This is a genomic window from Halomonas sp. SSL-5, from assembly GCF_030708455.1.
Taxonomy (GTDB): domain Bacteria; phylum Pseudomonadota; class Gammaproteobacteria; order Pseudomonadales; family Halomonadaceae; genus Halomonas.
In genome coordinates this window covers 1-53,776 of the sequence record NZ_JAUYWF010000014.1, presented here as the reverse complement: position 1 = coordinate 53,776, position 53,776 = coordinate 1, and the positions used below count along the sequence as shown (strand labels likewise).

55 protein-coding genes, 3 tRNA genes and 1 pseudogene (1 of these 59 cut by a window edge) are annotated in these 53,776 nt (G+C 67.2%); 30 read left to right on the top strand and 29 right to left on the bottom strand.

Annotated features, from left to right (window positions below; genetic code table 11):
• Positions 1-555 carry the 5' portion of a methionyl-tRNA formyltransferase gene (fmt, locus tag RAN53_RS15485; protein ID WP_305797697.1) on the bottom strand. 450 nt of this gene lie to the left of the window's left edge, so only the first 555 of its 1,005 coding nucleotides appear in the window; its start codon is at positions 553-555; the stop codon falls past the left edge of the window.
• Between the two features lie 109 nt (positions 556-664).
• A complete protein-coding gene (gene def / locus RAN53_RS15480) occupies positions 665-1,177 on the bottom strand; it encodes a peptide deformylase (protein ID WP_305797696.1) in 513 nt (170 codons plus the stop codon).
• 227 nt (positions 1,178-1,404) lie between these two features.
• Here def and RAN53_RS15475 point away from each other — a divergent pair, with 227 nt between their 5' ends.
• Genes RAN53_RS15475 through aroE form a run of 5 tightly spaced genes read left to right on the top strand, consistent with a single transcriptional unit; the run spans position 1,405 to position 5,924 of the window.
• Positions 1,405-2,433, top strand: a complete 1,029-nt coding sequence (locus RAN53_RS15475) for a LysM peptidoglycan-binding domain-containing protein (RefSeq protein ID WP_414842994.1) — start codon at positions 1,405-1,407, stop codon at positions 2,431-2,433.
• Between the two features lie 7 nt (positions 2,434-2,440).
• A complete protein-coding gene (dprA, locus tag RAN53_RS15470; protein WP_305797694.1) occupies positions 2,441-3,541 on the top strand; it encodes a DNA-processing protein DprA in 1,101 nt (366 codons plus the stop codon).
• A 44-nt stretch (positions 3,542-3,585) separates the two neighbouring features.
• Positions 3,586-4,143, top strand: coding sequence for an L-threonylcarbamoyladenylate synthase (locus RAN53_RS15465; RefSeq protein ID WP_305797693.1), 558 nt, complete (start codon positions 3,586-3,588; stop codon positions 4,141-4,143).
• A 36-nt stretch (positions 4,144-4,179) separates the two neighbouring features.
• Positions 4,180-5,115 carry an oxygen-dependent coproporphyrinogen oxidase gene (gene hemF, locus RAN53_RS15460; RefSeq protein WP_305797692.1) on the top strand — a complete coding sequence of 312 codons (936 nt, stop codon included), beginning with the start codon at positions 4,180-4,182 and terminating at the stop codon, positions 5,113-5,115.
• Positions 5,112-5,924, top strand: coding sequence for a shikimate dehydrogenase (aroE, locus tag RAN53_RS15455; RefSeq protein ID WP_305797691.1), 813 nt, complete (start codon positions 5,112-5,114; stop codon positions 5,922-5,924). Before hemF ends, aroE begins: the two co-directional genes overlap by 4 nt.
• Positions 5,925-5,939: 15 nt before the next feature.
• Here the strand turns inward: aroE and RAN53_RS15450 are convergent, their stop codons facing one another.
• Both RAN53_RS15450 and RAN53_RS15445 read right to left on the bottom strand, forming a co-directional pair.
• The gene (locus RAN53_RS15450; protein ID WP_305797690.1) at positions 5,940-6,197 is read right to left on the bottom strand and encodes a hypothetical protein; all 258 of its coding nucleotides are present in this window, start codon (positions 6,195-6,197) and stop codon (positions 5,940-5,942) included.
• Between the two features lies 1 nt (position 6,198).
• The gene (locus RAN53_RS15445) at positions 6,199-7,002 is read right to left on the bottom strand and encodes a M48 family metallopeptidase (RefSeq protein ID WP_305797689.1); all 804 of its coding nucleotides are present in this window, start codon (positions 7,000-7,002) and stop codon (positions 6,199-6,201) included.
• Positions 7,003-7,284: 282 nt separating this feature from the next.
• Between RAN53_RS15445 and RAN53_RS15440 the strand changes: the two genes are divergently transcribed.
• A complete protein-coding gene (locus tag RAN53_RS15440) occupies positions 7,285-8,151 on the top strand; it encodes an ATP-binding protein (RefSeq protein WP_305797688.1) in 867 nt (288 codons plus the stop codon).
• Positions 8,152-8,242: 91 nt separating this feature from the next.
• Here the strand turns inward: RAN53_RS15440 and der are convergent, their stop codons facing one another.
• The 14 genes from der to RAN53_RS15370 form a co-directional block, all read right to left on the bottom strand.
• A complete protein-coding gene (gene der, locus RAN53_RS15435; RefSeq protein ID WP_305797687.1) occupies positions 8,243-9,646 on the bottom strand; it encodes a ribosome biogenesis GTPase Der in 1,404 nt (467 codons plus the stop codon).
• Positions 9,643-10,791 carry an outer membrane protein assembly factor BamB gene (gene bamB, locus RAN53_RS15430; protein ID WP_305797686.1) on the bottom strand — a complete coding sequence of 383 codons (1,149 nt, stop codon included), beginning with the start codon at positions 10,789-10,791 and terminating at the stop codon, positions 9,643-9,645. The genes der and bamB overlap by 4 nt, the downstream gene beginning before the upstream one ends.
• Positions 10,788-11,453: a YfgM family protein gene (locus RAN53_RS15425; protein WP_305797685.1), complete on the bottom strand. Its 666-nt coding sequence runs from the start codon at positions 11,451-11,453 to the stop codon at positions 10,788-10,790. The genes bamB and RAN53_RS15425 overlap by 4 nt, the downstream gene beginning before the upstream one ends.
• A 32-nt stretch (positions 11,454-11,485) precedes the next feature.
• Entirely contained in the window at positions 11,486-12,787 is a 1,302-nt protein-coding gene (hisS, locus tag RAN53_RS15420; RefSeq protein ID WP_305797684.1) for a histidine--tRNA ligase, read from the bottom strand.
• A gap of 28 nt (positions 12,788-12,815) precedes the next feature.
• Entirely contained in the window at positions 12,816-13,931 is a 1,116-nt protein-coding gene (gene ispG / locus RAN53_RS15415; RefSeq protein WP_305797683.1) for a flavodoxin-dependent (E)-4-hydroxy-3-methylbut-2-enyl-diphosphate synthase, read from the bottom strand.
• A 10-nt stretch (positions 13,932-13,941) separates the two neighbouring features.
• The gene (locus tag RAN53_RS15410; protein WP_305797682.1) at positions 13,942-14,925 is read right to left on the bottom strand and encodes a RodZ domain-containing protein; all 984 of its coding nucleotides are present in this window, start codon (positions 14,923-14,925) and stop codon (positions 13,942-13,944) included.
• 30 nt (positions 14,926-14,955) lie between these two features.
• Positions 14,956-15,708 carry a type IV pilus biogenesis/stability protein PilW gene (gene pilW / locus RAN53_RS15405; RefSeq protein WP_305797681.1) on the bottom strand — a complete coding sequence of 251 codons (753 nt, stop codon included), beginning with the start codon at positions 15,706-15,708 and terminating at the stop codon, positions 14,956-14,958.
• A gap of 122 nt (positions 15,709-15,830) precedes the next feature.
• Positions 15,831-16,958, bottom strand: coding sequence for a 23S rRNA (adenine(2503)-C(2))-methyltransferase RlmN (rlmN, locus tag RAN53_RS15400; protein ID WP_305797680.1), 1,128 nt, complete (start codon positions 16,956-16,958; stop codon positions 15,831-15,833).
• 85 nt (positions 16,959-17,043) lie between these two features.
• Positions 17,044-17,469 carry a nucleoside-diphosphate kinase gene (gene ndk / locus RAN53_RS15395; protein ID WP_305797679.1) on the bottom strand — a complete coding sequence of 142 codons (426 nt, stop codon included), beginning with the start codon at positions 17,467-17,469 and terminating at the stop codon, positions 17,044-17,046.
• 226 nt (positions 17,470-17,695) lie between these two features.
• A complete protein-coding gene (locus RAN53_RS15390) occupies positions 17,696-18,022 on the bottom strand; it encodes a HesB/IscA family protein (RefSeq protein WP_161429934.1) in 327 nt (108 codons plus the stop codon).
• 56 nt (positions 18,023-18,078) lie between these two features.
• Positions 18,079-19,236, bottom strand: a complete 1,158-nt coding sequence (locus tag RAN53_RS15385) for an IscS subfamily cysteine desulfurase (RefSeq protein WP_305797678.1) — start codon at positions 19,234-19,236, stop codon at positions 18,079-18,081.
• Positions 19,237-19,268: 32 nt separating this feature from the next.
• Complete coding sequence (iscR, locus tag RAN53_RS15380; protein WP_305797677.1) at positions 19,269-19,742, bottom strand: Fe-S cluster assembly transcriptional regulator IscR; 474 nt, start codon at positions 19,740-19,742, stop codon at positions 19,269-19,271.
• Between the two features lie 98 nt (positions 19,743-19,840).
• Entirely contained in the window at positions 19,841-20,668 is an 828-nt protein-coding gene (gene cysE, locus RAN53_RS15375) for a serine O-acetyltransferase (RefSeq protein WP_305797676.1), read from the bottom strand.
• 119 nt (positions 20,669-20,787) lie between these two features.
• Positions 20,788-21,528, bottom strand: a complete 741-nt coding sequence (locus tag RAN53_RS15370) for an RNA methyltransferase (protein WP_305797675.1) — start codon at positions 21,526-21,528, stop codon at positions 20,788-20,790.
• A gap of 156 nt (positions 21,529-21,684) precedes the next feature.
• Here RAN53_RS15370 and RAN53_RS15365 point away from each other — a divergent pair, with 156 nt between their 5' ends.
• The gene (locus tag RAN53_RS15365) at positions 21,685-22,479 is read left to right on the top strand and encodes an inositol monophosphatase family protein (RefSeq protein ID WP_305797674.1); all 795 of its coding nucleotides are present in this window, start codon (positions 21,685-21,687) and stop codon (positions 22,477-22,479) included.
• 90 nt (positions 22,480-22,569) lie between these two features.
• On the opposite strand, the gene hisC is transcribed toward RAN53_RS15365, so the two are convergent.
• Complete coding sequence (gene hisC, locus RAN53_RS15360; protein ID WP_305797673.1) at positions 22,570-23,634, bottom strand: histidinol-phosphate transaminase; 1,065 nt, start codon at positions 23,632-23,634, stop codon at positions 22,570-22,572.
• Positions 23,635-23,754: 120 nt separating this feature from the next.
• Between hisC and RAN53_RS15355 the strand changes: the two genes are divergently transcribed.
• The 5 genes from RAN53_RS15355 (at position 23,755) to mnmH (ending at position 28,923) form a co-directional block, all read left to right on the top strand.
• Positions 23,755-24,654 (top strand): AEC family transporter, encoded by a 900-nt coding sequence (locus RAN53_RS15355; protein WP_305797672.1) that lies wholly within the window; start codon positions 23,755-23,757, stop codon positions 24,652-24,654.
• Positions 24,655-24,751: 97 nt separating this feature from the next.
• Complete coding sequence (locus RAN53_RS15350) at positions 24,752-25,201, top strand: copper resistance protein NlpE N-terminal domain-containing protein (protein ID WP_305797671.1); 450 nt, start codon at positions 24,752-24,754, stop codon at positions 25,199-25,201.
• Between the two features lie 131 nt (positions 25,202-25,332).
• On the top strand, positions 25,333-26,712 hold the full coding sequence (gene radA, locus RAN53_RS15345; protein WP_305797670.1) for a DNA repair protein RadA: 1,380 nt from the start codon (positions 25,333-25,335) through the stop codon (positions 26,710-26,712).
• 46 nt (positions 26,713-26,758) lie between these two features.
• Complete coding sequence (gene selD / locus RAN53_RS15340) at positions 26,759-27,799, top strand: selenide, water dikinase SelD (protein WP_414842993.1); 1,041 nt, start codon at positions 26,759-26,761, stop codon at positions 27,797-27,799.
• Positions 27,796-28,923, top strand: coding sequence for a tRNA 2-selenouridine(34) synthase MnmH (mnmH, locus tag RAN53_RS15335; RefSeq protein ID WP_305797668.1), 1,128 nt, complete (start codon positions 27,796-27,798; stop codon positions 28,921-28,923). The genes selD and mnmH overlap by 4 nt, the downstream gene beginning before the upstream one ends.
• Here mnmH and RAN53_RS15330 read toward each other — a convergent pair.
• Entirely contained in the window at positions 28,892-29,587 is a 696-nt protein-coding gene (locus RAN53_RS15330; RefSeq protein WP_305797667.1) for a type 1 glutamine amidotransferase, read from the bottom strand. The two genes, mnmH and RAN53_RS15330, sit on opposite strands and share 32 nt — an antisense overlap.
• Before the next feature lie 47 nt (positions 29,588-29,634).
• Between RAN53_RS15330 and RAN53_RS15325 the strand changes: the two genes are divergently transcribed.
• Together RAN53_RS15325 and RAN53_RS15320 are read left to right on the top strand one after the other, a co-directional pair.
• Entirely contained in the window at positions 29,635-29,928 is a 294-nt protein-coding gene (locus RAN53_RS15325) for an MGMT family protein (protein WP_305797666.1), read from the top strand.
• Between the two features lie 197 nt (positions 29,929-30,125).
• Complete coding sequence (locus RAN53_RS15320; protein WP_305797665.1) at positions 30,126-30,710, top strand: YjaG family protein; 585 nt, start codon at positions 30,126-30,128, stop codon at positions 30,708-30,710.
• A gap of 3 nt (positions 30,711-30,713) precedes the next feature.
• Here the strand turns inward: RAN53_RS15320 and hisF are convergent, their stop codons facing one another.
• The 4 genes from hisF to hisB form a co-directional block, all read right to left on the bottom strand.
• Positions 30,714-31,487 carry an imidazole glycerol phosphate synthase subunit HisF gene (gene hisF, locus RAN53_RS15315; RefSeq protein ID WP_305797664.1) on the bottom strand — a complete coding sequence of 258 codons (774 nt, stop codon included), beginning with the start codon at positions 31,485-31,487 and terminating at the stop codon, positions 30,714-30,716.
• Between the two features lie 2 nt (positions 31,488-31,489).
• Positions 31,490-32,248: a 1-(5-phosphoribosyl)-5-[(5-phosphoribosylamino)methylideneamino]imidazole-4-carboxamide isomerase gene (hisA, locus tag RAN53_RS15310; RefSeq protein ID WP_305797663.1), complete on the bottom strand. Its 759-nt coding sequence runs from the start codon at positions 32,246-32,248 to the stop codon at positions 31,490-31,492.
• 120 nt (positions 32,249-32,368) lie between these two features.
• Positions 32,369-33,010, bottom strand: a complete 642-nt coding sequence (gene hisH / locus RAN53_RS15305; RefSeq protein WP_305797662.1) for an imidazole glycerol phosphate synthase subunit HisH — start codon at positions 33,008-33,010, stop codon at positions 32,369-32,371.
• A 31-nt stretch (positions 33,011-33,041) separates the two neighbouring features.
• Entirely contained in the window at positions 33,042-33,635 is a 594-nt protein-coding gene (gene hisB, locus RAN53_RS15300) for an imidazoleglycerol-phosphate dehydratase HisB (protein WP_305797661.1), read from the bottom strand.
• Positions 33,636-33,826: 191 nt separating this feature from the next.
• On the opposite strand from hisB, the gene RAN53_RS15295 reads away from it, so the two are divergent.
• The 7 genes from RAN53_RS15295 (at position 33,827) to RAN53_RS15265 (ending at position 38,464) form a co-directional block, all read left to right on the top strand.
• On the top strand, positions 33,827-34,288 hold the full coding sequence (locus RAN53_RS15295) for an acetyl-CoA sensor PanZ family protein (RefSeq protein WP_305797660.1): 462 nt from the start codon (positions 33,827-33,829) through the stop codon (positions 34,286-34,288).
• Positions 34,285-36,633 (top strand): AsmA family protein, encoded by a 2,349-nt coding sequence (locus RAN53_RS15290; protein ID WP_305797659.1) that lies wholly within the window; start codon positions 34,285-34,287, stop codon positions 36,631-36,633. Before RAN53_RS15295 ends, RAN53_RS15290 begins: the two co-directional genes overlap by 4 nt.
• Before the next feature lie 52 nt (positions 36,634-36,685).
• Positions 36,686-37,777, top strand: a complete 1,092-nt coding sequence (gene mutY, locus RAN53_RS15285) for an A/G-specific adenine glycosylase (protein WP_305797658.1) — start codon at positions 36,686-36,688, stop codon at positions 37,775-37,777.
• A gap of 26 nt (positions 37,778-37,803) precedes the next feature.
• Entirely contained in the window at positions 37,804-38,076 is a 273-nt protein-coding gene (locus tag RAN53_RS15280) for an oxidative damage protection protein (protein WP_305797657.1), read from the top strand.
• A gap of 60 nt (positions 38,077-38,136) precedes the next feature.
• Positions 38,137-38,212 (top strand) — tRNA-Phe (locus RAN53_RS15275).
• Between the two features lie 6 nt (positions 38,213-38,218).
• A tRNA-Gln gene (locus tag RAN53_RS15270) sits at positions 38,219-38,293 on the top strand.
• A 95-nt stretch (positions 38,294-38,388) separates the two neighbouring features.
• A tRNA-Thr gene (locus RAN53_RS15265) sits at positions 38,389-38,464 on the top strand.
• Positions 38,465-38,500: 36 nt separating this feature from the next.
• Here RAN53_RS15265 and RAN53_RS15260 read toward each other — a convergent pair.
• The gene (locus RAN53_RS15260; protein WP_305797656.1) at positions 38,501-39,052 is read right to left on the bottom strand and encodes a tyrosine-type recombinase/integrase; all 552 of its coding nucleotides are present in this window, start codon (positions 39,050-39,052) and stop codon (positions 38,501-38,503) included.
• A 397-nt stretch (positions 39,053-39,449) separates the two neighbouring features.
• Positions 39,450-40,793, bottom strand: a complete 1,344-nt coding sequence (locus tag RAN53_RS15255) for a VOC family protein (protein ID WP_305797655.1) — start codon at positions 40,791-40,793, stop codon at positions 39,450-39,452.
• A gap of 464 nt (positions 40,794-41,257) precedes the next feature.
• On the opposite strand from RAN53_RS15255, the gene RAN53_RS15250 reads away from it, so the two are divergent.
• From RAN53_RS15250 to RAN53_RS15235, 4 genes are all read left to right on the top strand, one after another.
• Entirely contained in the window at positions 41,258-42,247 is a 990-nt protein-coding gene (locus tag RAN53_RS15250; protein ID WP_305797654.1) for a Bug family tripartite tricarboxylate transporter substrate binding protein, read from the top strand.
• 94 nt (positions 42,248-42,341) lie between these two features.
• Positions 42,342-42,842, top strand: coding sequence for a tripartite tricarboxylate transporter TctB family protein (locus RAN53_RS15245; RefSeq protein WP_305797653.1), 501 nt, complete (start codon positions 42,342-42,344; stop codon positions 42,840-42,842).
• 32 nt (positions 42,843-42,874) lie between these two features.
• Entirely contained in the window at positions 42,875-44,383 is a 1,509-nt protein-coding gene (locus RAN53_RS15240; RefSeq protein WP_305797652.1) for a tripartite tricarboxylate transporter permease, read from the top strand.
• Positions 44,384-44,506: 123 nt separating this feature from the next.
• Positions 44,507-45,913 carry a hypothetical protein gene (locus RAN53_RS15235; RefSeq protein WP_305797651.1) on the top strand — a complete coding sequence of 469 codons (1,407 nt, stop codon included), beginning with the start codon at positions 44,507-44,509 and terminating at the stop codon, positions 45,911-45,913.
• Between the two features lie 13 nt (positions 45,914-45,926).
• On the opposite strand, the gene RAN53_RS15230 is transcribed toward RAN53_RS15235, so the two are convergent.
• Entirely contained in the window at positions 45,927-46,640 is a 714-nt protein-coding gene (locus RAN53_RS15230; RefSeq protein WP_305797650.1) for an SDR family NAD(P)-dependent oxidoreductase, read from the bottom strand.
• A 170-nt stretch (positions 46,641-46,810) separates the two neighbouring features.
• On the opposite strand from RAN53_RS15230, the gene RAN53_RS15225 reads away from it, so the two are divergent.
• Complete coding sequence (locus RAN53_RS15225) at positions 46,811-47,710, top strand: 3-hydroxyacyl-CoA dehydrogenase NAD-binding domain-containing protein (protein WP_305797649.1); 900 nt, start codon at positions 46,811-46,813, stop codon at positions 47,708-47,710.
• A 33-nt stretch (positions 47,711-47,743) separates the two neighbouring features.
• On the opposite strand, the gene RAN53_RS15220 is transcribed toward RAN53_RS15225, so the two are convergent.
• Together RAN53_RS15220 and RAN53_RS15215 are read right to left on the bottom strand one after the other, a co-directional pair.
• Positions 47,744-48,898, bottom strand: a complete 1,155-nt coding sequence (locus RAN53_RS15220; protein WP_305797648.1) for an acyl-CoA dehydrogenase family protein — start codon at positions 48,896-48,898, stop codon at positions 47,744-47,746.
• Positions 48,899-48,947: 49 nt separating this feature from the next.
• Entirely contained in the window at positions 48,948-49,769 is an 822-nt protein-coding gene (locus tag RAN53_RS15215; RefSeq protein ID WP_305797647.1) for an IclR family transcriptional regulator, read from the bottom strand.
• Positions 49,770-50,049: 280 nt separating this feature from the next.
• Here RAN53_RS15215 and RAN53_RS15210 point away from each other — a divergent pair, with 280 nt between their 5' ends.
• From RAN53_RS15210 to RAN53_RS15195, 4 genes and pseudogenes are all read left to right on the top strand, one after another.
• Positions 50,050-50,841 (top strand): enoyl-CoA hydratase, encoded by a 792-nt coding sequence (locus tag RAN53_RS15210; protein WP_305797646.1) that lies wholly within the window; start codon positions 50,050-50,052, stop codon positions 50,839-50,841.
• Positions 50,841-52,370, top strand: coding sequence for a 3-hydroxyacyl-CoA dehydrogenase (locus tag RAN53_RS15205; RefSeq protein ID WP_305797645.1), 1,530 nt, complete (start codon positions 50,841-50,843; stop codon positions 52,368-52,370). The genes RAN53_RS15210 and RAN53_RS15205 overlap by 1 nt, the downstream gene beginning before the upstream one ends.
• A 45-nt stretch (positions 52,371-52,415) precedes the next feature.
• Complete coding sequence (locus tag RAN53_RS15200) at positions 52,416-53,639, top strand: CaiB/BaiF CoA-transferase family protein (protein WP_321169829.1); 1,224 nt, start codon at positions 52,416-52,418, stop codon at positions 53,637-53,639.
• A 41-nt stretch (positions 53,640-53,680) separates the two neighbouring features.
• A pseudogene (locus RAN53_RS15195) lies at positions 53,681-53,776 on the top strand (electron transfer flavoprotein subunit beta/FixA family protein); the annotation flags it as partial.

Below are 53,776 nucleotides of genomic sequence, written 5' to 3'. Positions count from 1 at the left end.
GATCGCCTCGCCGCCGAGGGTGGCCAGGCTGTCATGTAGCTCGCCGCCGGTGGTCGTGGTGGTGATCGGCGTGCGCCGCACCAGCAGCATGTCGCCGGTGTCCAGCCCCTCGTCCATCTGCATGATGGTCACCCCGCTCTCGGCGTCGCCGGCCTCGATGGCGCGCTGGATGGGCGCGGCCCCGCGCCAGCGCGGCAGCAGCGAGGCGTGGACGTTGAGGCAGCCCAGCCGCGGCGCCTCGAGCACCGCCTTGGGCAGGATCAGGCCGTAGGCCGCCACCACCATGATATCGGCGTCGAGGGCGGCGAGCTCGGCCCGGGTCTCGGCGGCCTTGAGGCTCTCGGGCTGGTACACCGGCAGCGCGTGCTCGAGGGCCAGCGCCTTGACCGGGCTCGGCGTCAGCTTGCGGCCGCGGCCGGACGGGCGGTCGGGCTGGGTATAGACGGCGATCACGCGGTGACGGCTGGCCAGCAGCGCCGCGAGGCTCTCGGCGGCGAAGTCGGGCGTGCCGGCGAAGATGACGCTGAGGGAGTGAGGGTCGCGGGGTCGAGACATGGTGGGAGCCTGGCCGGGAGTGAATGCCCCTAATGATAACGGAGCGGGCCGCAAACGACGAAGGCCGACGCATGTTGCGTCGGCCTTCGATCGAGGATGCGCCGTGGCGTCAGGCGTCCTGCATCAGCTTGTGGCGCTTCTGCATCTTCTTCATTACCCGGTCGCGCTTGAGCGGCGAGAGGTAGTCGACGAACAGCACGCCCTCGAGGTGGTCGTGCTCGTGCTGGATGCAGTGGGCCAGCAGGCCATCGGCCTCAAGCTCGTAGGGCTGGCCATCGCGATCCAGGGCCTTGAGGTGGACGCGCAGGGCGCGTGGCACATCGGCATAGTACTCGGGGATCGACAGGCAGCCCTCCTGCATCGGCTCGCGTTCCTCGCCGATGGGCGTGACCTCGGGGTTGATCAGTACCAGCGGGCCGCTGCGGTCGTCGCTGACGTCCATGACGATCACGCGGCGGTGCACGTCCACCTGGGTGGCGGCCAGGCCGATGCCACGGGCGTCGTACATGGTCTCCAGCATATCGTCGACCAGCCGGCGCACCTCATCGTCGACCGTTGCCACCGGCACCGCCTTGGTGCGCAGGCGTTCGTCGGGGTATTCGAGGATAGGTAATTTGGCCATGGCGTTGGATTCACCGTTATGCTGTCATTTACACAATGACACTATTCTAGGTGTGATGCGCACGGCGACGACAGGGCCTGTGTCGCAACACGTCGATAACCTCAGACTATAACACGCCGGTAGCGTTCCATGGCATCGGCCGGCGACACGCGGGGAGAGCAGGGATGAGGCAGAGAAGTGACGGCAAGGTGCGGCGCGGCTGGCTGGGCCTGGTGGCGGCGCTGGGCATGGCCCTGGCCGCGGGTGTTCAGGGCCAGGGCCTGAGTTGGGAGGATGGCCTGCGCGGCGATGCCCCGGATCGCTACACCGTGGTGCGTGGCGACACCCTGTGGGATATCTCCGGGCGCTTCCTGCGCCATCCCTGGCAGTGGCCCGAGGTTTGGCAGGTCAACCCGCAGATCCGCAACCCGCACCTGATCTATCCGGGCGACGTCATCTACCTCTATGACTGCGACGGACGCCCCTGCCTGGGGCTGGAGCGCGGTCAGGGACAGGTGAGGCTGTCGCCCGAGATGCGCACCATCCCGCATCGCGAGGCGATCACGCCGATCCCGCTGGAGGATATCCGCCACTTCCTGCGTGAGCATCGCATCGTCGATGACCCCGAGGCCCTCGAGGAGCTGGCCTATGTGGTGGGCGGCGACGATCGGCGCCTGATGAGCGGCGTGGGCGATCGGCTCTACGCCCGGGGCGAGGTGCCGGCCGGCGGCCGCGTGGGCTTCTATCGCGTGGGCGAGCGCTTCCTCGACCCCGCCAGCGGCGAGCTGCTGGGCCTGGAGCTGGAGAGCGTCGGCCAGGCGCGCCGCGAACGACAGGAGGACGACATGGCGGTGCTGGAGGTGAGCTCGTCACGCCAGGAGGTGCGCAACGGCGACATCGTGTTGCCCCTGGAGGATCGCGGCCTGGTGACCGAATTCATTCCGCGCGCCCCCGGGCGCGAAGTGGAGGGCACCATCCTGTCGGTCCCCGGTGGCGTGCAGTTCATCGGCCGCCTGCAGGTGGTGGCGCTGGACCGCGGCCAGCGCGATGGGCTCGAGCCCGGCCATGTGCTGATGGTCGAGCAGCGCGGCGAGCTGGTCAGCGATCCGCGCACCGGCGAGCAGCTGCGCCTGCCGGGGGAGGACGCCGGCCTGGTGATGGTCTTCAAGACCTACCGCAAGATGAGCTACGGCCTGGTCATGGAGGCCAGCCGCACCCTGGGGGTGGGGGATCGCGTCCATAACCCGCGGCGGGCGGTCAGCGCCGCCCTGCGCTGAGGTCGACATGCCGTCGCCGGCCCTCGGCGCCCGGGAGTGGCTGGCCCTGGCGAGCCTGCCGGGGCTAGGGGCGGGGGCGCTGGCCGAGCTGGCCGCCCGGTCGCCTGAATGGCCCGGCGGCTGGCTGGCGGTGCTGCCGCGGGAGGCCGCCACCGCGCTGCGGCTATGGCTCGACCACCCCGCTCGCAGCCCGCTATCCGCCTCGGTGGACGCGGCCCTGGCCTGGGTCGAGGGCTGCGCCGACCGTCACCTGCTGTATGCCGGGCATCCCGCCTGGCCGGACCTGCTCGCCGAGATCGCCGACCCGCCGCCGCTGCTGTGGGCCTGGGGGGACCTCGCCGCCCTGGCGCCTCCCAAGCTGGCCATGGTGGGGTCGCGCCGTGCCACCCGCGAGGGATTGACCAACGCCGCCGCCTTCGCCCGCGAGCTCGCCGAGCGGGGCTGGTGCGTGGTCAGCGGCATGGCGCTGGGCATCGATGCCGCCGCCCAGCAGGCCGCCCTGGACGCCGGCGGGGCCAGCGTGGCGGTACTCGGCTGCGGTGTCGAGGTGGTCTATCCGCCGCGCCACCATCGCCTGCACGCCCGCTTGCGTGAGCCGGGGGGGCTGCTGCTCTCCGAGCACCCGCCCGGCACCCCGGCCCGGGCCGGCTTCTTCCCGCGCCGCAACCGTATCGTCACCGGGCTCAGCTGCGGGGTGCTGGTGGTGGAGGCGGCCGAGCAGAGCGGTTCGCTGGTCAGCGCACGGCTGGCCGGGGAGCAGGGGCGCGAGGTGTTCGCCCTGCCCGGCTCGCTGCATAACCCCCAGGTGCGGGGCTGCCTGCGGTTGATCCGCGAGGGCGCCGTGCTGGTGCGTGGGGTCGATGACATCCTCGCCGAACTCACCCAGTGGCAGGCCCCGGCGATGCCCGTCGCCCCGCGTGGCGAGGCCCCGGGGCGGGATGATGACCCCCTGCTGCGCTGGTTGAGCGGCAGCCCGACCCCGGCCGACGTGCTGGTGGGGCTGACCGGGCTCGACATCGCCGAGTGTCAGCGGCACCTGCTGACGCTGGAACTCGAGGGGGCCGCGGCGCGGGTCGCCGGCGGCTGGGTTCGCCTCTCGGCGCCGTGATAGAATCCTCGGCCATTCGCGCCCCAGTCGAGCGAGGAGAGCCCGTGAGCCAGGCCCGTCAGATCGAGCACGCCGCAGCCGCCCTGCGCCGGGGCGGGGTGATCGCCTATCCCACCGAGGCCGTATGGGGCCTGGGCTGTGACCCCGACAGCGATGACGCGCTGGCGAGGCTGCTGCGTCTCAAGCGTCGCGATCCCGCCAAGGGGGTGATCCTGGTGGCCGCTCGCATCGAGCAGTTTGCCCCCTGGCTGGCGGGCCTGCCCACCGAGCTGTACGCGTCGCTGGCGGCCGGCTGGCCGGGGCCCAACACCTGGCTGGTGCCCGATAACGGGCGCAGCCATGCCCTGGTGCACGGCGAGCATGACCGGGTGGCCCTGCGGGTCAGCGCCCATCCGCTGGTGGCCGCACTGTGCGAGGCCTTCGGTGGCCCCATCGTCTCCACCTCGGCCAACGTGGCCAGCGAGCCCCCGGCCATGAGCGCCGATCAGATCCGCGACATCTTCGGCGATGAGCTCGATGCCATCGTCGAGGGCGAACTCGGGGGGCTCGAGCGCCCCAGCACCATCCGCGACCTGGTCACCGGCCGAGTGCTGCGTTCCTGACCCCTTCCCGTTACCTCACCCCATCCGGAGGCTCCGTTGGCCCACCCGCGACTCGATGACGTCAAGACCTACCTGCTCGACCTCCAGGAGCGCCTGTGCGATGCCCTGGCCGCCGCGGATGGCGGCGCCGGCTTCCGCGAGGACGCCTGGGACCGCCCCGCGGGCGGCGGCGGCCGCTCGCGGGTGATCGAGAACGGTCGGGTGTTCGAGAAGGGCGGGGTCAACTTCTCCCATGTGTTCGGCGAACGCCTGCCGCCCTCGGCGACGGCGGCGCGACCGGAGCTCGCCGGGCGCAGCTTCCATGCGGTGGGGGTCTCCTGGGTGCTGCATCCGCACAGCCCCCATGTGCCCACCAGCCACGGCAACGTGCGCTTCTTCATCGCCGAGAAGGCGGGGGAGGCGCCCGTATGGTGGTTCGGCGGCGGCTTCGACCTGACGCCCTTCTACCCGGTGCTCGAGGATGTGGTGCACTGGCACCGGGTGGCCCGGGAGGCCTGTGCGCCCTTCGGCGAGGAGGTCTACCCGCGCTTCAAGGCCTGGTGTGACGACTACTTCTATCTGAAGCATCGTGACGAGACCCGGGGCGTGGGCGGGCTCTTCTTCGACGACCTCAACGACTGGGGCTTCGAGCGCAGCTTCGCCTTCCAGCGCGCCGTGGGTGACGCCTTCCTCGACGCCTACCTGCCCATCGTGAGTCGCCGCGTCGACACCCCCTGGAGCGAGCGTGAGCGCGACTTCCAGCTCTATCGACGCGGGCGTTACGTGGAGTTCAACCTGGTCTGGGACCGCGGCACCCTGTTCGGACTGCAGAGTGGCGGGCGCACCGAGTCGATCCTGATGTCGATGCCGCCGCTGGCGCGCTGGGAGTATGCCTGGGAGCCCGAGGAGGGCAGCCCGGAGGCGGAGCTCTACGCACACTACCTGCACCCCCGGGACTGGCTTGGCGAAGCACGAAAGGAGAACGAAGCATGATCGATCGCTACTGCGTCTTCGGCCACCCGGTGGCCCACTCGAAGTCGCCGCTCATCCATGCCGCCTTCGCCGAGCAGGTGGGCGAGGCCATCGAGTACACCGCCATCGAGGCGCCGCGGGATGACTTCGCCGGGGCCTGGCGGCGCTTCATTGCCGAGGGCGGCCGCGGCGCCAACGTCACCGTGCCCTTCAAGGAGGAGGCCTTCCGCCTCTGCGACACGCTGAGCCAGCGCGCCCGGCGGGCCGGGGCGGTGAACACCCTGGTCCTGGGCGGCAACGGCCTGACATATGGCGACACCACCGATGGCATCGGTCTGGTGCGTGACCTCCAGCGCCATGGCGTGGCACTGGCCGGGGCACGCATCCTGGTGCTGGGCGCGGGGGGCGCGGTGCGTGGGGTGCTGGAGCCGCTGCTGGCCGCGGGGCCGGGAAGCCTGTTCGTGGCCAACCGCACCGCCGAGAAGGCCACGCGGCTCGCCGCCGACTTCAGCGACCTGGGTGAGATTGCCGGCGGCGGCTTCGACGCCGTGGCCGGTCCCTTCGACCTGGTGATCAACGGCACCAGCGCCAGCCTCGCCGGCGACCTGCCGCCGCTGCCCGACGACCTCTTCGCCCCGGGGGCCACCGCCCACGACATGATGTACGGCACCGAGCCCACCGTCTTCCTGCGCTGGGCCGCCGCGCGCGGGGCGCGCACCGTGGACGGCCTCGGCATGCTGGTGGAGCAGGCGGCGGAGTCCTTCTTCCAGTGGCGCGGCAAGCATCCCGAGACGGCCCCGGTGCTGGAGGCCCTCCGCCAGTCGCTGTGATCTCGGCGGCGCCCTTCAGCGCCGCTTGGTATAGAGCCCCACCATGCACAGCACCAGCCCGACCAGCGACAGCAGCATACCGCCGTTGACCAGCCAGGGGGTGCGCTGCAGCCAGGAGACGAAGGGCTGGGGCGTGTCGCGGCACACCCCTTCCAGATAATCCCAGTGGCCACCGGAGAGCGTGCACTCGCGCACGCTCGAGTACTCCCAGAAATAGATCCCCATCAGCACCAGCATGGGGGCGATCAACAGCAGCAGTCCGAGTCTCAACATCTCAAGGCCTCGGGCAGTCGGGCGTGCGGCCGGCCTGGCGGGCGCGCTCGTAGCGTCCCAGGGCCTCGTTCATGCGCGCCTGCAGGTCCTGGGTGCGCTGGCCGTGGCTGGGGTGGCTCGAGAGCCAGGCCGGCGGCCGGGCCCCGCCCTGGGCACTCATGTTCTCCCACAGCGCCAGGCTGGCGCGGGGGTCGAAGCCGGCATCGGCCATCAGGTAGAGGCCCAACTCGTCGGCCTCGCTCTCGTGACGCCGCGAGAAGGGCATCAGGATGCCGTACTGGGCGCCCATCCCCAGGGCCCCCATGATCTGCTGACCGCCCGCGCCCTCCAGGCCCGCCGCCGAGGAGAGCACCGAGAGCCCCAGCTGGGTGGCGGTCTGGGTGGAGACCCGCTCGTTGGCGTGGCGGGCCAGCACGTGGGTGATCTCGTGGCCGACCACCGCGGCCAGCTGATCCTGATTCCTGGCCACCTGCAGCAGGCCGGTGTTGACCCCCATGTAGCCTCCGGGCAGGGCGAAGGCGTTGGCATCCTCGGCCTCGAAGACGCGGATCTGCCAGTTCTGGGACTCACGCTGCTGGGGCGGCAGGGCGCTCACCAGCGCACTGGCCACACACTGTACATAGCGGTGGGTAGCGCCGCCCACGGTGGGGCGCTCCTGCTGGTATTGCTCGAAGGCCTGGGCGCCCATCTGATCGAGTTGGGCGTCCGATACCAGGGTCAGCTGCTGGCGGCCGGTGGGCGAGGTGGTACAGGCGGCCAGGGCGAGGCTGAGGGCGCCGATGGCGAAAGGTGTGATCCAGCGCATGGCGGGTCTCCTTGGTGGGGTGTGGCATCCAGCCAACGTAAGACGCTGGACGGGCGTCCGGGTTCGCCACAAGATACCCTGAACGCCTGCAAGGTCAACTGTCGCCACCAGGAGTCTGGCTGCCTCGGCGAGGGGCGCTGGGGGCAAGCCGTAGAGGAGGTCCTACGCCAGGGATGGCGTCGGTAGCGCCCATGGATGGGTTCACAGCGCCTCCTCGAAGGCTTGCCGCCAGATCAGCCCCGAGGCTGCCGACTATCCGGCGACCTGGAGAAGGAGAGGATCATGGACGCCGAGCTGACGCGTCGCCTGCTGCATCTGCTGGATCACGTCGAGCACTGGCTGCCCCCGGCCCCGGTGGAGGTGGACTGGTCGCGGGACGTGGCCGCCCTGTGGCAGCGCCACGCCCTGGGTGGGCGCCTGCTGCCGGTGCCACCGCGCGACGCCCTGAGCCTGGATGACCTGCTGGGCATCGAGCGCCAGAAGCTGGCGCTGGTCGACAACACCCGGGCCTTCCTGCAGGGCCTGCCGGCCAACCACGCCCTGCTGTGGGGCTCGCGAGGCAGCGGCAAGTCGTCGCTGATCCGTGCCCTGCTCAACAGCCTGTCCGGCGAGGGGCTGCGCCTGGTGCAGGTGGATCGCCACGACCTCGCCGGCCTGCCGATGCTGGTGGAGCAGCTGCGTCACCACGACCAGCGCTTCGTGGTCTACTGCGACGACCTCTCCTTCGAGGGCCACGATGACGCCTACAAGGCGCTGAAGAGCGTGCTCGACGGTGCCCTGACCGGCCCGCCCCCCAACGTGCTGCTCTATGCCACCTCCAACCGTCGCCACCTGCTGCCGGAGTCGATGAGCGACAACGAGGGCTCGCGGCTGGTGGGTGACGAGCTGCATCACGGCGATGCCGTGGAGGAGAAGATCTCGCTCTCCGACCGTTTCGGGCTGTGGCTGGGCTTCCACCCCTTCAACCAGGACGTCTACCTGGAGGCCTGCTGTCACTGGGTCACCCAGCTGGGACGCCGCGAGGACTGGAGCGCCGAGGCCCGCGCCGAGGCGATCCGCTTCGCCACCCTGCGCGGCGGGCGCAGCGGCCGCGGCGCCTGGCAGTTCGCCAACCACTGGGTGGGTCGCCGGCGTCTTCACGACCGGTAGTCAACACGCATCAGTTAACACGAAGGCGCCCGGCTCGCCCCAGGGATTTCCTGAGAGCGGGCCGGGCGCCTGAGGTCGAGATGAGGCGGGGTCAGCGGCGGCTCTTGCGCGCCTCCTTGGTGCGGCCCAGTTCTCGCTTCTTGGCCTTCTCGCGGTCGCTGGCATCGGCCATGGGATCGAACGGGTTCTTGCCGGAGCGGAATTCGAAGCGCATCGGCGTGCCGCGTACCTTGAGCACCTTGCGGAAGGTGTTGGTCAGGTAGCGGCGATAGGCCTCGGGCAGCGACTCGGTCTGGTTGCCGTGGACCACGATGATCGGGGGATTGGCGCCGCCCTGGTGGGCCATGCGTAGCTTGATGCGGCGTCCGTGCACCAGGGGCGGCTGGTGCGACTCCACCGCGTCCTGAAGGATGCTGGTCAGGCGGTTGGTGGACCAGTGGGCGTTGGCCGAGGCGAAGGCGCGCTCCAGCGAGGGATAGAGGTCGCCCACCCCGGTGCCGTGCAGCGCCGAGATGAAGTGCAGGTCGGCGTAGTCGGCGAAGCCCAGGCGGCGCTTGATCTCGGCGCGCATCTTCTCCTTGGCCTCGCTCTCGAGGCCATCCCACTTGTTCACCGCCAGCACCAGGGCGCGGCCGGTGGTCAGCACGTAGTCGAGCAGGTGCAGGTCCTGCTCCACCAGCCCGGAGCGCGCGTCGAGCACCATGATGGCGACATGGCACTCCTTGATCGCCTCCAGGGTCTTGATGATCGAGAACTTCTCGTAGTTCTCTCGAACGCTCCTGCGGCGCCGCACGCCGGCGGTATCTACCAGCACGTAGGGCTTGCCGCGGCGCTCGAAGGGGATCTCGATGGCGTCACGGGTGGTGCCCGCCTCGTCGAAGACCACCACGCGCTCCTCGCCGAGCAGGCGGTTGACCAGGGTCGACTTGCCCACGTTGGGGCGGCCGATGACCCCGATGCGGATGCCCTTGGTGCCGGTGTCTGCCGGGATGCTCTCGTCGCGCTCCGGGAAGGGGGCGAGCACCTCGTCGATCAGCGTGGTGACGTTGCGGCCATGGGCGGCGGCGATGGGCCGCGGCTCGCCCAGCCCCAGCTCCCAGAACTCGGCGGTGGCACTGTCCTCGTCGAGCCCATCGGTCTTGTTGACCACCAGCCAGGTCTTCTTCTGGTTGACCCTCAGGTGGTTGGCGATGGCCTGGTCGGCGACGTTGAGGCCGGCACGGGCATCGACCAGGAACAGCACGATGTCGGCCTCGTCGATGGCGGCCAGCGACTGCTCGGCCATGGCGGCATCGATGCCCGCCTCGTCGCCGCTGATGCCGCCGGTGTCGATCACCGTGTAGGCCTTGCCGCCGAGCATGCCGTTGCCGTACTTGCGGTCACGGGTCAGGCCCGGGAAGTCGGCCACCAGGGCATCGCGGGTGCGCGTCAGGCGGTTGAACAGGGTCGACTTGCCCACATTGGGGCGGCCGACCAGGGCGATCACGGGTGTCATCGGATATCCAGGGTCTCGAGGGTGCCGTCATTGGCCAGCACATGAATGCGGTTGCCTGCGGTGACCGGGCGTACGCCGATACCGGAGCCGTCGATACGCTCGCGACCGACCATCTCGCCGCTGCGTGCGTCGATCAGGTGCAGGTAGCCCTCGAAATCGCCGAACACCAGCTTGCCGTCGGCGAAGGCCGGTGAGGTAGGCCGGCGGCCTTCCAGGTCGCTGTTGCGCCATACCTCGTCGCCGCTGTCGGCGGCCAGGGCCAGGATGCGCCCCGACTCCTCGACCACGAACAGGAAGTCACCCACCACGATGGGCGTGTGGTAGCTGGAGAGGTCGCGGGCCCACAGCGGCTCGCCGCGGGAGGCCTCCAGGGCCACCAGGCGGCCGTTATAGCTGGTCACGAAGAGGCGGCCATCGGGCGTCAGCACCGGCTGGCCGGCGAGGTCCACCAGGCGTTCGATGTCGCTGCGCCCCTGGGCCACGGCGATGCGTCGCTCCCACAGCGGCTGGCCGCTGCGATTGTCCAGGGCCACCAGGCGGCCGTTGGCGAAACCGGCGAAGGTCAGCGGGTCGATGGTGGTGGGGGTGCCGGTGCCGCGCAGGGTCAGCGAGGGGAGGCTGGCCTGATAGCTCCAGCGCTCATCGCCACTGGCGCGGTCCAGGGCGGTGATGGTGCCGTCGACGCTCTGCACGATCAGCTGCTGCTGGTTGGGCTGCGGGGCGGCCAGCACCTCGCTGGGCACCCGGGCACGCCAGCGCACGCTGCCATCGCGCTGGCTCACCGCCAGCACCTCGCCGTTGCGGGTGCCCAGGTAGAGGTCCCCGGCCACCGCGGTCAGGGCGCTGGAGACCGGCACCTCGAGGTCTACCTCCCAGCGGGTGTCGCCGTCATCGGCGTCGAAGGCGAACAGCTCGCCGCGGTGGTCGGCGGCGAACAGGGCATCGCCATCGCGGGCCGGGGCGATGGGATAGGCGGCGCGTCCCAGGCCGTCACCGGCGCCCTCACGCCAGGCGCTGGCAAGTTCGGCGCTCGCCGCGAAGTCACTGAGCTCGGTGGGGGGATACTGCGGCTCCACCTTGTTGCCGGCGCAGCCCGCGAGCAGGGTCAGGCCCGCCAGGGCGGCGATCAGGAAGGTCGGTTTCATGAGTCGAGCACCTGCTGTTCAAGGCCTAGGTTGTCGAGCTTGAGCTGCACGCCGTAGAGCGGTTGGTCGTTGGCTTCGGCGAGGGCGAGCGCCTCACGCCAGGCGGCGGCGGCATCCTCGCGGCGCTCCAGGGCATGCAGCGCATCCCCGCGCACCTCGGCTCGCTGGGCGGCCAGCGCCTCGGGAACGCCGCTCTCCAGGGCGGTCAGTGCCGCCTCGGCGTCGTTGTCGGCGACCAGCAGCCGGGCCAGGCGCAGCCGTGCCAGGCCACCCACATAGCCGCCCGAGTCGGCATCCGCCAGGGCCTGCAACCGGTCGCGGGCACCGGCGAGGTCGCCCTGAGTGACCGCCAGGCGGGCGTCCACCAGGCGTGCCAGGTCGGCATAGAGGGTCTTGCCGTGCGCGTCGACGATCTCCTCCACCAGGGCACGGGCCTGGGGCAGTTGCGCCTCGTCGAGGTCGTTGCCGGCGGTCAGGTTGATCAGCTGCTGGTAGCGCATCGAGGCGGCGGTGGCCTGGTTCTCCTGGTAGCCCTGCCAGGCGTTCCAGCCCAGCACGCCGGCCCCGGCGATGACCACGCCGGCAATCAGCGAGAGGCCGTTCTCCTTCCACCAGCGCTTGAGCGCCTCGACCTGTTCTTCCTCGGTTCTCAGCTCCGCCACGGGCGGTCTCCTTGTGTGTCTCGTGTGGGCCTTCAGGCCAGCAGTTCGCGCAGCTCGTCGACCAGTGCGTCCCGGGCCAGGCTGCGCTGGTCACGCTCCTCGCGCAGGAACTTCAGGGTCGCGGTGCCACGCGCGAGTTCGTCCTCGCCCAGCAGCAGGGCCAGGCGGGCGCCGCTGCGGTCGGCCTTCTTGATGCGGCTCTTGAAGCTGCCGCCGCCACAGTGCAGCTGGGCGCGCAGCTCGGGCAGCTCGCCGCGCAGCCGCTCGACCAGCTGCAGGGCGGTGCCGGCGGACGCGTCGTCCATGGGCAGCACATAGAGGTCGAGCTCGCCGCGGGCGGCGTCGGGGATCAGCGCCAGGGTCTCGAGCAGCAGTACCAGGCGCTCGATGCCCATCGCGAAGCCCACCGCCGGGGTCGGCTTGCCGCCCAGCTGCTCCACCAGGCCGTCGTAGCGGCCGCCGGCACACACCGTGCCCTGGCTGCCCAGCGCCGTGGTGGTCCATTCGAAGACGGTGCGACCGTAGTAGTCCAGGCCGCGCACCAGGCGCGGGTTGATCACGTAGTCGATGCCGGCGGCATCGAGCAGTGCACAGAGCGTCTCGAAGTGCTCGCGGGAGTCGGCGTCCAGGTGGTCGAGCAGGCGCGGCGCGCCGGCCAGCATCTCGGCCATCTCGGGGTTCTTGGAGTCGAGGATACGCAGCGGGTTGCTGGAAAGGCGGCGACGGGAGTCCTCGTCGAGCCGGTCATGGTGCTGCTCGAAGTAGGCCACCAGGGTGTCGCGATAGGCGGCGCGGGCCTCCGAGGAGCCCAGCGAGTTGAGCTCCAGGGTGACATGCTCCGCAAGCCCCAGTTCGCGCCACAGGCGGGCCGAGAGCAGGATCACCTCGGCGTCGATATCCGGCCCCTCGAGGCCGAAGCTCTCCACGCCCACCTGGTGGAACTGGCGGTAGCGGCCCTTCTGGGGGCGCTCGTGGCGGAACATCGGCCCCTGGTACCACAGGCGCTGGGTCTGGTTGTGCAGCAGGCCGTGCTCCATGGCGGCGCGCACGCAGCTCGCCGTGCCCTCGGGGCGCAGGGTCAGGCTGTCACCGTTGCGATCCTCGAAGGTATACATCTCCTTCTCGACGATATCGGTGACCTCGCCGATGGAGCGCGCGAACAGCGCGGTCTGCTCGACGATGGGCGTGCGAATCTCTGCATAGCCGTAGCGGGCCATCAGGTCACGGACCTTGCCCTCGAAGTACTGCCACAGGGGCGACTGCTCCGGCAGCAGATCGTTCATGCCGCGGATGGCCTGGATCTTCTTCTTGCTGGGTGCTTGGGACTTGCTCAACGGTGGCTCCTTGATGGGTGCCGGCGACTCAGGCGTCGCGGGCGATCACGTCCTGTTCGGCCTGCTCCTTCTCGCGCACCTTGTCGCGGATCAGCCGCTCGAGGTCGTCGACCAGATGGTCGTTGCGCAGCTTGGAGGCCGGCTTGCCGTCGATATAGACGAGGTTGGCCGGCGAGCCGCCGGTAAGCCCGATATCGCTCTCCTTGGCCTCGCCGGGGCCGTTGACCACGCAGCCGATCACCGAGACGTCGAGGGGGGTCATGACGTCTTCGAGGCGCTCCTCCAGGGCATTCATGGTGCCGATGACGTCGAAATTCTGGCGCGAGCAGCTGGGACAGGCGATGAAGTTGATGCCCTTGGCGCGCAGGCGCAGGCTCTTGAGCATGTCGAAGCCGACCTTGATTTCCTCGACGGGGTCGGCGGCCAGGGAGACCCGGATGGTGTCGCCGATGCCGTCCATCAGCAGCATGCCCAGCCCGATGGAGGACTTGACGGTGCCCGAGCGAAGCCCGCCGGCCTCGGTGATGCCCAGATGCAGCGGCTGCTCGATGCGCGAGGCCAGGTCGCGGTAGGCGGCCACCGCCATGAACACATCGGAGGCCTTGACGCTGACCTTATACTCCTGGAAGTCGAGGCGGTCGAGGTGGTCGATATGGCGCATGGCGGACTCGACCAGGGCGGCGGGCGTGGGCTCGCCGTACTTCTTCTGCAGGTCCTTCTCCAGGGAGCCGGCGTTGACGCCGATGCGGATCGGGATGCCGTTGTCCCGGGCCGCCGAGACCACGGCGCGCACGCGATCCTCACGGCCGATGTTGCCGGGGTTGATGCGCAGGCAGTCGACGCCGAGCTCGGCGACGCGCAGGGCGATCTTGTAGTCGAAGTGGATATCGGCGACCAGCGGCACCTCGACCTCGCGCTTGATGCGGCCGAAGGCCTCGGCGGCCTCCATGTCGGGCACCGAGACGCGCACGATATCGGCGCCGGCGGTTTCCAGCTGGCGAATCTGCGCCACGGTGGCGGCCACGTCGAGGGTGTCGGTGTTGGTCATGCTCTGCACCGAGATGGGGGCATCGCCCCCGACGGCTACCCTGCCGACGTGGATCTGGCGCGACTTGCGACGGACGATAGGGGATTGTGCGTGCATGATGGCGGAATCATTCTCCCAGGGTGAAGCGGGCGACGTTGTTGGCTCCGGCGCGAGCCGGAAGGTCCACGGGCTCGCCTTGCCAGAGCAGCTCGACGCCGGTGGCGTTGCCCACGGTCAGGCGGAAGGGGGGCTCGCCTTCGACGCTGGCCGTGGTGCCGGGTTCCTGCAGGCCGACGAAGACGCGCTGGTTATTGGCGTCGAAGACCTCGGTCCATGACTGTTCATTGAAGGTGAATGCCAGGCGATCGCCGGCGTCCTGCGCGGCGTCGGCGGGATCCTCGTCGGGAGTCTCTTGTTGGGCGGCCACGGCTTCGCCGCTGTCCTGTGTGGCACCGTCCTCCTCGAGGCCATTCTCGGCGGGGTCGGCGTCGAGCGCCGCGGGCGCATCGCTGCCTTCCGCGGCATCCTCGGCGGGTGCCTGGACGGCGGACGCCGACTCGGTCACCTCCTCGGGCAGCGGTGGCAGGCTGTCCGGCTCGGCGCTGGTGGTATCGGGCTCGGTCACGCTGGCGGAGCCATCGAGGCGGTCGACGGAGACCGGGTCGCTCTCGCCGATGCTCGGCGGCTCGCCGCCGCCGCGGCTCTGCCACCACATCAGGGTCAGGCCGATCAGGCCGGCCAGCACCAGCAGCGACACTAGGCGGAACAGCCAGGCGCCCAGGCGGGAGGGGGGCTTGCTGATCTGGACCGGCGTGACCTTGCGCTGGGCGGCATCCTGTCTGCCGAAGCGGGCGTGATAGGCCTCCAGCACCGGGGTGTCGTCGATGCCCAGCAGGTGCGCATAGGCGCGCAGGTAGCCGCGCCGGTAGGTGGCGACCGGCACCTCCTCGTAGCTGTCCTCCTCCAGGCCGCGGACCACCGCCGGCCTCAGGTTGAGCGCACCGGCCACCTCGGAGACGGAGAGGCCCTGATTCTCGCGTTCAAGCCTCAGCTGCTCGCCGGGCGAGGCCGTGACATCAGCGTGCAGGTCCGGTTCGTGGGTGTCGCTCATGGCGGCGCATCCTTGGGTGGTGTTCTCGGATCAGGGCGTGTTGCCACGCCCCTCCAGCTGTTGGGTGTAGAAGGTGGCAGTGGCGCTGTCGCCCTGGGCACGGGCGATATCGGTGGCCAGCCGCAGGGCCTCCGGGCGCGGCCCGGCCAGGCGCATGAAGGCCTCGACCTGCGCGCGCGCCTGGGCCAGGTTGTTGTCGGCGTACTCCAGCTCGGCCAGGGTGAAGTAGCTGCGCGGCGCCCGCGGGTCGATCTCCTGGGCGCGCTGCAGATTGCGGCGTGCCTCCTGCACCTCGCCGAGCTCGCGATGGCACTGCCCGAGGTTGGCGAACAGCTGGGCACGACTGGGGTACTGGGCATCCGTCGAGGCCCGTTCGAGCTGCTCGCAGGCCTCGCGCACGTGGCCCCGGGCGTAGAGGAAGGCCGCGTAGTTGTTGCGCGCCCGGGTGAAGTCGGCATTCGCCGCCAGTGCCCGGCGGAAGGTCTCGTCGGCCAGGGCATCCTCGCCCTGGCGCTGGTAGACCATGGCCATGGCCTGCAGCGCCTCGGGGTCGTCGGGGGCAATCTCCAGGGCGCGGTCAAGGGCGCCCATGGCGCGGCGCAGGTTGTTGCGCTCCAGGTACGCGACGCCGAGCTGGGTGTAGGCATCGGAGGGGCTGGCCTCGCTACCGCCGCCGCCGGCGATGCCCTGGGGCTGGGTGGCACAGCCGGTCATCCACAGGCTGCCCAGCAGGGCGGCCAGGGGCAGCAGCGAGCGTGTGGGCAGCGGTGAGCGGCGTGTCATGAACTCCTCCCGAGGGTCGGCGGGCTCCCTCCGGCGGCGTGCCGCTGGCCTACGTGAGCCGGGGGGAGCCAGGGCCTGCCCATCAAAGCGCTGTGCCCAGTTGAAGTCAAGGCGGGCTCCCTTCAGTCGGCATCGATCTGGATCGACTTGATATAGCGCTCGTGGCGACGCGTGCGGTCCTTCACCCGGCCCACCAGCTGGCCGCAGGCGGCGTCGATGTCGTCGCCGCGAGTGGAGCGTATCGGCGCCGTGTAGCCCAGCTCGTAGAGCCACTGCTGGAAGCGCATCACCTGGTTGCGTGACGGCGTCTCGTAGCCCGAGTGGGGGAAGGGATTGAAGGGAATCAGGTTGATCTTGCATGGCAGCTCGCGCAGCAGCTCGGCGAGCTGCTCGGCGTGCACCTGCTGGTCGTTGACGTCCTTGATCACCGTGTACTCGATGGTGACCATGCGGGTGTCGTCGCACTTGGTCAGGTAGCGCTGGCAGGCGTCGAGCAGGCTGCGGATGTTGTACTTGCGATTGAGCGGCACCAGCTCGTTGCGCAGCTCGTCGTTGGCGGCATGCAGCGAGATGGCCAGGCTCACATCGAGCTCGTCGCCGAGCTTGTCGAGCATCGGCACCACGCCGGAGGTGGAGAGGGTGACGCGGCGCTTGGAGAGGCCGTAGCCATCGTCGTCGAGCATCAGCTTCATGGCCGGCACGACGTTGTCGTAGTTCATCAGCGGCTCGCCCATGCCCATCATCACCACGTTGGTGACCGGGCGGTTGGCGGTGTCCTTGCGCGGACCCACGCTGCGCTGGGCCACCCACACCTGGCCGATGATCTCGGCGGCGGTGAGGTTGCGCTGGAAGCCCTGCTTGCCGGTGGAGCAGAAGCTGCAGTCCAGCGAGCAGCCCACCTGGGAGGAGACGCACAGGGTGCGACGCTTGCCGTTGTCGGCGGGGATCAGCACCGTCTCCACATAGCTGCCGTCCTCGACCTCCAGCACCCACTTGCGGGTGCCGTCGCTGGAGGTGCCCTCGTAGACCACGCCCGGACCGCGAATCTCGGCCACCTCGGCGAGCCTGGCACGCAGCGCCTTGGCGAGGTTGGTCATGGCCGCGAAGTCGTCACAGCCCTCGTGGTGAATCCACTTCATCACCTGGGCGGCACGGAACTTCTTCTCGCCGATGGAGAGGAAGAAGGCTTCCATCTCCTGGCGAGACATGCCGAGCAGGTTGGTCTTCTGGGGTGCGGTGTCAGCGGTCATGGCGATCAGCGGGTCGGGGAAGGGAGGGCGGCAGGGGAGGCGGGGACAGGGCCCCGCCCGGAGCCTCGATCAACGCGGGCCGAAATCAGCGCGGGCAAAGCTCGCTGCTCTCGAAGAAGTAGGCGATCTCGCGCTCGGCGGACTCGGGGGAGTCGGAGCCGTGCACGGCGTTGGCGTCGATGGTCTCGGCGAAGTCGGCGCGGATGGTGCCCGGCGCGGCTTCCTTGGGGTTGGTGGCGCCCATCAGCTCACGGTTCTTGGCGATGGCGTCCTCGCCCTCGAGCACCTGCACGACCACCGGGCCGGAGGTCATGAAGCCGACCAGGTCCTTGAAGAAGGGGCGCTCCTTGTGCTCGGCGTAGAAGCCGCCGGCCTTGTCGTCGTCCAGCTTGAGCATCTTGGCGGCGACGACCTGGAGGCCGGCCTTCTCGAAGCGAGAGATGATCTCGCCGATGGCGTTCTTGGCGACGGCATCGGGCTTGATGATGGACAGGGTGCGCTGGGTAGCCATGGGCATGTCTCCAGTAGGGGGTGATGGGGTGTCGAAGGAGTGCGCCGCGCCGCCCTCGAGCTTGCGGGAAGCCAGGGCGACGCGGCGAATCGGGTAATGCGGCTCGGCGTCCGACGGTTCGGCGGTGCGCCGACTGGGCCGGGATTATAGCGTCCCGGGGCGGCGTTGAACAATCGTCGCTGATTGCGAGGCGCGGCGCGCCTCGGGTCGCGGGAATTCTTTGAACCTAGACCGAAAAGCTCTCGCCGCAGCCGCACTGGTCCTTGACGTTGGGGTTGTTGAAGCGGAAGTAGCGGTTGAGGCCCTCGTTGACGTAGTCGACCTCGCTGCCGTCGAGCATCTCCAGGGCGTCGGGGGCGACGAAGACCTTGACCCCGTGCTCCTCGAAGCAGGTGTCGTCATTGGCCGCCTCATCGGCGAAGTCGAGTACGTAGCTGTAGCCGGAGCAGCCGCTGGGCTTGACCGAGACGCGCAGGCCAAGGCCCTGGCCGCGCTCGTCGAGTACCCGGCGAATCTGCTCGGCGGCGGCGTCGGTGATGGTGAGATGCGCCATGGTCTCTCTCCTGTGGGTAGCTGCCTGTTGCAGGGGTTGCGTCTGTCGCGAACGCGTCATGGGGCCTGGCGGCGCAGGCCGACCAGGGCGTGGCGCAGGGCGTCGATGGCCCGGTCGATGTCGGCTTCGGTGGTGAAACGCCCGAAGCTGAAGCGCAGCGAGGCCAGCGCCAGCGCCCGCGGCAGGCCGATGCCCTTCAGTACATAGGAGGGCTCGACGCTGGCCGAGTTGCAGGCCGAGCCGGTGGAGAGGGCGATATCGCGCAGCGCCATCAGCAGCGACTCGCCCTCCACGCCCGCGAAGGCCAGGTTGAGGATGTTGGGCACGGCGACCTCCAGCGCGGTATTGCGATGGATGCCGTCGAGGTCGGCCAGGCCGTCGAGCAGGCGGTCGCGCAGGGCGGTGATGCGTGCCTGGTCGGTCTCTCCCTCGGCGCCGGCCAGGGCGAAGGCCTCGCCCATGCCCACGATCTGGTGGGTGGGCAGGGTGCCGGAGCGCATGCCGCGCTCGTGGCCGCCGCCGTGGATCAGCGCCTCAATACGGATATCGGGGTGGCGCTTCACAAAGAGGGCGCCGACCCCCTTGGGCCCGTAGGCCTTGTGCCCGGAGAGCGACATCAAGTCGATCCCCAGCCGGTTCACGTCGAGGTCGAGCCGGCCCACCGCCTGGGCGGCGTCGACGTGGAAGACGGCGCCGCCGGCGTGGGCCACCTCGGCCAGCGCCGCCAGGTCGTGGATCACGCCCAGCTCGTTGTTCACCGCCATCAGCGACACCAGTACGGTGTCCTCACGCAGCGCCTCGCGCAGTTGCTCGGGTGTGACGCGGCCGTCGCGCCCCGGGGTCAGCCAGGTCACCTCGAAGCCCTCGTCCTCCAGCGCGCTGGCGGTATCGACCACCGCCTTGTGCTCGACGACGGAGGTGATCAGGTGACGCCCGCGATAGCGGTTGGCGCGCAGGAAACCGGTCAGGGCCAGGTTGTCGGCCTCGGTGGCGCCGCTGGTCCAGACGATCTCGCGCGGGTCGGCCGCGATCAGGTCGGCGACCTGACGGCGGGCGTTCTCCACCGCCTGCTCGGCCTGCCAGCCCAGCATGTGGCTGCGCGAGGCGGGGTTGGCGAAGATGCCGTCGAGGGTCAGGTGGCGCGCCATCAGCTCGGCGACCCGGGGGTCGACGGGGGTGGTGGCGGCGTAGTCGAGATAGACGGGTGTGGTCATGGCCTCGGGAAGTCTCGGGTTCGGCCTGGCGGTCAGGGCGCCGAGGCGAGGATGCCGTCGTCGCCATCGAGGCGGCGACGCTGACGGCCGGCAATCTGCTGGATCTCCTGGCGATCGGCCAGCTGGCCGAGGGTAACGCCATCGAGGAAGCCGTGGATATGCTCCGACAGCTCGCACCACAGGTGGTGGGTGAGGCAGGTGTCGCCCTGCTGGCAGTCGGAGAGGCCACCGCAGCGCGTGGCGTCAACGGACTCATCCACGGCGTCGATCACCCTGGCCACCGAGATGACCTCCGGGGCCTGGGCCAGCAGGTAGCCCCCGCCCGGGCCGCGCACGCTCTCCACCAGGCCGGCACGGCGCAGGCGGGCGAACAACTGCTCGAGGTAGGAGAGCGAGATCTCCTGACGGCGCGAGATGTCGGCCAGGCAGATCGGCCCGCTGCGGGCGTTCATCGCCAGGTCGAGCATGGCGGTGACGGCGTAGCGTCCCTTGGTGGTCAGGCGCATGGCGTCCTCGGCGCCGCCGGGGCGGCGTTCGGTAATCGTCGGCTCCGGAGGGAGCGCACGGATCGAGGAGGCATTATGGGAAAGACCGAGTGCCGCGGTCAACCTTTTGGGTCGTCGGGTGCCGGTGCCTTCTCCGGCATCTTGCAGGCGTCGTCGAGCACCTCGGCGAAATCCTCGTCACGCAGCTCCGGCAGGTCGCCCTCGCGGTAGCTGGCGTCGACCTTGCGCAGGGTGTGGCACATGCGCTCGAGGCGTTCGTCCACGGCGTGCATGTGGTCGAGCATCGCCTGGATGGAGCGCGCCACCGGGTCGGGCATGTCCTCGCTGACTCCGTAGGCGTCGAAGCCGAACTTGCGGCGAATGGCCTCGCGGCGCTCGGGGTCGACTTCCAGGGTGTCGGCGGCATCGGGCTCCTCGCGCTTGACGATCTTGCCGGGGATGCCCACCACGGTGGCGCCGGCGGGCACCTCCTTGGTCACCACGGCGTTGGAGCCGATCTTGGCGCCGGTACCCACGCTGAAGGGCCCCAGTATCTTGGCGCCGGCACCGACGATCACGCCGTCCTCCAGGGTGGGATGGCGCTTGCCCTTGTTCCAGCTGGTGCCGCCCAGGGTCACGCCCTGGTAGAGGGTGACGTCGTCGCCGACCTCCGCGGTCTCGCCGATCACCACGCCCATGCCGTGGTCGATGAAGAAGCGCCGGCCGATGGTGGCCCCGGGATGGATCTCGATGCCGGTCAGCCAGCGCGAGAAGGTGGAGAGGCTGCGCGCCAGCCAGCGCAGGTTGGCGCGCCACAGGCGATGGCTCAGGCGATGGATCAACAGGGCGTGCAGGCCCGGGTAGTTGGTCAGCACTTCGAGGAAGTTGCGTGCCGCCGGGTCGCGGTCGAAAACGCTGTTGATGTCCTCACGCAGGCGTTGAAACATGCAGCGGTCCTTGGGCTTGGATGGGCAGGGCGGCAACCGCCGCGGATGATCATCTCAGTGTGGGGGCGGCGGTGGGGAGCTTCAAGGCGAGCCTGCCCCTTTCCGCCGGGCGTTGGCCATCACTCATCCCGCGGCGGGGCGAGCTTCTCGGTATCCGAGAGGATGCCGCGCAGGATATTGAGCTCCATGCGTTCCGGGCGGGCGCGCAGGGTGAAGCGACGCAGCCGGGCCATCAGCTGGCGAGGAGTCGCCGGATCGTGGAAGCCGATGGCGACCAGGGTGCGCTCCAGGTGGGCGAAGTAGTGCTCGAGCTCGGCGTGGGTGGCCAGGGCCTGGTCGGGATCCACGGGCTCGGCCGGCTCTCCCGCCAGCCAGGCCTGGCGGCACTCGTAGGCCATTACCTGCACCGCCGCGGCCAGGTTCAGCGAGCTGAAGTCCGGGTTGGTGGGGATGTGCACGTGGGCATGGCAGCGCTGCAGCTCGGCATTGGTCAGGCCGCTGTCCTCGCGGCCGAACACCAGCGCCACGCGGGCGGCGGGATCGGCCAGCTCCTGGGGCAGGCGGTCGCCCAGCTCGCGCGGGGTGAGCATCGGCCAGGGCAGGGTGCGCGAGCGGGCGCTGGCGCCCACCGCCAGGGTGCAGTCGGCCACGGCCGCCTCCAGGGTGTCGACCACCCGGGCGCCATGCACCAGGTGGTCGGCACCGGAGGCCCGGGACACGCTATCGGCGGTGATCGGCTCGCAGCGCGGCGCCACCAGGGCCAGGTCGCTCAGGGCCATGTTGTGCATGGCGCGGGCGGTGGCGCCGATATTGCCGGGGTGGCTGGTGCCGATCAGGACGATACGGATGCGCTCGAGCATGGGTCAGGGTCCGGTGCTGCAGGAAGTTGAGGGGCGCAGTCTAGCATGTGAGCGTCGCGGTGGATGGCGCGTCACGAGCGCTTCTGCTAGGATTCGCGCCAGCGTTTCGAGTGAACGCCCCGTTCTTTAACACCACCGACTCCCCAAGGCCCGATCATGCATCCGATGGTCCAATACGCGCTGCGCGCCGCCCGCAGCGCCGGCGAGCAGTTCCTGCGCATTCGCGAGCGCATCGAGAACTCCCACCAAGAGCACAACCTCGACCGCCTGCTGGAAGACGCCGCGCGCAACGCCGAGACACTGATCGTGCGTCAGCTCTCCCGCGGCTACCCCCAGCACGGCGTCGTCGGCCGTTTCACCCCCCATCGCGAGGGTGAAGGCGAGGGACGCGATGTGCTGTGGCGCATCGAACCCTTCCACGGCTACTCGAACCTCGAGGTGGCTGCCCCCGGCTTCGCGCTGTCACTGGTATGCCTGGTCAAGGGCCGTGCGGAGCATGCGGTGGTGATCTGCCCCTTCAGCGACGACGAGTACCTGGCCAGCCGCGGCCGTGGTGCCCAGCACAACGGCAAGCGCATCCGTGTGCCCGGCAAGCATGCCGTGGCCGGTACGCGCATCGCCATGGGGCTGCCCGACAGCTCGCTGCGCAATCGCTACCTGCCCGCCTACCTGACCCTGGTGCAGCAGCTCGGTCCGCTCATCGAGGTGCAGCGCGCCAGCGGCAGCGGCCTGCTCGATCTCGCCGAGCTGGCCTCCGGGCGTGCCGATGCCGCCTTCGTGCTGGGCCTGGAGGAGCAGGACCTCCACGTCGGCGGCCTGCTGCTCAAGGAGTCCGGCGCGCTGATGGGGACCCCGGACGGCCAGCCCAGGGTGGACGAGGATGGCCCGCTGATGGCCGCCGGCCCGCGCCTCTACAAGGCGCTGGTGCAGCAGCTCAAGCCGCACTTCTGAGTCCGCGGCGAGCCTGACCCGAGCCCGAGTGAAAGCCCCGCGGCGCGCAAGTGCCGCGGGGCTTTCGTGTGTTTGGAGGGAGGCTGGGGCTCAGGCCGGCGCCTGGCAGAGCAGCGTCAGGGTCTCGATGAGGCTCTCCATCTCGTCATCGGTGCCGATGCTGATGCGCAGGTGGTCGCGCAGCGCCTCGGTGTTGAAGTGGCGCACCAGCACGCCCCGCTCGCGCAGCCCCACGAAGAGCTGGGCGGCATCCTGGTCGGGGTGGCGGACCAGCAGGAAGTTGGCCTGGGAGGGCAGTACCTCGAAGCCCAGTCGCTCGAGCGCGCTGCGGGTTTGCTCGCGGGTGGTGATCACCCGTTCACGGCACGCCGCGAAGTGCTCCGCGTCGGCCAGGGAGGCGCTGGCCACGGCGCTGGCCAGGCTGTCTACCGGGTAGGAGTTGAAGGAGTCCTTGACCCGCTCCAGCCCCTCGATCAGTTCCCTGGAGCCCACCGCATAGCCCAGTCGCAGGCCGGCCAGGCTGCGTGACTTGGAGAAGGTGCCGGTGACCAGCAGGTTGGGGAAGCGCTCCACCAGCGGCACCGCGCTCTCGCCGCCGAAGTCCACGTAGGCCTCGTCGATCAGCACCACCGACTCGGTAATCCTCTCAAGCAGGTTGGCGATCGCCGCGCGATCGTGGCCGTGGCCGGTGGGGGCGTTGGGGTTGGCGAAGACCACCCCGCCCGCTGAGGGGGCGAATGCCGCGAGATCCACCGACCAGTCGGCGGCCAGCGGCAGGGCCTGGCGCTCGATGTCGTAGAGCCGGCAGTAGACCGGGTAGAAGCTGTAGGTGATCGCCGGCATCTGCAGCGCCGCTGCCTGGCGGAAGAAGGCCTGGAAGGCCAGTGCCAGTACCTCGTCGGAGCCATTGCCCACGAACACCTGCCCGACCTCGACGCCGAGCTCCGCGGCCAGCGCCTCGCGCAGGGCCCGGGACTCGGGGTCCGGATAGCGACGCAGGTGGTCGCTGGGGAAGTCGCGCAGCACGGCGCCGACCCCCGGGGCCGGCGGGTAGGGATTCTCGTTGGTGTTCAGCTTGATCAGGCGCTCGCGGGGCTGCTCGCCGGGGACATAGGGCGTCAGCTCGCGGACCTCGGGGCTCCAGAACTTGCTCATGGCTCTCGCTCGGCTCTCGCTCGGGTCGTGGAGGGAATGCAGGCATGGTGACCCGCACGGCCGAGCCGCGCAAGCCGTGCTAGGCTGGTGCCCCTGTCCCCTGATCACAATGACGTCGCGATGACCGCCCAGATCCTTGCCACCCTGTTGCCGGTATTCTTGATCGCCGGATGCGGCACCCTCTACGGCCGCCTGCGCAACCCCGATATTGCCACTCTCAACACCCTCAACATGGAGCTCTTCGTGCCCATGCTGGTGTTCGCCGTGCTGGCCGACGGCCAGGCGCCGCTGGAGGAGTATGCGGGGCTGGCGCTGGGCGGCACGCTGGTGGTGCTGGGCTCCGGGCTCGTGCTGTGGCCGCTGGTGAAGTGGCTGGGACTGGAGGTGAAGACCTTCCTGCCGCCGATGATGTTCAACAACTCCGGCAACATGGGCATCCCGCTGCTGCTGCTGGCCTTCGGGGAGGCGGCGCTGCCCGCCGCGGTGGTGCTGTTCATCGTCGAGATGCTGCTGCACTTCACGGTGGGGCTGTGGATGCTGAGTCCCGGTTCCTCGCTGCTGCGCATCCTGCGCCTGCCCATCGTGCTGGCCACCTTCGCCGGCCTGGCGGTCAACCTGCTGGGCGTGCCGCTGCCCGGCTGGCTGCTGGAGGCGCTGCATATGCTGGGCGGGGTGTGTATCCCGCTGCTGCTCTTCGCCCTGGGCGTGCGCATGCTGGATATCGACTTCTCGGATTGGAAGACCGGCCTGCTGGGCGCCGTGCTCTGCCCGCTCTCCGGGCTGGTGCTGGCCGCGCCGCTGGTCTGGCTGCTGGGTCTCTCCGGCCTGCAGGCCGCGGCGCTGTGGGTGTTCGCCGCCTTGCCGCCGGCGGTCCTCAACTATCTGGTGGCCGAGCAGTATCGCCAGGAGCCTCACAAGGTCGCCTCGCTGGTGCTGATCGGCAACCTCGGCTCGCTGCTGGTGATGCCGGTGGTGCTGGCGCTGGTCTTCGCCCACGTGCATGCCGGTATCGGCGGATGAAGGGCCGTGAAACTGTGCGCCGGCCGTATCAGCGGTTATGCTGTGACTCAGGCCGCCGTGGAACACGGTGCAACGCCCATAGCCCAGGAGGACACATATGCAAATCAGGACCTTGCTCGCCGGATCGGCCCTGCTCGCGCTACTGGCCGGCTGTGCCGCCGGTCCCACCGGTGGCCCCGAGGGTGCTGCCGTGGCGCCCGACGAGGAGCGCTACCAGGGCACTCTGCCGTGCCGCAACTGCGATGGCATCGACCTCGATGTGCTGATGCGTGGCGATGCACAGGCCGCCGCCGCGGACCGCACCTTCGAGCTCAGTGCCGCCTATCGCGGCCATCCGCAGAGCCCCCCGGACGAGACCTATGCCGGTAACTGGGAGGTGCTCCAGGGCACCGCCAACGAGCCCGACGCCACCGTCTACGAGCTCACGCCTGACGGCGAGGGGCAGATCTATTACTTCCTGCGCCTCGATCCCCAGACCCTGGAGCTGATCGACCCCGAGCGTCGTCGCTTCCAGAACAGCGAGATGCTGCAGCTCAAGCGCCAGTGATCCCACGCGGATGAATCCGGGTGATCCCGGTGGGGGCGGCCTTCGGGCCGCCCCCTGCCGTTGTGGCTGGGGCCGCGCCTTTCACGACCCGACGCGCGACCTTCACGACCCATCCACCGACGAGACACGCCATGGCCAAGGCAAAGAGCGCCTTCGTCTGCACCGAATGCGGCGCCGAATACCGCAAGTGGCAGGGGCAGTGCAGCAGCTGCCGAGAATGGAACACCCTCGGCGAGGTGCGCCTCGCCCCGGCCCGGCCGGGCGCCGGGGCCGGGGCGTCGGGGACGGCGCGCGGCGGCTATGCCGGCGCCCTGACCCGCGAGGTGGTCGACCTGGCTAACGTCGACCTCAGCGAGGTGCCAAGGCTCTCCTCTACCTTCGCCGAGTTCGACCGGGTGCTGGGCGGTGGCCTGGTGCCCGGCTCGGCGGTGCTGCTGGGTGGTCACCCCGGGGCGGGCAAGTCGACCCTGCTGCTGCAGACCGCCTGCAAGCTGGCCCAGGCCCGCGGCGTGCTCTACGTCACCGGGGAGGAGTCGCTCTCCCAGGTGGCGATGCGCGCCCACCGCCTGCAGCTGCCCACCCAGGGGCTGAAGATGCTGGCCGAGACCAGCGTGGAGACGATCCTCGCCGTGGCCGAGCGCGAGCGTCCGGAGATACTGGTCATCGACTCCATCCAGACCATGCACCTGGAGGATATCGCCTCGGCCCCCGGCGGCGTGGCCCAGGTGCGCGAGTCCGCCGCGGCGCTGACCCGCTTCGCCAAGCAGAGCAACACCGTGCTGTTGCTGGTCGGCCACGTCACCAAGGACGGCAGCCTGGCCGGGCCCAAGGTGCTCGAGCACATGATCGACGCCTCGCTGCTGCTGGAGGGGGGTGCCGATTCGCGCTTTCGCACCCTGCGCGGCCAGAAGAACCGCTTCGGGGCGGTCAACGAGCTGGGCGTCTTCGCCATGCTCGAGCATGGCCTCAAGGAGGTGAAGAACCCCAGCGCCATCTTCCTCTCGCGCACCGAGGAGCAGTCGCCGGGCAGCCTGGTGATGGTGGTGTGGGAGGGCACCCGGCCGATCCTGGTGGAGGTGCAGGCGCTGCTCGACGACTCGCCGCTGGGCAACCCGCGGCGGGTGGCGGTGGGCCTGGACGCCAACCGCCTGGCCATGTTGCTGGCCGTGCTGCACCGCCACGGTGGGCTCTTCACCGGTGATCAGGACGTCTTTCTCAACGTGGTGGGGGGCGTCAAGGTGCTGGAGACTAGTGCCGACCTGGCGGTGCTGCTGGCGGTGGTCTCCAGCCTGCAGAGCCGTCCGCTGCCCCGCGAGCTGGTGGTATTCGGCGAGGTGGGACTGTCCGGCGAGATCCGCCCGGTGCCCAGCGGCCAGGAGCGCATCGTCGAGGCGGCCAAGCACGGCTTCACCCGCGCCATCGTGCCGCGGGCCAATGCCCCCAAACGTGCCCCCGAGGGCATGGAGGTGGTGGCCGTGGACAAGCTCGCCGACGCCCTCGAGGCCCTGTGAGCCGGGGCCTTGATGTAGAATACCCGTAACCGATTGCGAGGAGATTGTGATGAGCGCCATCCGCCTGACCCAGTACAGCCATGGTGCCGGCTGCGGCTGCAAGATCGCCCCCGACGTGCTCGACGCCATCCTGGCCAAGGCCGGCCCCGGGGCGAGCCATTCGCGACTGATCGTCGGCAACCAGGGCCGCGAGGACGCCGCCGTCTACGACCTGGGTGACGGCCGCGGCATGATCGCCACCACCGACTTCTTCATGCCCATCGTCGATGACCCCTTCGACTTCGGGCGCATCGCTGCCACCAACGCCATCAGCGATATCTACGCCATGGGCGGTACCCCGGTGCTGGCGCTGGGCATCCTCGGCTGGCCGCTGGACAAGCTGCCCGCCGAGGTGGCCGGCGACGTGATGGCCGGCGCCCAGGCGGTGTGTCGCGAGCTGGGCCTGGCCCTGGCCGGCGGCCACTCCATCGACGCCCCGGAACCGATCTTCGGCCTGGCGGTGAACGGCCTGGTGGACCTTGCGCACCTCAAGCTCAACAAGGGGGCGAAACCGGGGGACCTGCTGTTCCTGACCAAGCCGCTGGGGGTGGGCATGCTGACTACCGCCGAGAAGAAGGGGCTGCTCGAGGCTGGCCACCAGGGCCTGGCCCGGGAGACCATGCTGCGCTCCAACCGCATCGGCGTGGACCTGGCGAAGATCGCGGGCGTGCATGCCATGACCGATGTCACCGGCTTCGGGCTCGGCGGTCACCTGGCCGAGGTGTGCGCGGCCAGCGAGGTGGCAGCGCGCATCGACTTCCGTCGCCTGCCGCGGCTGGCCGAAGCCGAGGCCTATCGCCGCCGGGGCGCGGTGCCGGGGGGGACCCTGCGCAACCGCGAGGCCCTGGGCGCGAGCCTGCCCGAGATGGACGAGGCCCACTGGCAGTGGCTGTGCGACCCCCAGACCTCCGGCGGCCTGCTGCTGGCCGTGGACCCGGCCTGGGAGGATGACGTCGAGCGCATCGGCCGCCAGCACGGCCTGACCCTCGAGCCCTTCGGTGAGATCGTCGAGGCCAGCGGCCCGGCACGCATCGAGGTGCATGGATGAGTGAACTGCCGCTGGTCGACCCCGACCTGGCGTTGATGAGCGAGGGGCGGTGCCTCATCGATGTGCGCGCCCCGGTGGAGTTCGCCCAGGGGGCGCTGCCCGGGGCGGTGAACCTGCCGCTGATGGATAACGAGGAGCGCCGCCTGGTCGGCATCGAGTACAAGCAGCGCGGCCAGGCCGCGGCGATCGCCCTGGGCGAGCGGCTGGTCAGCGGCGAGGTCAAGGCGGCGCGGGTGGCGGCCTGGTGCGAGGAGCTCGAGCGTTATCCCGACGCCATCGTCTATTGCTTCCGCGGCGGGCTGCGCTCGCAGATCGCCCAGCAGTGGATCCGCGAGGCGGGCATCACCCGGCCGCGCATCCGCGGCGGCTGGAAGGCGATGCGCCAGGCGCTCTGTGCGCGCATCGAGGCCGCCGCCGAGCAGCCGTTGCTGGTGGTCGGCGGGCTCACCGGCTGCGCCAAGACCGATCTGGTGCTGGCCCTGGACACCGGCCTGGACCTGGAGGGTTGTGCCCGCCACAAGGGCTCCGCCTTCGGCCGTCATCCGCTGCAGGCCCCCGGCCAGATCGACTTCGAGCACGCCATGGGCCTGCGCCTGCTGGAGTTGCCGGGCCCCGTGGTGGTGGAGGACGAGTCGCGCCATATCGGCGGGGCCAACCTCCCCCAGGCCTTCTGGGAGGCGATGCAGCTCGCCCCGCGACTGCGCGTGGAGATGCCCCTGGACTGGCGCCTGGCACAGATCCACCGCGACTATATCGAGGAGCTGTGGGCGGTCTATCGTCGCCAGTTCGGCGAGTGGCTGGGCTGGGCCCTGATGCGCAAGCAGCTGGAGGAGTCCCTGGCCAAGCTGCGCAAGCGCCTGGGCAGCGCACGCCTGGCGCGACTGCAGCGGCTCCAGGCGCTGGCCTTCCGCGAGCATGAGCGCGGCAACCCCCAGGCCCACGAGGCGTGGCTGGCGCCGCTGCTGACCGAATACTACGACCCCATGTATCGCCACCAGCTGGAGAAGCGCGCCCCGGGCCACTTCCTGCACGTGGGCGACTGGGAGAGCTGCCTGGCGGTGGCCCGGCAGTGGTCCGAGGAGCAGGCGTCGGTCACGCCGAAGCACTCCGCAGCCACTGGCTGAGCAGGCGGTCGAGCAGCGGGGCGAGGCGGTCGAAGCGCCGCGGGTCCTCGAGCATCACCGCGGTATCCTGGGCATGGGGGCTGGTCTCGCTGCCCTCGGGTGGCCCTTGATGGTCGAGCAGGTCGGTGACACTTGCAGCGGTGGCCTCCAGGTGGCAGAGCAGGGCCACCACCCGGCCGTCGTCCCAGGTGAAGCCCTGCAGCGGGCTCGCCTCGCTGCGGCCGATCGCCAGGGCATAGTCTGGCAGCGCGAAGACCTCGCGGTGCCACATGAAGGCCTCGAAGGTGTCGGGCAGGTCGACGGGGCTCAGCGGGGAGAGGTCCACCCGGTGCCAGCCGGTTTCCGCAAAGGTGCCTTGGGCCACCACTCCACCCAGCGCCTCGGCGATCAGCCGGGCGCCGAAGCCGATGCCCAGCAGCGGCCGGTGGCCGTTCAGGGCGCGCTCGACCAGCTTGCGCTCGCCCTTCAGCCAGGGCAGCCGGTCAGTGTCCATGGGGCCCTCGGGGCCATCGAGCAGCACCAGGGCATCGCCGTCGCCGGGCTTCGGCGGCAGCTCGCCGGCGTCGAGGTGGAATACCGTGTGGCTGTGGCCCATGCTGGTCAACCAGTCGGCCAGGCGTGCCGGCCCCTGGTGAGGGGCGTGCTGGAGCAGATGAACATGCATGGGGTAACCTCGCCAGCGGATGCAACGGACAGGGGGCGCAAGGGTACATGAAGGCCGGCTGGAGGGAACAGGTCCTGACCGTCATCGCCGAGATCCCGCCGGGGCGGGTCACCACCTACGGCCGCATCGCGGCCATGGCCGAGGGGGCCACGCCGCGGCTGGTGGCCCGCGCCCTGCGCGAGCTGCCCGCCGGCCACGGGCTGCCGTGGTTTCGCATCATCACCGCCTCGCGCCGCCTGGCCGACCACCCCGGTGCCGCCGAGCAGCGCCAGCGCCTGGCCGCCGAGGGGGTGCTGCTGGATGCCCGCGGCCGGGCGCCGGCGGAGCGGCTATGGCCATGAGCAGATCATAGGCACTGAACCTGCCCGAGGAGCGCCGGGGGCAGGCCGTAAAGGAGGTCCGAGGACCAAGGATGGCCGAGGTAGCGTACAGGGACGTATTCACAGCGCCTCCTTGAAGGCCTGTCGCCGGGTCAGCTCCGAGTACTGCCATGGTCGAGAAGGGGCAAGCCGACATAACCAACAGCCAAGGAGAGTCCATGAGCGGTTTCTTTCAGCGCCTGCAGGGCCTCGAGTCGCGCCGCCAGCAGGCCTTCATGGCGGCGCTGTGCGAGCGCCTGCTGCCCAACTATGTGCTCTATGCCCAGACCACCGGTCAGGGTAACCCGGCGGGGCTGCGCGCCATCCTCGACCTGGTGTGGGAGCGCCTCTCGGTCAGGGACGCGAGGATCGACTTCGAGCGCCAGGCCGAGAAGCTGGCCGAGCTGGCGCCGTCGGAGGATGACGACAGCTTCGGGGCGCGGCGTGCCACCGAGGTGGTGGCGGCGCTCTCGGCACTGCTCGACACCCTGCAGGGTGAGGCGCCCGAGGCGGTGCTGGAGGTGAGCCGTGCCTCCCGGGGGGGAGTGCGGGCCTTCATCGAGCTGACCGAGGGCGAGGAGGACGGCGAACGCCTGGCCGCCCTGGTGCGCGAGCATCCGTTGATGGCGGACGAGAACGACTTCCAGGACGCGGTTCTGGAAGCCGCGGAGCAGGGGCCCCTGGATCGTGACGCCCTCAAGACGCTGCGCCGGCTGGGGCGCAACGAGGGCGTCAGCAACCTGGGCCTCTCCGCCGAGGAGTAGTGCCTACAGCCGCATCTCGATGCCGCGTTCGGCCATGTAGCGCTTGGCCTCGGGGATGGTGTACTCGCCGAAGTGGAAGATGCTGGCGGCGAGTACCGCGTCGGCGCCGCCGTCGATCACGCCCTCCACCAGATGGTCGAGGGTGCCGACCCCACCGGAGGCGATCACCGGCACGCTCACCGCGTCGGCGATGGCGCGGGTCACGCCCAGGTCGAAGCCGGCCTTGGTGCCGTCGCGGTCCATGCTGGTCAGCAGCAGCTCGCCGGCACCGTATTCCACCATCTTCCTTGCCCACTCCACGGCATCCAGGCCGGTGGGGCGGCGCCCGCCGTGGGTGAAGATCTCCCAGCGCGGTGCCTTGCCCTCGGCGGAGACCCGCTTGGCATCGATGGCCACCACGATGCACTGGCTGCCGAAGCGTTCGCTGGCCTCGCGCACGAACTCCGGGTTGGTGACCGCGGCGGTGTTGATGGAGATCTTGTCGGCACCGGCGTTGAGCATGGTGCGGATATCGTCGCAGGTGCGGATGCCGCCGCCCACGGTCAGCGGAATGAATACCTCGCCGGCGATGCGCTCGACCATCTCCACCGTGGTGTCGCGGTCCTCGTGGCTGGCCGTGATGTCGAGGAAGGTGATCTCGTCGGCGCCCTGCTGGTTATAGCGCTGGGCGATCTCCACCGGGTCGCCGGCGTCGCGGATGCCGATGAAGTTGACGCCCTTGACCACGCGGCCGGCATCGACATCGAGGCAGGGGATGATGCGTTTGGCGAGTCCCATGTTCAGCTCCCGGCTCGGTCGAGCCCTGCAGTCAGTTCATCGCACAGCCGTTGGCCCTCGGCCAGGTCCAGGCTGCCCTCGTAGATGGCGCGTCCGGTGATGGCGCCCAGGATGCCAGGCTCCTCGGCGGCCACCAGGGCGCGCAGGTCGTCGAGGTTGGTCACCCCGCCGGAGGCGATCACCGGCAGGCCGCCGTCGCGGGCAAGCGCCGCGGTGGCCTCGACGTTGACGCCGTTCAGCATGCCGTCCCGGGCGATATCGGTGTAGACGATGCTCGAGACGCCGTCGTCGGCGAAGCGCTTCGCCAGGTCCACGGCCTTGACCTGGGAGACCTCGGCCCAGCCGTCGGTGGCCACATAGCCGTCGCGGGCGTCCAGGCCGACGATCACGTGGCCCGGGAAGGCGCGGCACATCTCACCCACGAACTCGGGCTCCTTGACCGCCTTGGTGCCGATGATCACGTAGCTGACCCCGGCCGTGAGGTAGTGCTCGATGGTCTCGGCGGAGCGGATGCCGCCGCCGATCTGGATCGGAAGCGTTGGGTAGCGGCGGGCGATGGCGGTGACCGCCTCGCCATTGACCGGCTTGCCCTCGAAGGCGCCGTTGAGGTCCACCAGGTGCAGGCGACGGGCGCCGGCGGCGACCCAGCGCTCGGCCATGGCCACCGGATCGTCGCCGTAGGTGGTGGCATCGTCCATGCGGCCCTGCTTGAGGCGCACGCACTGGCCATCCTTGAGGTCGATAGCGGGAATTACCAGCATGTCAGTGTCCTGTTGATCCGTGGTCGGGCGGCGCGGGATGGGCCCGGTCGACCGGGCTTGGTTCAGGGCGCCCAGTTGACCCGGGCGCGGCTTAGGGCGCCCAGTTGACCCGGGCGCGGCTTAGGGCGCCCAGTTGACAAAGTTCTCGAGCAGCTTGAGGCCGGCCCGCGAGCTCTTCTCGGGGTGGAACTGCACGGCGAAGGTGGCGTCGCGGCCGATCGCCACATGGGCCTGAACGCGTCCGTAGTCGGTGGTGCCGAACACCGTGGCTTCATCGCTGGCCGCCACGTAGTAGCTGTGCACGAAATAGAAGTGCTCGTCCTGGTCGATGCCTTCCCACAGCGGGTGCTCGCGCTGCTGGCGCACCAGGTTCCAGCCCATATGGGGGACCTTGAGGCGCTGGTTCAGGTCGTCGCGCATGTCGGCGGGGAAGCGCTTCACCTCGCCGCCGAGGAAACCCAGGCAGTCGATCCCGCCATTCTCCTCGCTGTGGTCGAGCAGCATCTGCTGGCCCACGCAGATGCCCAGCAGGGGCTTCTCCTGGCTGGCCAGAAGCTCCTCCACCAGGCCGCGCAGCTCGGTCTTTTCCAGCTCGCCGAGGCAGTCGCGAATGGCGCCCTGGCCGGGCAGTACCAGGCGGGTGGCGCCGAGGATACGGCGCGGGTCGCGGGTGACCACCACGTTCTCGTGGGTGACGTGCTCCAGTGCCTTGGCGACGGAATGCAGGTTGCCCATCCCGTAATCGATGACGGCAATGGTCATGGGATGCTCCTCGTGGGGTGGTACGTGGGCCTCACAGGCTGCCCTTGGTGGAGGGCATCTGGCCGGCCATGCGCGAGTCGGTCTCCACGGCCATGCGCAGGGCGCGGCCGAAGGCCTTGAAGATGGTCTCCGCCTGATGGTGGGCGTTGAAGCCCTTCAGGTTGTCGATATGCAGGGTCACCATGGCGTGGTTGACGAAGCCCTGGAAGAACTCCCAGAACAGCTGGGTATCCAGGCGGCCCACGGCGGCGCGGGTGAACTCCACATCCATGAACAGGCCGGCGCGACCGGAGAAGTCGATCACCACCCGGGAGAGGGCCTCGTCGAGCGGCACATAGGCGTGGCCGTAGCGACGGATGCCGCGCTTGTCGCCGATGGCCCTGGCGAAGGCCTGGCCGAGGGTGATGCCGAGGTCCTCGACGGTGTGGTGATCGTCGATATGCAGGTCGCCCTCGGCCTTGATGTCGAGATCGATCAGGCCGTGGCGGGCCACCTGGTCGAGCATGTGGTCGAGGAAGGGCACCCCGGTCTCGCAGTCGAGCCTGCCGCTGCCATCGAGGTTGACGGTGACGCTGATCCGGGTCTCCTGGGTGTCACGGCTGACCGTGGCGATACGCTCGGACATCGATGCTTCTCCAGCGCCTGGGCGCATGTCGAGGCGGACCGCTGGAGCAACGGTCCGCAGAAAACGAGGGTGACGGCGGGCCTAGCCCGCGGTCGGAAAACTGCCATTATAGAGAATCGCCGACCCCATCCGCTACAATGCCCCCATCGTGCGGCGGCGACACACGCTGCCCCGGCTCAGGAGACCCATCTATGCCGGTGACTCTGCACCCCGTCGATCGGGGCGCCTGGGAAGCGGACGACCAGGCCCGAACCGATCTCGCCAGAATCTATGCCGACGCTCCCGCCGAGCGTCTGCCCTCTCCCGCAGATGCCTTTATAGAGGACCACCTGACGGCGGGGGGCGCCTTCCTCTGTGCGCGCTTCAATGATCGCCTGATCGGTGCCGTGGCGCTGCGCGACGACGGTATGGCGTGGTGGTTATCGCACTTCTGCGTGCGCAAGCCGACTCGCCGCAGGGGGGTCGGCTCACGCTTGCTGACGCTGGTCGGCGAGGCCGCCAGCGTCGAGGGCAAGCCGCTGCGCGCGGAGCTGGCCCAGCTGCAGATGGCCGATCAGCTGATGCTCTCGCGGCTCGGCTATCGGCTCGATCGCAGCGGGGATCATTATGAGCTCGTCTTCCCCGGCTGCCACTTCAAGGAGTCGCCACGATGAAGCGCCTGCTGAGCACCCTGCTGGCCGCCATCGGCATCCTCGCGGTGCTGGCCGTGGGGGCCGTGGTCTACGTTACCACCTTCCTCGATCCCGAGGACCTCAAGCCGCGGCTGGAGGAGGTGGTGCAGGAGCGGATCGGCCTGACCCTCTCCCTGGAAGGGCCCATCTCCTGGTCGTTCTACCCGCGCCTGGGGGTCGGCGTGGAGCAGGCCGAGGCTTGGCTGCCCGAGCAGTCGCCCGGCGAGGATTCGGCCTTCATGGCCTTTCGCCGCGCCGAGGTCAGCCTGGCCGTCACCTCGCTGCTGCGCGGCGAGGTGGCCATCGATGGCATGACCCTGGATGGTCTGCGCCTCAACCTGTCCCGCGACGAGAACGGACGCGGCAACTGGGAAGCGCTGATGGAGCGCTTCGCCGCCGGCGACGACTCGCCGACGCCGGCCAACGCCTCCTCGGCGCCGGTTCCCGGCGGTGGCGGCGGGCCCACCGTGGCCTTCAATATCGCCAGCGTGGAGGTCAAGGACGGCGAGGTGAGCTATACCGATCGGGCCGCCGGCCATTCGCTGCGCCTCAAGGGGCTCTCGATCACCGGGCGCAACGTCAATCCGCGCCGCTCCTTCCCCTTCACGGCGGGCTTCCAGCTGCTTGGCCATGACACCCCGGCGGGCGTGGACGACACCGTGCCGCGGCTGGCCAGCGAGGTCACCATGCAGGGGCGTCTCGCCCTGGCCCTCGCCGAGCGCCGCTATACCCTCGAGGACCTGACCCTCGCCACCCGCAACCGGCTGGCCGGTGTGGAGAGCCCACAGCAGCTGGAGCTGAGTGGCAAGCGACTGGTGGTCGACATGGCCGAGCGCCACCTGCGGCTCGAGCCCGGCACCCTGAAGGCCACGCTGGCACACCCCTCGCTGGGTGACACGCCGCTCTCCCTGGCCATGGACTTCGCCCTGGAGTCCGACCTCGCCGCCGGCAGCGCCCGACTGCGGGACCTGACGCTGAGCGGTGACGATGGTCTGCGTCTCAGCGGCAACCTCAACCTCGCCGGCCTCTACGAGACCCCCCGCTACGATGGTCAGCTGCGCCTGGCGCCGCTCTCGCTGCGTCCCTGGCTCGAGCGCTTCGACAGCCTGCCGGCCACGGCCGACCCCGAGGCGCTGAGCGACGTGGCGTTGACCACTCCCCTGCAGGGCGACCTCGAGCGGGTGGATCTTACCGGCATGACCCTGGTGCTCGACGGCAGCACCTTCACCGGACGCCTGGCGGCGGGCCTCGACGGCCATCGCCTGGACGCCGAGCTCCAGGGGGACAGCCTGGACCTGGATGCCTATCTGCCGGCGTCCCCGGGGCAGGCGCCGGACGCCGCCGGCCTGGGGCTGCCCGGCGTGGCGCGGGCCTTCGCCCAGGACGAGGTGCAGGCGCTGCTGCCCGTCGAGTGGCTGCGCGAGCTGGCGCTGGACACGAGCCTGAGCCTGAGCAGCCTGCGGCTTGCCGGCCTGGACTTCCGCGACGTCGCGTTGCGGCTCGCGGGAAGCGACGGGCGGCAGCGGCTGGTGTCGCTGGAGTCGGCCTTCTACGAGGGCAGCCTGACCGCCGATGGCGAACTGGACCTGACCCGCGAGCCCATCGCCTGGCGACTGGCACCGCGCCTGGAGCGGGTGCGCGTCGCTACCCTGCTGGAGGCGCTGGGCGAGGGCGAGGAGCCGGCGCCGCTGCGTGGCCGCGCCTCCGTCGAGGGGGAACTGACCACCCAGGGCAACGCCTGGCCGGTATTGAAGCGTGGCCTCAATGGGCGCCTCGCCATGCGCCTGGATGACGGCGCCATCCTCGACGTCAACGTCTCCCGGGAGCTGTGCAGCGCGGTGGCGACCCTGCAGGGGGAGCAGACCCAGCGCGAGTGGGAGGCGGACACCCGCTTCGAGCGTGCCGAGGCCACCCTCAGCGTGCGCGATGGCGTGGTGGAGAGCGATGACATCATCGTCACCCTGCCGGGCATCGATGTGGGCGGCGAGGGCACCCTCGACCTGACCAGCGAACGCTTCGACCTGCGTGCCGCAGCGCGGGTGGTGGATACCGCCGACCTGGCCTGCAAGGTCAATCCTCGCCTCGAACGCCTGCCCCTGCCGGTGCGCTGCGAGGGCAGCCTCGGCGGCGACAGCGCCGAGTGGTGCCGCTTCGATCGTGAGGGCTTCACTGCCGCCATCGGTGAGGCACTGCGTGAAGAGTTGGGCAGCCGCGCCGGTGACGAGGTGGAACAGCGACTGCAAGGCGCCCTCGACAAGCTCGAGGAGCGCGTCGGCGAGGACGCCGGCAGGGAACTCCGCGACGCTCTCAAGGGTCTCTTCGAATGAGCAAAGTCAGTCCCTGCGTCGGCCCGGTGCCGGCGCCTTTTTTTGAGCCGCAATGACCGATACTCCGTCGCCCGTACTCGCTCCCGCGACCTTCCAGCGGCGCCTGCTCGACTGGTTCGACGCCCACGGTCGCCACGACCTGCCCTGGCAATGCCGGCGCACGCCTTACCGGGTGTGGGTCTCGGAGATCATGCTGCAGCAGACCCAGGTCGCCACCGTGATCCCCTACTTCGAGCGCTTCATGGCGCGCTTTCCCGATGTGCAGCGCCTGGCGGCGGCGGAGCAGGACGAGGTGCTGCACCTGTGGACCGGGCTCGGCTACTACGCCCGAGGGCGCAATCTCCACAAGGCCGCCCGGGTGGTGGTCGACGAGCATGGCGGGGAGTTTCCGGTCCACAGCCTCGAGGCGATGGCGGCCCTGCCCGGCATCGGGCGCTCCACCGCCGGGGCCATCGTCGCCCAGAGCGAGGGACGCCGCGCGGTGATCCTCGATGGCAACGTCAAGCGCAGTCTCACCCGCCTGCACGCCATACCAGGCTGGCCGGGGCGACCCGCGGTGGAGCGCCGATTGTGGGCGCTGGCCGAGCACTACACGCCCCACGAGCGCCTGGCCGACTTCACCCAGGCGATGATGGACCTGGGCGCCACCCTGTGCCGGCGCGGCACCCCCGAGTGCGGCCGCTGCCCCTTCAACGATGTCTGCCTGGCCCATGCGCGCGGCGAGGAGCGCCGCTTTCCGGAATCGAAGCCGAAGAAGGCGCTGCCCACCCGAACCACCCGCATGCTGCTGCTGCGTGATGCCCGTGGGCGGGTGCTGCTGGAGCAGCGCCCACCCTCCGGCCTGTGGGGCGGGCTGTGGAGCCTGCCCCAGTTCGATGATGCCCCGGCGCTCGAGGCCTGGCTGGATAGCCATGCGCCGGGCAGCGAGCTCGCGCCCGCCCGGTCCCCCTTCACTCATGTCTTCAGTCACTTCCGCCTGGAGATCACCCCCCAGCCGGCGCGGGTCGAGCGCCTCGATGCGATCGGCGAGACGCGCCGCTGGTACGATCCCGATAACCCCGATGCCGTGGGCCTGGCGGCCCCGGTGAAGGCGCTGCTGGCGAGCCTGGCGACCTTCACCCTGGACACGCCGCCGGGACCCTGAGTCCGCCTTTGCCAAGGAGTCGTCCCATGAGCCAGACCGTGTTCTGTCGCAAGTATCAGCAGGAGCTCGAGGCCCTGCCGTTTCCCCCGCTGCCCGGCAAGAAGGGGCAGGAGATCCAGGCCAGCGTGTCACGCAAGGCCTGGGAGGAGTGGCAGGCCCTGCAGACCCGCCTGATCAACGAGAAGCATCTCAACATGCTCGATCCGTCCACCCGGGAGTACTTGATGGAGCAGATGGAGCGCTTCCTGGACAACCGCGAGACCGATCATGCCGAGGGCTATGTGCCGCCCTCATCTTGATGAAAAGAAAGGGGTTGACGAGAAAGGCCAGCTGGGGTTTAATACGCACCGTTGGCAAGGGGCCAGATAGCTCAGTTGGTAGAGCAGGGGATTGAAAATCCCCGTGTCGGCGGTTCGATTCCGTCTCTGGCCACCACGCTGCTGGGGTATAGCCAAGTGGTAAGGCACCGGTTTTTGGTATCGGCATTCCCAGGTTCGAATCCTGGTACCCCAGCCATCGCCAACCTCGTTTTCGAAAGACCGTGGACTCGAGTTCACGGTCTTTCTCGCTAAGAGGGCCTCGTCCTCAAAGCCGTTGCAAGTGCGGCAGCTGCCGGCATAGCTCAGTTGGTAGAGCAACTGACTTGTAATCAGTAGGTCCCGGGTTCGACTCCTGGTGCCGGCACCATTTAAAGCCTTGTTTTTCAGTACTTTAGAGCGATAACTAACCGTCCATTGTGGCGGTTTTTTTGTGCGCGTCAACATTGTGTCGACCGAGATGCGCGACAGGGTTTAACTTTACCGCTTCCTCCAGGTGGTCAGGCGCGAAGTGAGCATAGCGCATGGTCATGGTAATGGACTGGTGGCCCAGGATGCGTTGGAGGATCAGGATGTTACCGCCGTTCATCATGAAGTGGCTGGCGAAGGTATGCCGGAGGACGTGAGTCAACTGGCCGGGGGCAGGGCCAATCCCGAGATCCTTGATGGCCGATTGAAAGGTTTTGTAGGCATTGCCGAAGAGGCGACCTACTGCACGACGCTGGCGAAGCTGGCCGACCAGGGCCGAGGAAATGGGAACGGTACGCTTCTTGCCGGACTTGGTTGTCTGGAAGGTGAGGCGACCCTTGCGGACTTGCCCCGAGCGTAGGGTCTGGGCTTCACTCCAGCGGGCGCCAGTGGAGAGACAGACCAGGGTGATGAAGTAGCAATCCCGATTAGGCTTGGCCTTGAGGTGAGCCAAGAGGCGGCGGACCTGGTCGAGGCTGAGGAAGGCCATTTCGGTCTCATCGGTCCGCACCTTGCGGACATTGGCAAGGGGGTTGGGGCCTTGCCAGAGGTCGAGGTGCTGGAGTTCAGAAAATACGGTCTTCAGGTAAACGTGTTCGTGGTTAACCGAGGAGGGTTTGACCTCCTGGAGGCGACGGGTCCGGTACTCGGCCCAGTCCTGAGCGGTAAAGGCATCGGCACGGGGGTTGTCGAGGGCGGCTCAGAGGTTACGGAGTGAACGTAGGCGATCAGCTGACGATCACGGGTGGGTCAGTTTTGTTGGCCACTGGGCCAGTTCTGATGGCCATTGACAGGCTGGGACTTGATTGACGCTTGTCATGGCCCCAGAGGACCCGGCACTTGATTCAGACTGGGGACCCCTTGTCGCGACCAGAGCAATGCCTCGGCTATCGGAATTCCGCCAGGGCTGCTTCGAGCGACGCCTGCTGACGCTCTTCGTACAGTGTAATCTCGTCGATAACAGCCCCCTCCAACGCCGCTTGGAACTGCGCTTGGTTCGACTGGGCGGTGTATTCGTCGCGGGCATCATCGCCCAGATTGGACTGGAAAATTCCGGCTGCGCTGACTGGTAGGAAATCTTCGTAAATCATTGGACTTGCGACGAGTGCACCCGCCTCGACCAGTGCCTCCACATCGTCATCCGGGTTGGCTTGCACGCCTGGTACAGCAAAGTATTGATAGAAGGCGAGCCCTTCACGTCGGAGGATATCGTGATCATCGGGGAACCCCTCAAAGACCGAGTCAAGCTGGGCCTGATGGCTATCATTATCCGCTGCACTGCCTTGCTGGCGGGATTCAGCAAGCAGGCGATCGTAGAGTTTGCGTCCTTTATGCGTCAGTGCCACACCTCTCTGTTCGATCTCTCCAAACCGTGCGGTGTGTTGCCCCTCTTCGTCGTCGGCAAAATCAATTGTTTCCTCGAGCGCCTTGAAGCTGGTCTGGCGCAGCAGAATGGGGCACCGGCGACGAGGGGGGCCCTCGATGATCGTCTTGGGGTCGATGCCGACCTGGCTCATGCGGCGCTGAACTTCATCAATATCAAGGGTGCGTGGGGTCAGGTGGTTGATATGCGGGCCACGGAAGCAGACGACATCGGCAATGAGCCGATGCTCGGCACTCAGCGCACGATATGTGGACAGGTCAACGGTGGCTTGTCGGTGCCAGCGGAATGTTTCGAGAGCTTCGTTCACGAATCGGTTCGCCTGGTCTGCATTCAAGCCGCCCTGGGTCTCTGCAGTCGCGACCAGTTGGCGGGCTGTCGGTGTAAAAATGTCCCGAGCCGCGAGAATCTCCGAGGCCCGGTCGCGCAACTCGGTATTTTCAATCAACTCCATGCGCAGCAGCGAGGTGAACACTCGGAACGGGTTGCTATTGAGCGCCTTGTCATCCAACGGCCGGAATGCGGTGGAGTGGACCGGTACGCCGGCCATCGATAGATCGTAGTAGCCCACCGGATGCATGCCCATCACTGCGAACAGCCGGCGCAACATGGCCAGCTCCTTCGCGGTGCCCACGCGAATGGCGCCGTGACGCTCGACATCCAGCCGAGCCAGTTCACCACTCTGGTCAAGTTCCATCGCCAGGGTCGGGTTGGCATCGAGGACCTCTCTGTTGATCGTCTCGACCAACTCGATCAGGGTGCCGTACTGCGGTACCTCCTGGCGGTACATCTCAGACATGGCATGGGAGAACATGTCGCGAATCTGGTCCTGAGGGAGCCACTGGCTCATTGTTGTCTCCTCACTGGTGGGGCTGGGGCGAACGATTACGTTTTAGCATCTCCGGTTCCCGCACCCTTAGCAACCGGTCACCATGGTAGTGTCATCCTACCAGTCCCACTACCGCCAAATCTTCCACGTGAGGATTCGACGGTAGTTGTCTTAAGCCTGCCCATCACGAGCCTAGCTGTAAGGCATGCCCTACGGAATGAACAGTGTAACCTGGCGTCAAGCCGCGATGCCTGGCGTGTCGTCTACACCCCCGTGTGATCTGCATCATTTCCGTTAACTACCTCAATTGAGTGGGACGGAAAAGGCGTGTATCAAGGATGAGGGCGAGAGTGAGAGGAGCCGACAGTCGGCGCGAGCTAAACTAAAGTCGGATATCGACCCTCTCCCCCGCACAGTACGCTGCACATGATTTGCGGATAAAATGACTGCACAGCGGACAATCAAGCCGGATTTAGGAGGCAAACATGAAAACGTTTCTCAAGGCGCTCTCTGCCGCCACCTGTGGTGGGGCCGTGGCGATGGCCCTCTCGGTGTCCACCGCGCATGCTGAGGAGTGGCCCACCGACGACGTGCGCCTGGTGGTGCCCTATGCCCCGGGCGGAACTACCGACGTGCTTTCCCGCCGCGTGGCGGACCTGCTCCAGGACGAGATCGACGCCAACGTGATAGTGGAGAACCGCCCGGGTGCAGGCTCTACCGTGGCGACCGGCCGTCTTGCCCGCGGCGGACGCGATGCCGATCACACCATCCTGATGGCCTCCCCAGGCCATACCATCGGCGCCGCTATCTATCCCAACCTTGCCTATGATCCGGTCGAGGACTTCGTGTTCATCCAGAACATGATCGATATTCCCAACGTGATGGTGGTGCCCGCAGATAGCCCCTACAACAGCGTGCTGGAGTTCGTGGAGGCGGCTAAGGAGCAGAACATGACCTTCAGCCATAGCGGCGTGGGCAGCTCCATCCACATGTCGGGCGAACTGTTTAAGACACTAACCCAGACCAACATGACCGCAGTACCCTTCGCCGGCAGCGGGGCTGCCCTGCCGGCGCTGCTGGGGGGCGATGTGGATGTCTCCTTCGAGAACATGCCCACCGTGTTCTCGCACATTCAATCCGGCGACCTGAAGGCACTGGCGGTGACCTCCGCCGAGCGCTCCGAGTACCTGCCCGAGGTGCCGACCCTGAAGGAGATTGGCGAGCACAACCTCGACCAGTTCGTCACCACCGCCTGGTTCGGCCTGATCGCCCATGAATCCTTCCCGGAAGAGGCGACCGAGACCATGCAGGAGGCTCTGAACAAGGTAATGGAGCGCGAGGAGTTCCTGAGCTTCGTCGAGCAGCTGGGGGCCGAGCCTGGCACCGTCGCCGGCGACGAGTTCAAGGCCTTCATCGCTGATGAAGTTGCCCGCTGGGACAAGGTGGCGGCCGAAGCCGGTATTCGCCAAGAGTAAGTCATTGGTTAATACATAGCTGGTGAGGCGAGGGCCCGGCCCTCGCCTCAATTGGTTTCCATGTCGAGAGATTCACGTGGAGAGGGTATCCCCGATGACGAAGTCTCGCTCGACCGGCGGCACGCTGATCAAGGACCCGTGGGACGTGGTCGCGGGTGCAGTGCTGCTGGGCTTTTCCTTGCTGTTGCTTTTCTACCTGGTGCCCAACTATATCGGTGAACCCCCCATCCTGCAGAACCCGATGATGTCGCCGCGCTGGTTACCGACGATCGTCGGCTGGCTGTTGCTGGTGTTCTCACTGCTGATGATGATCCAGGGGGTGCTGGTCGCCGACGATGGCGAGGACAGCGGGCGCCGCTTCGAGCGTGGTCCCTGGCTGCGCTTTGCCCTGATGGCGTTGGCACTGGTGGTCTACGTTGGCCTGTTCGAGATGCTGGGCGCGATCATCAGCGGCATTCTCGCCACCCTGATACTGTTCATCGCCCACCCGGTGCGTGTCTGGTGGGTCTACGGTCTGGCCATCGCCTTCCCGGTAGGCGTATCTCTGCTGTTTACCGAGGTCATGAACGTACCACTGCCGATGATGCCGCTCTGAAGGGCTGGCACTCACTGAAGATCAGGTGACATATGGAAAACTTTACGGAAGTGCTGCAGCTCTTCTTGGCCACCGAGAATTTCCTGGCGATTGCCATCGGCGTGGTGATTGGCGTGACGGTCGGCTCCATTCCCGGTCTGACGGCGACCATGGCCGTGGCCCTGGCACTGCCCTTTACCTTCTCCATGGAGCCGGTGGCGGCGATCCTGCTGCTGGTGGGCATCTACAAGGGGGGCATGTATGGCGGGTCGATCACCGCCATCTTGATTCGTACCCCGGGCTCGCCGGCGTCTGCCTGTACCCTGCTGGACGGCTATCCCATGGCCCAGCAGGGCGAAGCGAAGAAGGCGCTGAAGATGGCGCTCTACTCCTCCGTGATTGCGGACTTCATCTCCAACATCGCGCTGATCTTCTTTGCCGCCTACCTGGCGAAGATCGCCCTCAACTTCGGGGCGCCGGAGTTCTTCTGGCTGATCTGCTTCTCGCTGACCATCATCATCTCGCTCGCCAGTGGCTCGATGATAAAGGGCCTGATTGCGGCACTGCTGGGGATCCTGCTCTCGCTGGTAGGACTGGATTCGGTGTTCGGCTCGCAGCGGCTGACCTTCGGCAACTACAACCTGATGGACAGCATCTCGTTCATCCCGCTGTTGATCGGCCTGTTTGCCATCCCGGAGATCATCGAGTTCTATCGCAAGAAGGTGGTACCCCACCTGACCGCCAAGGCCAGTGGCGCCGGCGTATCATGGGCCGAACTCAAGCACAGCCTCAAGAGCATCATTCGTGGCAGCCTGATCGGGGTGGCCATCGGTGCGATTCCGGGCACCGGGGCCACCGCCGCCGCATTCATCTCCTACAGCGATGCCAAGCGCCGCTCGCCCCACCCCGAGCGCTTCGGCAAGGGCGAGGTGGAAGGCGTGGCCGCCTCCGAGGCGGGCAACAACGGCGTCGCCGGGGCCACGCTGATCCCGCTGCTTTCATTGGGGATTCCGGGGGATGTGATCACGGCCATCATCCTGGGCGCCTTCATGGTTCATGGCCTGACACCCGGCCCGCTCATGTTCCAGGAGAACCTGACCCTGATCTATGCGTTGTTCCTCGGCATCATGCTCAGTTCGGTGATCCTGCTGTTCGTGGGTAACGCGGCAATCCGCTACTTCTCGCTGATCGCCGATATTCCCAAGGCGATCCTCTTCCCGATCGTGCTGATGTTCTGCGTGTACGGGGCCTATGCGGTCAACAACGACACGTTCGACGTCTGGCTGATGCTGGCCTTCGGGCTTCTGGGCTATGTGTTCAACCGTACCGGCATTCCCGCGGCCCCTTTCCTGATCGGCTTCATTCTGGGACCGATGTTCGAGGACAACCTGCGGCGCTCGCTGCTGATCGGCTCCAACGACCTGTCCATCTTCATGCGTGGCCCGATCACCTGGTTCTTTATCGCCCTGACGGTAGGTTCCATCCTGCTGGCCCTCTATCGGTTCATGACCTCGCGGCACAAGGCGAAGCGGCGCGCGGACGACCCAGGGAAGGGGGCGTGACTGGCCTGGCATCGCCATCCTCGGCGATCGGCCTGTGGCCCACGCGATGGACCAAGGGTTAAGCAAAGCGAGTTGGCCACCCTGCGGGGCCGGCTCGCTCGTTACCAGGGAGGGGATTGAACCATGAGGGCGAGCAGCAAGCGGGCACTGGCGAGCCGCTGGTCGAGCCACCTGCTCGCCGGCGTGGGCGTGCTGGCTGTAGTGCATCTGCTGAGTGGCGCAATGCTGGCCGCGAACCTGGCGCAATTGCTGCTGGTGGTCTTTCTGCTGCTGGGGTGGCCTCGTTTCAGTTCGATGGCCCGCCTGTTGGCGTTGGCCTGTATTGCCGTGTCGCTCTTCGCACTGTGGCGTCTCCCTTCACCCTGGGTGGTGCTTCATGAGGCGGCGGGTGGCTTCGTGTTCCTGGCCGCGTTCATGACGGCACTGTCGCTGCTGCGCCTACCGGCCTACCGTTCGCGGCTCATACGTCGCTGTGGCCAGAGCCTGCTGATGCAGCCGCCCACCTGGCGCTACCCGATGCTCTCGCTGGGCTCTACGCTGTTCGGCATCGTGCTCAACTTCGGCGTGTTGAACCTGTTCATGTCGATGATCGACAAGGCCAATACCCTCGGCTCGGCGCAGGGGCGGGTGTGGCTGCAGGAAGTGCGCCGCCGGCGCATGCTGGTGGCCACTTTGCGAGGTTTCACGCTGGCGCCGCTGGTCTCGCCGCTGGGTATCGGTGTCGCGGTGGTTCTGGGCAACCTTGAGCCTCTGACCTGGATAGAGCTATTTCCCTATGTGCTGATGTCGGCCATCGTGCTGTTCCTGCTGGGCTGGGCCTGCGACCAGGGGGCAGGCCCCCGCCCGCGAGCCGGCGCAATCGTCAGCGAACGGCCCTCGCTGATGCCCCTGGCGGCCTTCAGCGTGCTGCTGCTGGCCCTGGTGACGCTGGTTTTTGCCCTCTCTTCCTGGCTCTCGCTGCGCCTGCCTCAGGCCGTGTTGATCGGTGTGCCGCTGGGGGCCTGGGTGTGGCTGGCCTGGCAGTGTCGCCGTGTTGGCCCTGCCGGCGTGGGGCCGGCCACCACCCTGCTGGTCCGTCGCCTGCCCGATGTGCTGGGCGGGATCGGTAATGAGGTGGTGGCCCTGGGCTCGGGCGCCTACCTCGGCTATCTCAGCGTGGCGCTGCTCGATCCCGCTCAGCTGGAAGGGGTATCGACCCTGCTGGTCGCCCTCGGCAGCTGGTTGCCGGTACTGGCCCTGCTGATGGTCGTGGTGCTTGCCCAGGTCGGGATCAATCCGATCATCAGCGTGACCTTCCTGACCAGCATGGTCGCCCAGGTAGGGCTGGAGGGCGTGTCGTTGCCCCTGTTGGGGGCGGCCCTGCTGGCGGGGTGGTCGTTGACCATGGTGTCGTCGCCGTTCACGGCGGCGATGATGATCATGTCACGCTTCACCGGCATGACGGCCGGACAGATCGGCCTGCGCTGGAACGGTGCCTTTGTGGCGGCCTCGCTGGCGATGGCCGCCGTGCTCTTTCGCTTGGCGAGTTGAGTGGGCCGATGCCTCACCCCACGGTGACACCGCCGCAGACGTAAAGCGTCTGGCCGGTGATGTAACTGCTGCGGGGGTCGCAGAAGAAGCTGACTGCCTGGGCCACATCCTCGGGTTGCCCCATGCGTTGCACCGGGATGTTTTCGATGATGCGACGCGCGCGCTCGGAGTCGGGGGGATTGTTGTCCCAGAATGCCGTGGTGGCGATGGGGCCCGGCGCCACACAGTTGACCGTGATGGCGTCGGCGGCCAGCTCCAGCGCCCAGGTGCGGGCCATGGCCTGCAATGCGCCCTTGGTGGCGCTGTAGAGGGTGCGAGCCTCCTTGCCCAGCACCACGCGGCTGGCGTTCATGACGATGCGCCCCTGGCCGTGCCGACGCATGCCGGGAAGGAGAGCCTGAGTACACACCAGGGCGGAGCGTACGTTGAGGTGCATCAGCGGATCGAAGTCCTCGACGCGGGTATCGTCGAGCAGGGCGGGGCGGACCACACCAACATTGTTGACGAGACACGTCACCGGGTGGGCATCGGCAATCGCTTCGACCAGCTGGCGGGTGGCCTCCGCGTCACCGAGGTCGACCCGGTGGGCATCGGCTTGCAGTGACTCTGCCTCTGGGGTCTCGATGTCCAGCACGATGGTGCGATAGCCATCTTGCTGCAGGCGCAGCGCAATGGCCTGGCCGATATTGCGGGCCCCGCCAGTGACGACGGCACAGGGGTCAGACATGGGGAAATCCTTCCGGTTGAGGGGCAAGGGAGTGGCGAGAGGGGGGTGATATCAGAATGTTCGTTTCATGTACAAGTGTACGCATCAAGTCCATTGTCCGCGTCTGACCATCGACACCAAGGCGACCCTTGTCGCCACGGGATGGGACGCCGAGTGAAAGGGAGAAGTCCATGAAGACATCTTGTCGGGGTGTCGTGATCGGTGCCGGGACCATGGGAGCGAACCTGGCGAGATTGATCCTCCGCAACGGTATGGCGGTGACGGTGCTGGATATCGACTCCAGTGCCCTGGCGCGGTGTCGCCAGGCCTTGCACTCGGAAACGGGCAGTGGCGAGCAGCCTCGCTTCGTCAGTGACTGGGCGCAGGTCGGCGCCTGTGAGGTCGTGGTGGAAAGCGTCACCGAAGACTTGACGCTCAAGCAGCGTGTGCTGAAGGAGGCGGAGCGACATGTCGGTGACGCGACGCTGCTCCTGACCAACACCTCGGGGCTTTCCATCGATGAACTGGCCGAGGTGCTGACCCACCCCGCGCGATTCATGGGAGCGCACTTCTTCAACCCCGCCGACCTGATTCCGTCCGTGGAAGTCGTGCCGGGTCGATCCACGTCGGATGCATGCGTGGAGCGCGCGTCCGAGTGGTTGAGACAGCTTGGCAAACGACCTGCCGTACTCAGGCACTGCGTGCCGGGCTTCGTGGCCAACCGCCTCCAGCATGCGCTGATGCGGGAGTGTCTGGCCTTGCTGGAGCAGGGGGTGATCGATGCCGAAGCGCTGGATGATCTGGTCCGCTACTCCATCGGCATTCGCCTGGCCATCAATGGGCCGCTGCGACAGCGCGACCTCAATGGTCTGGATACGCATCTCAATATCGCCCGCTATCTCTATGATGACCTGGAGAATCGCACCACGCCGGGCCCACTGCTCGAGAGTCTGGTGGAAGAAGGGCGCCTGGGCCGCAAGAGTGGGCGTGGCTTCCATGAGTGGCCTGAAGGCAATGCCGAGGCCTACGCTCGGCATGAGCGGATGCTCCTCGAGCGCCTGCTTGCCATTTTGGACGACGAGTTGGAGTGAGAGGGAAGCAGGGGAGCAGTCGAGGATCGACGGTTACCCTTGTGCCTCACGGATCATGTTGCGTGAGATGATCACCTGCTGGATCTGGGTCGTTCCCTCATACAGACGGAAGAGCCTGACGTCACGGTAGAACCGCTCAACGGCGTATTCACTGATATAGCCGGCTCCGCCATGGATCTGGACGCCCCTGTCGGCGACGCGGCTGCACATTTCCGTGGCAAACATCTTGGCACAGGAGGCTTCGGTGCCGACGTTCAGCCCTTCGTCTCGCTTGCGCGCGGCATCCAGAACCATGCACTTGGCGGCGTAGATCTCGGCCTTGGAATCGGCCAGCATGCCCTGAATCAGCTGGAACTCGGCAATGGCACGGCCGAACTGCTTTCTCTCCATGGCGTAGCGGAGGGAGTCCTCCAGTACGCGCTCGGCAGCCCCGACAGCGATGGCGGCGATGTGTAGACGGCCCTTGTCGAGGACCTTCATGGCGGTCTTGAACCCGACACCCTCCTGCTCGCCAATCAAAGCGCTGGCCGGAACCCGGACATTGTCGAAGATCACATCGGCCGTGTGGGCGCCTTTCTGGCCCATCTTCTTGTCGCGCTTGCCGATGGTGATCCCTTGCGTGGTGGCATCCACGATGAAGGCGCTGATCCCCTTGGCACCCTTGATCTCGGGGTTGGTGCGAGCCATCACGGTAAAGATGCCGGCGTGCGGGGCATTGGTGATAAAGCGCTTGGTACCATTGATGAGGTAGCCATCGCCATCCTTGACCGCCGTGGTCTTCAGCGACGCGGCATCGGAGCCGGAGTCGGGCTCGGTCAGGCAGAAGGAGCTGAGAATCTCGCCGCTGGCCAGCCTCGGAAGGTAGGTGGCCTTCTGTTCGTCGGTGCCGTCAAGCAGGATGCCGATGGAGCCTATGCCATTGTTGGTGCCGATGAAGGAGCGGAAGGCCGGGGAGGTCCTGCCGAGTTCGAAGGCGATGTTGACCTCCTCCTCCATCGTCACCTCGAGACCACCAAACTCCTCGGGAATGGTAAGACCGAAAAGTCCCATATCACGCATCTGCGAGGCGATATCCGCGGGGATCTCGTCGGTCTCGGCAACCTCTTCCTCCCTGGGAACGAGAACCTCGTTGACGAAGCTCCGAATGGAGTCAAGCAGGATCTGCAGGGTTTCCTGGTCGCGTATCATGGCGTTTCCTCTTGGAGGTGGTCGTCCGGTAGCCGGCACTTGATGTGGTTCAAGAGATTTGCGTCTGTATGTCGTTGACCAGCTGCACCAGTCGTGGGCCGATGGATTCCTCGAGCTTCTCGCGCGAAATCTGAAACTCGGGCCCACCGCAGTTGAACGACAGGATGCCCAACTGTGGATGGTTCAGGGGGACCGCAACCGCGTTGACCTTGCGCTGCCATTCGCCGATCGACAGGCAGTAGCCATAGTCTGCGTAGTCGCGGAAGGCACGCTCCAGGGCCCTGCGTATGCTCGGCCATTCATCGGGATGGTTGTCCCGGATATGCCCCATCAGCACCTCGGCCTCTTCGCGTGGCATGGCGGCCAGGCAGGCGCGACCGGCCGAGCTCTGGTAGATGGGAAGGCGCGTCCCGATCTGGCGGCGGATCGTCGAGCGCAGGGCGCTCTGCACGACGTCCAGGTAGACCATATCCAGCCGGTCGCGGGCCGACATGGCGACGGTGGCCCCGACCTCATTGGCGAGGTTGATCATGAGGGGTTGCGCCACCGACCGTATGGGCAGGTTGGAGATCATGGAATAGCCGAACGACATGACCCCCACGTCCAGCTGGTACTTGCCCTTGGGCAACGGCCGAAGGTAGCCGAGTTTGGCCAGCGTATGGGTCAGGCGGCTGATGGTGGGGCGGGGTAGGCCCGTCTTTCTGGCCAGGTCCAGGTTGCTCAACGTGCTGTCGCGAGGCGTAAAACACCGCAGCAGTTCGAGCCCCCTGGCGAGTGCCGTGACGAACTGACGGTCCTTCTCCTGCTCGCCAGACGCATTGATCGGGTCAAGCATGACGTTGAAGTCGCTCTGGCTATCGGGCTTGTTCACCGAGTCACTCTCCGGTCCCTGATGGCATGTCGGGATAGTCTGGTCAGGGCCGAGGAGGATGTCAATATTTCAAAACAAATGTCTGCACTGCAGTCTTTTATATGTGTGCATTTTCTGCCGTCGCCTAGGGAAGAACTATCTTAATTATTTGATAAATAATATTTTTCATTTGTCGTGCGTAGTGCTCATTGACATTTCTCAGCGTGGCTGTGTAACGTTCCATTGTTTATAGCAAAATTAATGTCCGCAAAGCGGACATTAAGTGTTCGAGAGTCTCAGCATGAGCGACAAGCAGCACCCATCGGAGGTCTTTCTGGAGTCGTTGGCAGAGGGTGTGGCGGTGGTCGTTATCAACCGCCCCGAGGCCAAGAATGCCCTCAACGCCGTCGTCAGACGCCAGCTGGCCGAGCAATTCTCGTCTCTGGGTCAGCGTGATGAGGTGCGGGCCATCGTGGTGACGGGGGGAGACCAGGCCTTCGTCGCCGGTGCCGACGTCAAGGAGTTTGCTACGGCATCACCGACCGACATGTATCTGCGCCACAACGAGCGCCTCTGGGACCCCATCGCCCACTGCCCGAAGCCGGTGATTGCGGCCGTCAACGGATTTGCTCTGGGCGGTGGCTGCGAGTTGGCTATGCACTGCGACATCATCGTGGCGGGCGAGTCGGCCCGGTTCGGGCAGCCCGAGGTCAAGCTCGGCTTGATGCCGGGGGCCGGTGGTACTCAGCGCCTGGTTCGCGCCGTGGGCAAGTTTCAGGCGATGCGCATCCTGATGACGGGCTGCATGATCAAGGCACCCGAAGCCTTGCGTATGGGCCTCGTCAGTGAAGTTGTTGCCGATGACGAGACGCTAAAGCGTGCCAAGTCACTCGCACGCGAGATCGCTGCCATGCCATCCCTGGCGGTGGAGCAGATCAAGGAAACGGTGCTCTCCGGCGCGGATCTTCCCCTGGAGAGTGCTCTGGTACTCGAGCGGAAGGCCTTCCAGATGCTGTTCGACACGACCGACCAGAAGGAAGGAGCTGCCGCTTTTATCGAGAAACGCAAACCGCACTACTGGGGAGAGGCGTAATGTCCATGCTGCCGAATCGACTGGGAGTCGTGGGTACGGGTGTCATGGGGGCGGGTATCGCTCAGATCGCTGCCCAGGCCAGTCTCGAGGTTACTCTTTTCGACAAGCGTGAGGGGGCGGCGGTCTCGGCTCGAAATGGCTTGCAAGCCACCTTCCAGAAGCTTGTGGGCAAGGGCAAGGTGTCACGTGAGTCTGCCGATGCTGCCCTGTCCCGCCTCAAGGCTGTCGAGACCATGGAGGGGTTGGCGGAGTGTGATGTGGTGGTCGAGGCGATTGTCGAGGATCTGGGCATCAAGCGGAGCCTGTTTTCCGATCTCGAGAGCATCGTCTCCAGTGACTGTATTCTGGCGACCAACACCTCATCGCTGTCCGTCACCGCGATCGCTTCAGGCTTGAAGCTTCCGGGCAGGGTGGCTGGCTTCCACTTCTTCAACCCCGTACCGCTCATGAAGGTCGTCGAGGTCATCGGTGGCACCGATACCGATGCAGCGGTGCTCGATAACCTGCTCGAGCTGACCAGCCGGCTGGGACATACCGGAGTGCGTGCCAAGGACACCCCCGGGTTCATCGTGAACCATGCCGGGCGTGCCTACGGCACTGAGGGATTGAAGCTCCTCGAAGAGAATGTTGCCCCTGCCGACGATATCGACCGAATCCTCAGGGAAGGCGCCGGGTTTCGGATGGGGCCTCTGGAACTGTTCGACCTGACTGGCCTCGATGTCTCACACCCTGCCATGGAGTCAATTTTCGAGCAGTTCTATCATGACCCTCGCTATCGGCCCTCCTATCTCTCACGCCAGATGCTGAGCGGCAATCGTCTTGGCCGCAAGACGGGCGTGGGCTTCTATCGGTATGAGAGCGGAAAAAAAGTCGGCGAGCTTGCCCCTCAACCGGTACCCGGGGTGAGTGATTTTCCGCCTGTCTGGTTGGGCTGCGGCGACGACGCCGTGCGTGAGCAAGTCGCGTCTTTGCTCGAGGGGCTGGGCTGCCGGCTGGAGCACTCCGACCTTCCCTCCGAAGACGCGCTCTGCCTGCTGGTACCCTTTGGCGAGGATGCCACCAGTGCCAGCACACGCTTTGGCGTCGACCCCGCTCACACCGTATGTCTTGATGCCCTGACGGATCTTGGTGCCCACCGAACCCTGATGGTGACCCCGGTCACGCGGCAGGATATGCGTGACGCGGCGCATGGCCTCCTGGCATCGGATGGTGTTGGCGTCACGATGATTCGTGACAGCGTGGGGTTCGTGTCACAGCGGGTACTCGCTGCGATCGTCAATCTGGCCTGCGAGATCGCTCAGCGTGAGATTGCCACCCCCGCCGATATCGACAACGCTGTGAGACTGGGGCTCAACTACCCTCAGGGTCCTCTCGCGTGGGGAGATCGTCTGGGACCGAGTCGGCTGCTGGCGATTCTTGAGCGAATGAGTGTACTGACGGGGGACCCGCGCTATCGCCCCAGTCCGTGGCTGCGCAGACGTGCGATTCTAGGCATATCACTGTTGCACCAGGAACCGTCGATTCGCTGAACTCGGAGTATTTGTGATGTTTGATAAACTGGGGGGGGAGTGCTGATGGGTGCGCTGACGGGGATACGTGTACTGGATTTAAGCCGGGTGCTGGCGGGCCCCTGGTGCAGCCAGATTCTGGCTGATCTGGGTGCTGATGTTGTCAAGGTCGAGCGCGTGGGTACGGGTGATGATACTCGGTCCTGGGGGCCGCCCTTCATGAAGGACGAGCAGGGTGAGGACTCGCAGGAAGCCTCGTACTATCAGTCCACCAATCGTAATAAGCGCTCCGTGGCTGTCGATATTGCTAGTGAAAAAGGGCAGGAGATAGTGCGTGCTCTGGTCGCCGAGAGTGATGTGCTGATCGAAAACTTCAAGGCGGGATCCTTGAAGAAGTATGGACTGGATTACGAATCCCTCTCCAGCCTCAACCCGCGGCTTGTATATTGTTCCATTACCGGCTTTGGCCAGACTGGCCCGCGTGCACAGGAACCCGGCTATGACTTCATCATCCAGGGGATGGGCGGGCTGATGAGCATCACCGGGGAGCGTGACGGGCTTCCCGGCGGAGGCCCACAGAAGGTAGGGGTTGCCGTGACTGACGTGATGACAGGCTTGTACTCTGTCATTGCCATTCAGGCGGCACTCCTTGCCCGTGAGAAGACCGGAAAAGGGCAGCATTGCGATATGGCACTCCTGGACGTTCAGGTTGCAGCTCTGGGAAACCAGAGCCAGAACTATCTGAGCACCGGTGTTTCCCCAGGTCGCTACGGCAATGCGCATGCCAATATTGTTCCCTATAACTCCTTTCATGCAAGTGACAAGGACTTCATTATCGCTTGCGGTAATGATACACAGTTTTCAGCACTCTGCAGCGCCATTGGCCTGCCAGAGCTTTCCAGCGACCCAAGGTTCCTGAAAAACGAGAATCGCGTGAGAAACAGGGAAGCGATCACACAGATTCTGTCTGACCATTTCAAGCGTGATACTGCCGAAGTCTGGGTGGAGCGAATCAGCAGGGTCAAGGTGCCGGTTGGGGTAATCAATGATGTTGCCGGCGCACTGGCGGAGCCTCAAGTGGATGCCCGTGGAATGCTTGTCAATATTCCTCATCCCATGAATCCGGACTTCAAGATGGTCGGGAGTCCGATACACCTCTCCGATACTCCGGTTTCTTACAGGAATCCTGCACCGCTACTGGGGCAGGATACCGACTCTGTCCTGGCCGAATACCTTGACTTCACCCCGGATGCTCTTTCAGCGCTGAAGAATGAAGGCATCCTGGGTTAGAGATTCCGTTCTTTTGATACTGCCACCCATATGGGGGAAAGATGAAAGTACTCGTCGCGATCAAACGCGTCATCGACTACAACGTCAAGATCCGCGTCAAGCCGGATAACTCCGACGTCGACCTCACCAACGTCAAG

Excerpts from the sequence above, each read along its gene's own strand:
- RAN53_RS15230 (WP_305797650.1), bottom strand. The coding sequence starts at position 46,640 with ATGTCTGACCCCTGTGCCGTCGTCACTGGCGGGGCCCGCAATATCGGC.
- RAN53_RS15200 (WP_321169829.1), top strand. The coding sequence starts at position 52,416 with ATGGGTGCGCTGACGGGGATACGTGTACTGGATTTAAGCCGGGTGCTG.
- rlmN (WP_305797680.1), bottom strand. The coding sequence starts at position 16,958 with ATGACCGCTGACACCGCACCCCAGAAGACCAACCTGCTCGGCATGTCT.
- RAN53_RS15295 (WP_305797660.1), top strand. The coding sequence starts at position 33,827 with ATGCCGGTGACTCTGCACCCCGTCGATCGGGGCGCCTGGGAAGCGGAC.
- RAN53_RS15325 (WP_305797666.1), top strand. The coding sequence starts at position 29,635 with ATGAAGGCCGGCTGGAGGGAACAGGTCCTGACCGTCATCGCCGAGATC.
- RAN53_RS15475 (WP_414842994.1), top strand. The coding sequence starts at position 1,405 with ATGGCCCTGGCCGCGGGTGTTCAGGGCCAGGGCCTGAGTTGGGAGGAT.
- RAN53_RS15255 (WP_305797655.1), bottom strand. The coding sequence starts at position 40,793 with ATGAGCCAGTGGCTCCCTCAGGACCAGATTCGCGACATGTTCTCCCAT.
- RAN53_RS15410 (WP_305797682.1), bottom strand. The coding sequence starts at position 14,925 with ATGAGCGACACCCACGAACCGGACCTGCACGCTGATGTCACGGCCTCG.
- hisC (WP_305797673.1), bottom strand. The coding sequence starts at position 23,634 with ATGAGCAAGTTCTGGAGCCCCGAGGTCCGCGAGCTGACGCCCTATGTC.
- RAN53_RS15365 (WP_305797674.1), top strand. The coding sequence starts at position 21,685 with ATGCATCCGATGGTCCAATACGCGCTGCGCGCCGCCCGCAGCGCCGGC.
- iscR (WP_305797677.1), bottom strand. The coding sequence starts at position 19,742 with ATGCGCCTGACCACCAAGGGACGCTACGCCGTCACCGCCATGCTCGAC.
- hisH (WP_305797662.1), bottom strand. The coding sequence starts at position 33,010 with ATGACCATTGCCGTCATCGATTACGGGATGGGCAACCTGCATTCCGTC.
- hisB (WP_305797661.1), bottom strand. The coding sequence starts at position 33,635 with ATGTCCGAGCGTATCGCCACGGTCAGCCGTGACACCCAGGAGACCCGG.
- RAN53_RS15210 (WP_305797646.1), top strand. The coding sequence starts at position 50,050 with ATGAGCGACAAGCAGCACCCATCGGAGGTCTTTCTGGAGTCGTTGGCA.
- RAN53_RS15440 (WP_305797688.1), top strand. The coding sequence starts at position 7,285 with ATGGACGCCGAGCTGACGCGTCGCCTGCTGCATCTGCTGGATCACGTC.
- RAN53_RS15445 (WP_305797689.1), bottom strand. The coding sequence starts at position 7,002 with ATGCGCTGGATCACACCTTTCGCCATCGGCGCCCTCAGCCTCGCCCTG.
- ispG (WP_305797683.1), bottom strand. The coding sequence starts at position 13,931 with ATGCACGCACAATCCCCTATCGTCCGTCGCAAGTCGCGCCAGATCCAC.
- RAN53_RS15350 (WP_305797671.1), top strand. The coding sequence starts at position 24,752 with ATGCAAATCAGGACCTTGCTCGCCGGATCGGCCCTGCTCGCGCTACTG.
- RAN53_RS15370 (WP_305797675.1), bottom strand. The coding sequence starts at position 21,528 with ATGCTCGAGCGCATCCGTATCGTCCTGATCGGCACCAGCCACCCCGGC.
- RAN53_RS15390 (WP_161429934.1), bottom strand. The coding sequence starts at position 18,022 with ATGGCGCATCTCACCATCACCGACGCCGCCGCCGAGCAGATTCGCCGG.
- aroE (WP_305797691.1), top strand. The coding sequence starts at position 5,112 with ATGATCGATCGCTACTGCGTCTTCGGCCACCCGGTGGCCCACTCGAAG.
- ndk (WP_305797679.1), bottom strand. The coding sequence starts at position 17,469 with ATGGCTACCCAGCGCACCCTGTCCATCATCAAGCCCGATGCCGTCGCC.
- RAN53_RS15225 (WP_305797649.1), top strand. The coding sequence starts at position 46,811 with ATGAAGACATCTTGTCGGGGTGTCGTGATCGGTGCCGGGACCATGGGA.
- RAN53_RS15355 (WP_305797672.1), top strand. The coding sequence starts at position 23,755 with ATGACCGCCCAGATCCTTGCCACCCTGTTGCCGGTATTCTTGATCGCC.
- RAN53_RS15280 (WP_305797657.1), top strand. The coding sequence starts at position 37,804 with ATGAGCCAGACCGTGTTCTGTCGCAAGTATCAGCAGGAGCTCGAGGCC.
- RAN53_RS15260 (WP_305797656.1), bottom strand. The coding sequence starts at position 39,052 with ATGGCCTTCCTCAGCCTCGACCAGGTCCGCCGCCTCTTGGCTCACCTC.
- radA (WP_305797670.1), top strand. The coding sequence starts at position 25,333 with ATGGCCAAGGCAAAGAGCGCCTTCGTCTGCACCGAATGCGGCGCCGAA.
- mnmH (WP_305797668.1), top strand. The coding sequence starts at position 27,796 with ATGAGTGAACTGCCGCTGGTCGACCCCGACCTGGCGTTGATGAGCGAG.
- hisF (WP_305797664.1), bottom strand. The coding sequence starts at position 31,487 with ATGGGACTCGCCAAACGCATCATCCCCTGCCTCGATGTCGATGCCGGC.
- RAN53_RS15220 (WP_305797648.1), bottom strand. The coding sequence starts at position 48,898 with ATGATACGCGACCAGGAAACCCTGCAGATCCTGCTTGACTCCATTCGG.
- der (WP_305797687.1), bottom strand. The coding sequence starts at position 9,646 with ATGACACCCGTGATCGCCCTGGTCGGCCGCCCCAATGTGGGCAAGTCG.
- RAN53_RS15205 (WP_305797645.1), top strand. The coding sequence starts at position 50,841 with ATGTCCATGCTGCCGAATCGACTGGGAGTCGTGGGTACGGGTGTCATG.
- def (WP_305797696.1), bottom strand. The coding sequence starts at position 1,177 with ATGGCCAAATTACCTATCCTCGAATACCCCGACGAACGCCTGCGCACC.
- RAN53_RS15330 (WP_305797667.1), bottom strand. The coding sequence starts at position 29,587 with ATGCATGTTCATCTGCTCCAGCACGCCCCTCACCAGGGGCCGGCACGC.
- RAN53_RS15290 (WP_305797659.1), top strand. The coding sequence starts at position 34,285 with ATGAAGCGCCTGCTGAGCACCCTGCTGGCCGCCATCGGCATCCTCGCG.
- RAN53_RS15245 (WP_305797653.1), top strand. The coding sequence starts at position 42,342 with ATGACGAAGTCTCGCTCGACCGGCGGCACGCTGATCAAGGACCCGTGG.
- hisA (WP_305797663.1), bottom strand. The coding sequence starts at position 32,248 with ATGCTGGTAATTCCCGCTATCGACCTCAAGGATGGCCAGTGCGTGCGC.
- RAN53_RS15235 (WP_305797651.1), top strand. The coding sequence starts at position 44,507 with ATGAGGGCGAGCAGCAAGCGGGCACTGGCGAGCCGCTGGTCGAGCCAC.
- RAN53_RS15320 (WP_305797665.1), top strand. The coding sequence starts at position 30,126 with ATGAGCGGTTTCTTTCAGCGCCTGCAGGGCCTCGAGTCGCGCCGCCAG.
- bamB (WP_305797686.1), bottom strand. The coding sequence starts at position 10,791 with ATGAAACCGACCTTCCTGATCGCCGCCCTGGCGGGCCTGACCCTGCTC.
- RAN53_RS15250 (WP_305797654.1), top strand. The coding sequence starts at position 41,258 with ATGAAAACGTTTCTCAAGGCGCTCTCTGCCGCCACCTGTGGTGGGGCC.
- dprA (WP_305797694.1), top strand. The coding sequence starts at position 2,441 with ATGCCGTCGCCGGCCCTCGGCGCCCGGGAGTGGCTGGCCCTGGCGAGC.
- pilW (WP_305797681.1), bottom strand. The coding sequence starts at position 15,708 with ATGACACGCCGCTCACCGCTGCCCACACGCTCGCTGCTGCCCCTGGCC.
- mutY (WP_305797658.1), top strand. The coding sequence starts at position 36,686 with ATGACCGATACTCCGTCGCCCGTACTCGCTCCCGCGACCTTCCAGCGG.
- cysE (WP_305797676.1), bottom strand. The coding sequence starts at position 20,668 with ATGTTTCAACGCCTGCGTGAGGACATCAACAGCGTTTTCGACCGCGAC.
- RAN53_RS15240 (WP_305797652.1), top strand. The coding sequence starts at position 42,875 with ATGGAAAACTTTACGGAAGTGCTGCAGCTCTTCTTGGCCACCGAGAAT.
- RAN53_RS15450 (WP_305797690.1), bottom strand. The coding sequence starts at position 6,197 with ATGTTGAGACTCGGACTGCTGCTGTTGATCGCCCCCATGCTGGTGCTG.
- RAN53_RS15385 (WP_305797678.1), bottom strand. The coding sequence starts at position 19,236 with ATGACCACACCCGTCTATCTCGACTACGCCGCCACCACCCCCGTCGAC.